Origin of the sequence: Mesorhizobium sp. LSHC412B00 (assembly GCF_000503035.1) — a bacterium.
GTDB lineage: Bacteria > Pseudomonadota > Alphaproteobacteria > Rhizobiales > Rhizobiaceae > Mesorhizobium.
The window spans coordinates 224,237-279,281 of sequence record NZ_AYWB01000008.1 but is presented as its reverse complement, the minus strand read 5'-3'; the positions used below and the strand labels follow the sequence as shown (position 1 = coordinate 279,281).

At 62.3% G+C, this 55,045-nt stretch carries 58 protein-coding genes and 1 tRNA gene (1 of these 59 only partly in view); 38 read left to right on the top strand and 21 right to left on the bottom strand.

The features are described 5' to 3' along the window. Positions 1 to 570, top strand: a 570-nt coding sequence (locus X757_RS147475; RefSeq protein WP_245275076.1) for a GMC oxidoreductase, incomplete at its 5' end; no start/stop codon positions are given. A gap of 65 nt (positions 571 to 635) precedes the next feature. On the opposite strand, the gene X757_RS147480 is transcribed toward X757_RS147475, so the two are convergent. Both X757_RS147480 and X757_RS147485 read right to left on the bottom strand, forming a co-directional pair. Then, entirely contained in the window at positions 636 to 2,549 is a 1,914-nt protein-coding gene (locus tag X757_RS147480) for a PhoX family phosphatase (protein WP_031251359.1), read from the bottom strand. A gap of 118 nt (positions 2,550 to 2,667) precedes the next feature. Next, positions 2,668 to 3,063: a hypothetical protein gene (locus tag X757_RS147485; RefSeq protein ID WP_023684620.1), complete on the bottom strand. Its 396-nt coding sequence runs from the start codon at positions 3,061 to 3,063 to the stop codon at positions 2,668 to 2,670. A 313-nt stretch (positions 3,064 to 3,376) separates the two neighbouring features. On the opposite strand from X757_RS147485, the gene urtA reads away from it, so the two are divergent. The 6 genes from urtA to X757_RS1000000166690 all read left to right on the top strand — a co-directional run bounded on the left by urtA (position 3,377) and on the right by X757_RS1000000166690 (position 9,869). Continuing rightward, the gene (urtA, locus tag X757_RS147490; protein ID WP_023726691.1) at positions 3,377 to 4,687 is read left to right on the top strand and encodes an urea ABC transporter substrate-binding protein; all 1,311 of its coding nucleotides are present in this window, start codon (positions 3,377 to 3,379) and stop codon (positions 4,685 to 4,687) included. A gap of 112 nt (positions 4,688 to 4,799) precedes the next feature. Continuing rightward, positions 4,800 to 6,416, top strand: coding sequence for an urea ABC transporter permease subunit UrtB (urtB, locus tag X757_RS147495; RefSeq protein WP_023726690.1), 1,617 nt, complete (start codon positions 4,800 to 4,802; stop codon positions 6,414 to 6,416). Beyond that, complete coding sequence (gene urtC, locus X757_RS147500) at positions 6,413 to 7,645, top strand: urea ABC transporter permease subunit UrtC (RefSeq protein WP_023726689.1); 1,233 nt, start codon at positions 6,413 to 6,415, stop codon at positions 7,643 to 7,645. The genes urtB and urtC overlap by 4 nt, the downstream gene beginning before the upstream one ends. Before the next feature lie 4 nt (positions 7,646 to 7,649). After that, a complete protein-coding gene (gene urtD, locus X757_RS147505; RefSeq protein WP_023696501.1) occupies positions 7,650 to 8,396 on the top strand; it encodes an urea ABC transporter ATP-binding protein UrtD in 747 nt (248 codons plus the stop codon). A 69-nt stretch (positions 8,397 to 8,465) separates the two neighbouring features. Then, entirely contained in the window at positions 8,466 to 9,161 is a 696-nt protein-coding gene (gene urtE, locus X757_RS147510) for an urea ABC transporter ATP-binding subunit UrtE (protein WP_023712391.1), read from the top strand. A gap of 531 nt (positions 9,162 to 9,692) precedes the next feature. Continuing rightward, positions 9,693 to 9,869, top strand: a complete 177-nt coding sequence (locus X757_RS1000000166690; protein WP_023670936.1) for a hypothetical protein — start codon at positions 9,693 to 9,695, stop codon at positions 9,867 to 9,869. A 92-nt stretch (positions 9,870 to 9,961) separates the two neighbouring features. Here X757_RS1000000166690 and X757_RS147515 read toward each other — a convergent pair whose 3' ends face one another. The 8 genes from X757_RS147515 to X757_RS147550 all read right to left on the bottom strand — a co-directional run bounded on the left by X757_RS147515 (position 9,962) and on the right by X757_RS147550 (position 18,238). Continuing rightward, the gene (locus X757_RS147515; RefSeq protein WP_023670937.1) at positions 9,962 to 11,107 is read right to left on the bottom strand and encodes a GGDEF domain-containing protein; all 1,146 of its coding nucleotides are present in this window, start codon (positions 11,105 to 11,107) and stop codon (positions 9,962 to 9,964) included. Between the two features lie 315 nt (positions 11,108 to 11,422). Then, complete coding sequence (locus X757_RS147520) at positions 11,423 to 12,226, bottom strand: DUF72 domain-containing protein (protein ID WP_023726688.1); 804 nt, start codon at positions 12,224 to 12,226, stop codon at positions 11,423 to 11,425. Positions 12,227 to 12,254: 28 nt separating this feature from the next. Further along, entirely contained in the window at positions 12,255 to 12,719 is a 465-nt protein-coding gene (locus tag X757_RS147525; RefSeq protein ID WP_023726687.1) for a GNAT family N-acetyltransferase, read from the bottom strand. A 34-nt stretch (positions 12,720 to 12,753) separates the two neighbouring features. Beyond that, the gene (gene uvrA / locus X757_RS147530) at positions 12,754 to 15,675 is read right to left on the bottom strand and encodes an excinuclease ABC subunit UvrA (RefSeq protein WP_023726686.1); all 2,922 of its coding nucleotides are present in this window, start codon (positions 15,673 to 15,675) and stop codon (positions 12,754 to 12,756) included. Between the two features lie 778 nt (positions 15,676 to 16,453). Continuing rightward, a complete protein-coding gene (locus tag X757_RS147535) occupies positions 16,454 to 16,675 on the bottom strand; it encodes a hypothetical protein (RefSeq protein WP_245261915.1) in 222 nt (73 codons plus the stop codon). A gap of 146 nt (positions 16,676 to 16,821) precedes the next feature. Continuing rightward, entirely contained in the window at positions 16,822 to 17,430 is a 609-nt protein-coding gene (locus X757_RS147540) for an ATP-dependent Clp protease proteolytic subunit (protein ID WP_023684630.1), read from the bottom strand. Between the two features lie 29 nt (positions 17,431 to 17,459). Then, positions 17,460 to 17,927 carry an SRPBCC domain-containing protein gene (locus X757_RS147545; protein WP_023696505.1) on the bottom strand — a complete coding sequence of 156 codons (468 nt, stop codon included), beginning with the start codon at positions 17,925 to 17,927 and terminating at the stop codon, positions 17,460 to 17,462. Then, positions 17,924 to 18,238 (bottom strand): helix-turn-helix transcriptional regulator, encoded by a 315-nt coding sequence (locus X757_RS147550; protein ID WP_023670944.1) that lies wholly within the window; start codon positions 18,236 to 18,238, stop codon positions 17,924 to 17,926. The genes X757_RS147545 and X757_RS147550 overlap by 4 nt, the downstream gene beginning before the upstream one ends. 133 nt (positions 18,239 to 18,371) lie before the next feature. On the opposite strand from X757_RS147550, the gene X757_RS12160 reads away from it, so the two are divergent. From X757_RS12160 to X757_RS147565, 4 genes are all read left to right on the top strand, one after another. Further along, entirely contained in the window at positions 18,372 to 18,866 is a 495-nt protein-coding gene (locus X757_RS12160) for a hypothetical protein (protein ID WP_023715843.1), read from the top strand. A 116-nt stretch (positions 18,867 to 18,982) separates the two neighbouring features. Beyond that, positions 18,983 to 19,513 (top strand): single-stranded DNA-binding protein, encoded by a 531-nt coding sequence (gene ssb / locus X757_RS147555; RefSeq protein WP_023715842.1) that lies wholly within the window; start codon positions 18,983 to 18,985, stop codon positions 19,511 to 19,513. 37 nt (positions 19,514 to 19,550) lie between these two features. Continuing rightward, positions 19,551 to 19,949, top strand: a complete 399-nt coding sequence (locus X757_RS147560; protein ID WP_023726685.1) for a DUF2306 domain-containing protein — start codon at positions 19,551 to 19,553, stop codon at positions 19,947 to 19,949. Positions 19,950 to 19,972: 23 nt separating this feature from the next. Beyond that, positions 19,973 to 20,398: an OsmC family protein gene (locus tag X757_RS147565; RefSeq protein ID WP_023706191.1), complete on the top strand. Its 426-nt coding sequence runs from the start codon at positions 19,973 to 19,975 to the stop codon at positions 20,396 to 20,398. Between the two features lie 45 nt (positions 20,399 to 20,443). On the opposite strand, the gene X757_RS147570 is transcribed toward X757_RS147565, so the two are convergent. The 3 genes from X757_RS147570 to X757_RS147580 all read right to left on the bottom strand — a co-directional run bounded on the left by X757_RS147570 (position 20,444) and on the right by X757_RS147580 (position 22,128). Continuing rightward, positions 20,444 to 21,073: a MarC family protein gene (locus X757_RS147570; RefSeq protein WP_023670949.1), complete on the bottom strand. Its 630-nt coding sequence runs from the start codon at positions 21,071 to 21,073 to the stop codon at positions 20,444 to 20,446. A gap of 106 nt (positions 21,074 to 21,179) precedes the next feature. Next, positions 21,180 to 21,557, bottom strand: coding sequence for a VOC family protein (locus tag X757_RS147575; protein ID WP_023726684.1), 378 nt, complete (start codon positions 21,555 to 21,557; stop codon positions 21,180 to 21,182). Between the two features lie 34 nt (positions 21,558 to 21,591). Further along, a complete protein-coding gene (locus tag X757_RS147580; protein ID WP_023726683.1) occupies positions 21,592 to 22,128 on the bottom strand; it encodes a hypothetical protein in 537 nt (178 codons plus the stop codon). A gap of 87 nt (positions 22,129 to 22,215) precedes the next feature. Here X757_RS147580 and X757_RS147585 point away from each other — a divergent pair, with 87 nt between their 5' ends. Next, positions 22,216 to 23,067, top strand: a complete 852-nt coding sequence (locus X757_RS147585) for an AraC family transcriptional regulator (RefSeq protein WP_023726682.1) — start codon at positions 22,216 to 22,218, stop codon at positions 23,065 to 23,067. A 223-nt stretch (positions 23,068 to 23,290) separates the two neighbouring features. Further along, positions 23,291 to 26,080: a DNA gyrase subunit A gene (gene gyrA, locus X757_RS147590; protein ID WP_023696506.1), complete on the top strand. Its 2,790-nt coding sequence runs from the start codon at positions 23,291 to 23,293 to the stop codon at positions 26,078 to 26,080. A gap of 56 nt (positions 26,081 to 26,136) precedes the next feature. Here the strand turns inward: gyrA and X757_RS1000000166685 are convergent, their stop codons facing one another. Then, the gene (locus tag X757_RS1000000166685) at positions 26,137 to 26,283 is read right to left on the bottom strand and encodes a hypothetical protein (protein WP_023712381.1); all 147 of its coding nucleotides are present in this window, start codon (positions 26,281 to 26,283) and stop codon (positions 26,137 to 26,139) included. 194 nt (positions 26,284 to 26,477) lie between these two features. Here X757_RS1000000166685 and coaD point away from each other — a divergent pair, with 194 nt between their 5' ends. The 7 genes from coaD (at position 26,478) to tgt (ending at position 31,131) form a co-directional block, all read left to right on the top strand. After that, positions 26,478 to 26,978 (top strand): pantetheine-phosphate adenylyltransferase, encoded by a 501-nt coding sequence (gene coaD / locus X757_RS147595; RefSeq protein ID WP_023726681.1) that lies wholly within the window; start codon positions 26,478 to 26,480, stop codon positions 26,976 to 26,978. A 169-nt stretch (positions 26,979 to 27,147) separates the two neighbouring features. Next, entirely contained in the window at positions 27,148 to 27,642 is a 495-nt protein-coding gene (locus tag X757_RS147600; RefSeq protein WP_245260126.1) for a peptidylprolyl isomerase, read from the top strand. 44 nt (positions 27,643 to 27,686) lie between these two features. Further along, positions 27,687 to 28,199, top strand: a complete 513-nt coding sequence (locus X757_RS147605) for a peptidylprolyl isomerase (protein WP_023696509.1) — start codon at positions 27,687 to 27,689, stop codon at positions 28,197 to 28,199. Positions 28,200 to 28,211: 12 nt separating this feature from the next. After that, positions 28,212 to 28,661, top strand: a complete 450-nt coding sequence (locus X757_RS147610) for a DMT family transporter (protein WP_023726680.1) — start codon at positions 28,212 to 28,214, stop codon at positions 28,659 to 28,661. Next, positions 28,661 to 29,749: a tRNA preQ1(34) S-adenosylmethionine ribosyltransferase-isomerase QueA gene (queA, locus tag X757_RS147615; RefSeq protein WP_023726679.1), complete on the top strand. Its 1,089-nt coding sequence runs from the start codon at positions 28,661 to 28,663 to the stop codon at positions 29,747 to 29,749. Before X757_RS147610 ends, queA begins: the two co-directional genes overlap by 1 nt. Next, positions 29,739 to 30,008 (top strand): hypothetical protein, encoded by a 270-nt coding sequence (locus tag X757_RS147620; RefSeq protein ID WP_023684641.1) that lies wholly within the window; start codon positions 29,739 to 29,741, stop codon positions 30,006 to 30,008. Before queA ends, X757_RS147620 begins: the two co-directional genes overlap by 11 nt. Beyond that, positions 30,001 to 31,131 (top strand): tRNA guanosine(34) transglycosylase Tgt, encoded by a 1,131-nt coding sequence (gene tgt / locus X757_RS147625; protein WP_023726678.1) that lies wholly within the window; start codon positions 30,001 to 30,003, stop codon positions 31,129 to 31,131. Before X757_RS147620 ends, tgt begins: the two co-directional genes overlap by 8 nt. Positions 31,132 to 31,138: 7 nt before the next feature. On the opposite strand, the gene X757_RS147630 is transcribed toward tgt, so the two are convergent. Next, positions 31,139 to 31,555 (bottom strand): DUF4864 domain-containing protein, encoded by a 417-nt coding sequence (locus X757_RS147630; RefSeq protein ID WP_023726677.1) that lies wholly within the window; start codon positions 31,553 to 31,555, stop codon positions 31,139 to 31,141. Between the two features lie 192 nt (positions 31,556 to 31,747). Between X757_RS147630 and X757_RS147635 the strand changes: the two genes are divergently transcribed. The 17 genes from X757_RS147635 to glpK all read left to right on the top strand — a co-directional run bounded on the left by X757_RS147635 (position 31,748) and on the right by glpK (position 49,295). Next, a complete protein-coding gene (locus tag X757_RS147635; protein ID WP_023700783.1) occupies positions 31,748 to 32,359 on the top strand; it encodes a DsbA family protein in 612 nt (203 codons plus the stop codon). A gap of 68 nt (positions 32,360 to 32,427) precedes the next feature. Further along, positions 32,428 to 32,664, top strand: a complete 237-nt coding sequence (locus tag X757_RS147640; RefSeq protein ID WP_023670963.1) for an Lrp/AsnC family transcriptional regulator — start codon at positions 32,428 to 32,430, stop codon at positions 32,662 to 32,664. A 273-nt stretch (positions 32,665 to 32,937) separates the two neighbouring features. After that, positions 32,938 to 34,350 carry a circularly permuted type 2 ATP-grasp protein gene (locus tag X757_RS147645; RefSeq protein ID WP_023670964.1) on the top strand — a complete coding sequence of 471 codons (1,413 nt, stop codon included), beginning with the start codon at positions 32,938 to 32,940 and terminating at the stop codon, positions 34,348 to 34,350. Between the two features lie 126 nt (positions 34,351 to 34,476). After that, the gene (locus X757_RS147650; protein ID WP_023693403.1) at positions 34,477 to 35,418 is read left to right on the top strand and encodes an alpha-E domain-containing protein; all 942 of its coding nucleotides are present in this window, start codon (positions 34,477 to 34,479) and stop codon (positions 35,416 to 35,418) included. A gap of 85 nt (positions 35,419 to 35,503) precedes the next feature. Then, positions 35,504 to 36,298, top strand: coding sequence for a transglutaminase family protein (locus tag X757_RS147655; RefSeq protein WP_023670966.1), 795 nt, complete (start codon positions 35,504 to 35,506; stop codon positions 36,296 to 36,298). 32 nt (positions 36,299 to 36,330) lie between these two features. Next, the gene (locus X757_RS147660; RefSeq protein WP_023684646.1) at positions 36,331 to 37,062 is read left to right on the top strand and encodes a peptidase; all 732 of its coding nucleotides are present in this window, start codon (positions 36,331 to 36,333) and stop codon (positions 37,060 to 37,062) included. Positions 37,063 to 37,151: 89 nt separating this feature from the next. Continuing rightward, positions 37,152 to 38,567: a pyridoxal-dependent decarboxylase gene (locus X757_RS147665; protein ID WP_023688617.1), complete on the top strand. Its 1,416-nt coding sequence runs from the start codon at positions 37,152 to 37,154 to the stop codon at positions 38,565 to 38,567. A 14-nt stretch (positions 38,568 to 38,581) separates the two neighbouring features. Next, positions 38,582 to 39,028 carry a hypothetical protein gene (locus X757_RS147670; protein WP_023693406.1) on the top strand — a complete coding sequence of 149 codons (447 nt, stop codon included), beginning with the start codon at positions 38,582 to 38,584 and terminating at the stop codon, positions 39,026 to 39,028. Between the two features lie 115 nt (positions 39,029 to 39,143). Continuing rightward, positions 39,144 to 39,911 carry a DeoR/GlpR family DNA-binding transcription regulator gene (locus X757_RS147675; RefSeq protein WP_023670971.1) on the top strand — a complete coding sequence of 256 codons (768 nt, stop codon included), beginning with the start codon at positions 39,144 to 39,146 and terminating at the stop codon, positions 39,909 to 39,911. A 117-nt stretch (positions 39,912 to 40,028) separates the two neighbouring features. Then, entirely contained in the window at positions 40,029 to 41,549 is a 1,521-nt protein-coding gene (gene glpD, locus X757_RS147680; protein ID WP_023726676.1) for a glycerol-3-phosphate dehydrogenase, read from the top strand. A gap of 38 nt (positions 41,550 to 41,587) precedes the next feature. Beyond that, positions 41,588 to 42,667, top strand: a complete 1,080-nt coding sequence (locus tag X757_RS147685) for an ABC transporter ATP-binding protein (RefSeq protein WP_023670973.1) — start codon at positions 41,588 to 41,590, stop codon at positions 42,665 to 42,667. 10 nt (positions 42,668 to 42,677) lie between these two features. Continuing rightward, positions 42,678 to 43,769: an ABC transporter ATP-binding protein gene (locus tag X757_RS147690; RefSeq protein WP_023726675.1), complete on the top strand. Its 1,092-nt coding sequence runs from the start codon at positions 42,678 to 42,680 to the stop codon at positions 43,767 to 43,769. Then, positions 43,770 to 44,636, top strand: coding sequence for a carbohydrate ABC transporter permease (locus X757_RS147695; RefSeq protein WP_023670975.1), 867 nt, complete (start codon positions 43,770 to 43,772; stop codon positions 44,634 to 44,636). It abuts the gene before it with no gap. Between the two features lies 1 nt (position 44,637). Beyond that, positions 44,638 to 45,552, top strand: a complete 915-nt coding sequence (locus X757_RS147700) for a carbohydrate ABC transporter permease (RefSeq protein WP_023670976.1) — start codon at positions 44,638 to 44,640, stop codon at positions 45,550 to 45,552. Positions 45,553 to 45,619: 67 nt separating this feature from the next. Beyond that, positions 45,620 to 45,907 (top strand): DUF2160 domain-containing protein, encoded by a 288-nt coding sequence (locus X757_RS147705; protein ID WP_023670977.1) that lies wholly within the window; start codon positions 45,620 to 45,622, stop codon positions 45,905 to 45,907. 77 nt (positions 45,908 to 45,984) lie between these two features. Further along, positions 45,985 to 47,712 (top strand): ABC transporter substrate-binding protein, encoded by a 1,728-nt coding sequence (locus tag X757_RS147710; protein ID WP_023670978.1) that lies wholly within the window; start codon positions 45,985 to 45,987, stop codon positions 47,710 to 47,712. A gap of 89 nt (positions 47,713 to 47,801) precedes the next feature. After that, the gene (glpK, locus tag X757_RS147715; RefSeq protein WP_023726674.1) at positions 47,802 to 49,295 is read left to right on the top strand and encodes a glycerol kinase GlpK; all 1,494 of its coding nucleotides are present in this window, start codon (positions 47,802 to 47,804) and stop codon (positions 49,293 to 49,295) included. 91 nt (positions 49,296 to 49,386) lie between these two features. On the opposite strand, the gene X757_RS147720 is transcribed toward glpK, so the two are convergent. After that, entirely contained in the window at positions 49,387 to 49,887 is a 501-nt protein-coding gene (locus X757_RS147720) for a BA14K family protein (RefSeq protein WP_023724353.1), read from the bottom strand. Between the two features lie 322 nt (positions 49,888 to 50,209). On the opposite strand from X757_RS147720, the gene X757_RS147725 reads away from it, so the two are divergent. Continuing rightward, a tRNA-Lys gene (locus tag X757_RS147725) sits at positions 50,210 to 50,285 on the top strand. A gap of 47 nt (positions 50,286 to 50,332) precedes the next feature. Here X757_RS147725 and X757_RS147730 read toward each other — a convergent pair. The 5 genes from X757_RS147730 to X757_RS147750 form a co-directional block, all read right to left on the bottom strand. After that, positions 50,333 to 51,394: an ABC transporter ATP-binding protein gene (locus X757_RS147730; protein WP_023726673.1), complete on the bottom strand. Its 1,062-nt coding sequence runs from the start codon at positions 51,392 to 51,394 to the stop codon at positions 50,333 to 50,335. 39 nt (positions 51,395 to 51,433) lie between these two features. Beyond that, positions 51,434 to 52,255 (bottom strand): carbohydrate ABC transporter permease, encoded by an 822-nt coding sequence (locus X757_RS147735; protein ID WP_023726672.1) that lies wholly within the window; start codon positions 52,253 to 52,255, stop codon positions 51,434 to 51,436. Next, positions 52,256 to 53,194 (bottom strand): carbohydrate ABC transporter permease, encoded by a 939-nt coding sequence (locus X757_RS147740; protein WP_023726671.1) that lies wholly within the window; start codon positions 53,192 to 53,194, stop codon positions 52,256 to 52,258. Beyond that, on the bottom strand, positions 53,194 to 54,531 hold the full coding sequence (locus X757_RS147745) for a sugar ABC transporter substrate-binding protein (protein ID WP_023726670.1): 1,338 nt from the start codon (positions 54,529 to 54,531) through the stop codon (positions 53,194 to 53,196). The genes X757_RS147740 and X757_RS147745 overlap by 1 nt, the downstream gene beginning before the upstream one ends. Positions 54,532 to 54,594: 63 nt before the next feature. Next, positions 54,595 to 55,045, bottom strand: the 3' portion of a protein-coding gene (locus X757_RS147750) for a GntR family transcriptional regulator (protein ID WP_023726669.1). Its footprint extends 209 nt past the window's final position; 451 of the gene's 660 nt are visible here — the last part of the coding sequence; its start codon lies beyond the right edge, outside the window; its stop codon occupies positions 54,595 to 54,597.

The following is a 55,045-nucleotide window of genomic DNA, read 5'->3' as shown; positions in this document are numbered from 1 at the left end:
AAAACTCCATGCCTTGCGATATCGCTGGCGCGAACCACCACGAAAGCGCAAGTTTCAGTCCATGCCAAAGCTATCTTAGCGCCTATGGGCGGCTGGGGCCGTTCATTCACCACCGCGCTCGACCACTATGATCACATGGCTGGCCTGTGGATCGTCGGCGAGGACATGCCGCGCGCGGAAAACCGCATCACGCTGCACAAGGACGAGAAGGACGCGCACGGTATGCCGATCGCCGACGTGCATTTCGATGATCATCCCAACGACACGGCGATGCGCAACCATGCCTACAAGCAGGCCACAGCGCTTTACGATGCGGTCGGCGCGACGCGCTCCTTCCCGACGCCACCCTATCCCTCAACCCACAATCTCGGCACAAACCGGATGAGCGAAAAGGCGGAAGACGGCGTCGTCAACAAGCACGGCCAGGCGCACGACATCAAAAACCTGTTCGTGTCGGACGGCAGCCAGTTCACCACCGGTGCGGCTGAAAATCCGACGCTGACGATCGTGTCGCTGGCTATCCGCCAGGCCGAATACATCGCTTCGCAAATGTCGGCCAAGACGATCTGAGCCGTCCTCCGGGATCGCTACGCGGAACGCGCATGGCGCGTTCCGCCCTTTTTTCCTAGGACTCACTATGCGCCGACCGGCTGTCCGTCCTTGCGGCGGATGGCGACGACGGACGGTCGCGGCAGCCGGCCGTCCCTGAAGTCGGGCCACAGCGTCTGCGCCTTGTCGAGCGTCTCGGCATCTTCCGCAGGGTGCTGCACCGACAGGAACAAAGTCGTGCCGTCCGGCGTGAAGCATGGGCCGGTCGCTTCGGCGCCATGCGGGCAGGTGAACAGCAGCTTCGGCAGGCCGCGCGCCGCACCTTCGGTGTCGACGCCATAGACGCCGTCCGGCAGGTCGAAATCATTGGCGCCGTCCGTCGCCACCCACAGCCGCCCCGCCGGGTCGAAGGTGATGTTGTCGGGGCAGACGAACCAGCCATTGTCCGACGTATCCGGATGAAAAGTGGCGCCGACCTTGGCATCTTTCGGGTTGCCGCAGAGCACGAACAGGTCCCAGGCATACTTTTCCGCCGTGTGGTCGGCATCCGCGCCGCGGCCGCCGGGCGGGATCAGTTCGACAATATGGCCCCAGAGATTTTCCGGCCGCGTGTTGGCCGGATTGACCTTTGACTGGTCGCGCTTCTTGTTCTTGGTCATCACCGCATAGACGCGGCCGGTCACCGGATTGGTCTCGATGTCCTCGGGCCGGTCCATCGGCGTGGCGCCGAGCGCATCTGCCGCAAACCGCGTCTTCAACAGCACCTCGGCCTGGTCGGCAAAACCGTTCTCGACGGTAAGCTTGCCCTGGCCGTGCACCAACGGCAGCCACGTCATCGAGCCATCGGCATCGAAGCGGGCGACCGACAGCACGCCATCGTCGAGCAGATCGGCGCCGGAGGCCGGGTTGGCCTTGTCATAGGCCTTGGCCGAGACGAAGCGGTACATATATTCGAAATAGTCGTCGTCACCCATATAGACGACAACGCGGCCGTCCTTGTTGAGGACCACGGTCGAGGCCTCATGCGACATGCGGCCAAGTGCCGTGCGCTTCACCGGCCTGGACTGAGGATCGTAAGGGTCGATCTCGACCACCCAGTCGAAGCGGTTGGCCTCGTTCGGTTCCTTGTCGAGGTTGAAGCGGTCATGGAAGCGGCCGCGGCCATAGATGTCGGAGCCGTCGAAGCCGTAACGGTCAAGCAGGTCGGCGGTCGGCGCCCTTTTCGGGTCGCCGCCGAAAATGTCGGACACGCCTTCCTCGCAGGTCAGCACCGTACCCCAGGGGGTGAAACCGCCGCTGCAGTTGTAGCTGGTGCCGAGCACTTTGGTGCCAGTCGCGTCGGCCGAGGTCTTCATCAGCGCATGGCCGGCAACCGGTCCGGAAACGGTCATTTCGGTGTTGGCGGTGATGCGGCGGTTCAGCGGACTGTCGGCTACGGTTTCCCACTTGCCGTCCTTCAATTCCACCTCGACGATCGAATGGCCCATCGCGGCCATGCCGAGATCGACCTGTTCCCTGGTCATCGTCTTGCCGGCATCGCCCTCGGTCATCCCCGGAAACATCACATTGGGCGAGATGTATTCGTTGTTGACGCAGAGCAGGCCATGATCAGAATTCACCGTGCCCTTCGGCAGCGGCATGAAGGCGATGTAGTCGCAATTGTAGCCGAAGCGCTTTTCCTGTTCCTCCGCCGCGACCTTGTTGCCGTCGAATTCGGCGAGGCCAGCTGCAAGCGGATCGCCCCAGCGCGCGACGATGGTCGTCTCATAGCCTTCGGCGGCGGCATGGGTCTTGTCGTAGACCCGCTTCAGTTCGGGAAAGCCGAGCGTCGACTGCGCTGCGGCGGCATGCGTTTCGCCGGCAAACAAGGAGCCGACAAAGCTGCCGCCGGCAATCAGCGCGCCGGAGGCGAGGCTGCCTTTCAAAAGAGACCGGCGCGAGACGCGCTCGGCAATGATTTCGCGGATGACGGGGGAGGATGAAGACGGTGTATTGGCCATGGTGTCTGCCTCTCAGGGTGGATGTTACGGCGCACCGTTGCCCCTAGTCTGCTTAGGCAACATTCACATGACATAAGAGGAAGGTTTTGCCGCAACTGGGCGCGGCACTACGCATCGCTCAGCCCTTGGTGCAGGTCGAGGCGGTGAAGGCGCCGTCGGGCTGCTTCAGAATGATGTCGAATGACGGGGCGGTCTCGCCGTCCAGTGTTGCCTGTGTCATGGAGACGGAGTTGCCACCGGTGGTATAGCCGCCCAGCGGCCCGAGCCAGGTGATCTCGCCATTGGCGTTCATCTGATAGTTGTAGCCTTGCAGCGCCGTTCCGAACGTCACCGGGCCGGTATAGACATTGCCCTTGATAGTGATGTCGCCGAGGTTGAGGAAGGCGCCGAGCAAATAGACCTCGCAATGATAGGTGCCGTCAGGAAGTTTGCCCTCGCTGAAATCGGCGCGCGCGGCGCCGCTCGTTGCCATCAGCAGCAGGATGCAGGAAATGCGTGAGATGCGAGATGTCATGACGTCTCTCTTTTGAAGGGCGAGCTTGCCCTATTTTTGCGCGGTGCCGCAACATTGTTCGCCCGGAACCCACGGCCGGAGATCAAAAACTAGGCATTTGTCTCAATTGGACGAAAATTAGGCAAAAGTCGTGTGCGCTGCGCAAATTTGCCTCAATCAATTTTTACCGGCTGCCTTTGTTGTTTCTCAGGCTAATATACCAACCGGCTGATAACGCTCGGCTATTCCATCTTTGTGAGCGGCGCCTTCGCGTTTGGCACGGCAGTTGCTTTGCATTGTCGCGGTGCAATCAAACAGCTTGGGAGTCTTCGGTATGAGGGGTAATTTCTCCACAATAACAAAAATGTTTTCGGCGGGCGTGATCGCCGCCGGCCTGTCGATGTCGTCTCCGGCCAAGGCCGCCGAAGACACGATCAAGGTCGGCATTCTGCATTCGCTATCGGGGACCATGGCGATTTCGGAGACGACGCTGAAAGACGCCATGCTGATGCTCATCGAAGAGCAGAATGCCAAGGGCGGTCTGCTCGGCAAGAAGCTCGAGGCGGTCGTTGTCGATCCGGCCTCCAACTGGCCGCTCTTTGCCGAAAAGGCGCGCGAGCTGATCTCGAAGGACAAGGTCGACGCCGTGTTCGGCTGCTGGACCTCGGTGTCGCGCAAATCGGTGTTGCCGGTGTTCTCGGAACTCGACAACATCCTGTTCTACCCCGTCCAGTATGAGGGCGAGGAAAGCGAGCGCAACGTGTTCTACACCGGCGCCGCCCCGAACCAGCAGGCGATTCCTGCCGTCGATTATCTCATGAGCGAGGACGGTGGCTCGGTGAAGCGCTGGGTGCTGGAAGGCACCGACTACGTCTATCCCCGAACCACCAACAAAATCCTCGAGGCCTATCTGAAGGCCAAGGGCGTCGCCGCCGAAGACATCATGGTCAACTACACGCCGTTCGGCTTCTCCGACTGGCAGACCGAAGTCTCCGCAATCAAGAAATTCGGCTCGGCCGGCAAGAAGACCGCCGTCGTCTCGACCGTCAATGGCGACGCCAACGTTCCGTTCTACAAGGAACTCGGCAACCAGGGCATCAAGGCCGAGGACATCCCGGTCATGGCCTTTTCGGTCGGTGAGGAAGAACTGGCCGGTCTCGATACCGCGCCGCTGGTCGGCCATCTCGCTGCCTGGAACTATTTCGAGAGCGTCGACACACCCGAAAACAAGAAGTTCATCGCCGACTGGCACAAGTTCATCAAGAATGACAAGCGCACCACCAACGACCCGATGGAAGCTCACTATATCGGCTTCAACATGTGGGTGAAGGCGGTCGAAAAGGCTGGCACCACCGATCCCGACAAGGTCATCGACGCCATGGTCGGCGTGTCCGTGCCGAACCTCACCGGCGGCTATTCGACCATGATGCCGAACCATCACATCACCAAGCCGGTGCTGATCGGCGAGATCCAGGCCGACGGCCAGTTCGAGACCGTGTCGCAGACGCCCGGCCTCGTGATGGGCGACGAATGGTCCGACTATCTGCCCGATTCCAAGGACCTGATTTCGGATTGGCGCGCGCCTCTGTCCTGCGGCAACTTCAACGTTGCCACCGGCAAATGCGGCGGCAAGGGCACGAACTGATCCCTCCCGGGACTGACCGATCGTGGACGCGTCCACGATCGGTACCGCCAAGCGTCCGGGCGCTTCAGCCCGCCCGGACGCGGAATTTCCCCACAGAAGAGTATCTGAACGGATGATCCTGTTGCGCACTCTCGGCCTCATGCTGGTGTTCCTGGTGGCAAGCCTATTGCCGTCGAACGCAGCCGAAGCCGATCTGCGCGCCATCGTCGCCAAATTCGCCACGGGCATGGGCTTTGCCGCCACTGAGGCTGTTGTGCGCGAACTTGCCGCCACCGGCGATCCGCTGGTTGAACGGCCGCTTGCAGCCCTCGCCGAAGGCAATCTCTACATTCGTAAAGCCGATTCAGCCGTCTTCGTCGGCAGTGAGGCCGCCGACAGCGTCACGCTGCTCGACCCGCTGAGTGGCGAGAAAGCCGGCGACGCCCCCAAGGCCGACATCACGAAGATCAAGGTCAACAACACGCTGCGTCGTGTCATCCGAGATGCGCTGGGAACGCTGACGTTGCGCGCGAAAGATCCTTCTGTCCGCATCGCCGCCGCCGACACCATGTTCAAGACCCCCGATGCCGCCAATATCGAGCCGCTCGATGCAGCCATCGCCGCCGAGACCGACTCCAAGGTCAAGGCATTGTTCGAACAGGCGCGCGCGGCATCGGTGCTGGTCTCCGACAAGCCGGAGGCCGACAAGCTTGCCGCCATTGCCCTGATCGGCGCGCGCGGCGACCGCGACGCGGTCTCGCTGCTCACCGCGGTCGAGGCCAATGCGCAAGGCGCGGTCAAGGATGCCGCGACGGCGGCAATCGCCAGCATCAATTCGAGCCTGGCGCTGTGGGATGCCGGCCAGAACATATGGTACGGCATCTCGCTTGGCTCGGTGCTGCTGCTGGCCGCCATCGGCCTCGCCATCACCTTCGGCGTCATGGGCGTCATCAACATGGCGCATGGCGAGATGGTGATGCTCGGCGCCTACACCACCTTCGTCGTCCAGCAGGTGATCCGAACCTCATTCCCCGGCCTGTTCGACTGGTCGCTGGTGATCGCGCTGCCGCTCGCCTTCCTGGTTGCCGCTTCCGTCGGCCTGATCATCGAGCGCGGCGTCATCCGTTTCCTCTACGGCCGGCCGCTGGAAACGCTGCTCGCAACCTGGGGCGTCTCGCTTGTCCTGCAGCAGGCGGTGCGCTCGATCTTCGGACCGACCAACCAGGAGGTCGGCAACCCCTCCTGGATGTCGGGATCGTTCGATGTCGGCCAACTCGCCGTCACCTGGAACCGCCTCTGGATCCTGGTCTTCGCGCTCACCGTCTTCGGCGTGCTGCTCTTTGTCATGAAGCGCACGCCCTGGGGCCTGCAGATGCGCGCCGTCACCGCCAACCGCCGCATGGCCGCCTCGATGGGCATCAGGACGCCTTGGGTCGATGCGCTGACCTTTGCGCTCGGCTCCGGCATTGCCGGCATCGCCGGCGTCGCGCTCAGCCAGATCGACAATGTCTCGCCCAATCTCGGCCGCGGCTACATCATCGACAGTTTCATGGTCGTGGTCTTCGGCGGCGTCGGCAATCTCTGGGGCACTCTGGTCGGCGGCTTCTCGCTCGGCATCGTCAACAAGGTTCTCGAACCCTATGCCGGCGCCGTGCTCGGCAAGATCGTCGTGCTGGTGCTGATCATCCTGTTCATTCAGAAGCGCCCGCGCGGCCTGTTCGCGCTCAAGGGCAGGGCGGTGGAAACATGATCACGGGACGCTTCTTCGCCGCGGGTGCCGACCGTCGCATCGCCATCACTATTTTCATCCTGCTGACGGCCGCCACTATCGTGCCGCTGCTCAACCTCGCAGTGTCGCCGCAAAGCGCGTTCTATATTCCGTCCTACATCGTCGCGTTGACGGGCAAGTACCTCTGCTATGCATTGCTTGCCTTGGCGCTCGATCTCGTCTGGGGCTATTGCGGCATCCTCTCGCTCGGCCATGGCGCCTTCTTCGCCCTCGGCGGCTATGCGATGGGCATGTACCTCATGCGCCAGATCGGCTCGCGCGGCGTTTACGGCAATCCGATCCTGCCCGATTTCATGGTGTTCCTGAACTACAAGGAATTGCCCTGGTTCTGGACCGGTTTCGACCACTTCTGGTTCGCCGCCATCATGGTGCTGGCGGTGCCCGGCCTGCTCGCCTTCGTCTTCGGCTGGTTCGCCTTCCGCAGCCGCGTCACCGGCGTCTATCTCTCCATCATCACCCAGGCGATGACCTACGCGCTGCTGCTCGCCTTCTTCCGCAACGACATGGGTTTCGGCGGCAACAACGGCTTGACCGATTTCAAGGATATTCTGGGCTTCAACGTGCAGGCCGACGCCACCCGCTCGGCCCTGTTTGCCGCCAGCGCCATCATACTCGCGCTCGCCGTCTTCATCACCTGGGCGATCGTCGGCTCCAAATACGGCAAGCTGCTGATGGCGGTGCGCGACGCCGAGAGCCGCACCCGCTTCCTCGGCTGGCGGGCGGAGAACGTGAAGCTGTTTGCCTTCACCGTCTCGGCTGTCATGGCCGGCATCGCCGGCGCGCTCTATGTGCCGCAGGTCGGTATCATCAATCCCGGCGAATTCGAGCCGTCCAATTCCATCGAAGTCGTGATCTGGGCAGCCGTCGGTGGGCGCGGCACCATTGTCGGCCCGATCGTCGGCGCGCTGCTGGTCAACGCCGGCAAATCCTGGTTCACCGGCCTGCTGCCGGAGTTCTGGCTGTTTGCGCTCGGCGGCCTGTTCGTCGCCGTAACCCTGTTCCTGCCCAAGGGCATCGTCGGCATGTGGGATTCCTGGCGCGGTAACGCTCGGGCGATGCGGGCTGCAGCGATTGCAGAGGAAGCGGGCACAGACCCTGATGCCGCGCCGCCATTGAAGATCGTGCGCAGCGCAGCAACAACGCCCGGTGCCTGGTCCGCGTCCGGGCCTGAACCGCAGCCGGCGGAATAGAGCGATGTCGAAGTCCAACACCATCCTCTATCTCGACGGCGTCTCGGTCTCCTTCGACGGTTTCCGCGCCATCAACAATCTGTCGCTGGTGCTCGACAAGGGCGAGATGCGCGCCATCATCGGTCCCAACGGCGCCGGCAAGACGACGATGATGGACATCGTCACCGGCAAGACCCGGCCCGACGAGGGCGAAGTGTTCTTCGACGGCCAGGTCGATCTGACCCGGCACGACGAGGCGGAGATCGCCATGATGGGCATCGGCCGCAAATTCCAGAAGCCGACCGTCTTCGAAAGCCACAGCGTCGAAGACAATCTGATGCTGGCGCTGAAGGGCCCGCGCTCGATCTTTCCGGCGCTGTTCCATCGCCGCTCGGCCGCCGAAGCCAGACAGATCGACGACATCCTCGGCATCATCCGGCTGGGCGACAAGCGCCACGATCTGGCAGCCAATCTCAGCCATGGCCAGAAACAGTGGCTGGAGATCGGCATGCTGCTGGCGCAGGACCCGAAGCTGCTTTTGGTTGACGAGCCGGTCGCAGGGATGACCGATGCCGAGACCGAGGAAACCGCGCGGCTGCTCAAGGACATAGCGCGCGACCATTCGGTCATCGTCGTCGAGCACGACATGCATTTCGTGCGCGAACTCGGCGTCAAGGTCACCTGCCTGCATGAGGGCTCGGTGCTGTCGGAAGGCTCGCTCGATTTCGTCTCGGCCGACGAGCGGGTCGTCGAAGTTTATCTCGGGAGATGAGCATGGTCTAGCGGGTGCAATTCCATCGCTTCGACTTTTCGTTCCTCCGCTTCTGGAGAAGGCGCTGACATGCTCGAAGTTTCCAACGTCACGCTCCATTACGGCGCTGCTCAGGCGTTGCGCGGTGTGTCGCTGACGGCGGGTGCCGGCAAGATCACCTGCGTGCTCGGCCGCAACGGCGTCGGCAAGACCAGTTTGATGAGATCGATCGTCGGCCACCACCGGCTGACGAGCGGAAGCGTTGCCTTCGAGGGGAAGGCGCTCGACCGGAGCGCGGCGTATGATCGCGCCCGGTCGGGCATCGCATTCGTACCGCAGGGCAGGGAGATCTTTCCGCTGCTGACGGTGCGCGAAAACCTGGAGTCCGGCTTTGCGCCGTTGAAGCGCGCCGACCGCAACGTGCCGGCGCATGTCTTCGAACTGTTTCCGGTGCTGAAGCAGATGCTGGGGCGGCGCGGCGGCGATCTCTCAGGCGGCCAGCAGCAGCAGCTCGCCATCGGCCGGGCGCTCGTCATGCGGCCGAAACTGCTGGTGCTCGACGAGCCGACCGAAGGCATCCAGCCCTCGATCATCAAGGACATCGGCCGCGCCATCCACTATTTGCGCGATCAGGCCGGCATTGCGGTGCTTCTGGTCGAGCAATATCTCGATTTCTGCCGCGAGCTCGCCGACGAGGTCAACATCATGGACCGCGGCCAGATCGTCCACACCGGCCCGGCCGAAGATCTCGACCGGGCGGACGTCAGGAAGTTTCTGACGGTTTAACGCAGGTCGACGGCTGCACGGATCGTACACGTCGAAGATTGGCTGAAATGCCCACAATCACTTCGTCATTCTAGGGCGGAGCCAAGGAGCGGAGCGACGCGCGCAGACCCTAGAATCCATGCCGCGACATCAGCTAAAGAGTGCCGCGATGCAGAACAAGATCGCTTCTGCGGCACATTGGCATTCCACATTCTGCACCGTTAATGACGCTTCTTCGTCCCGGCATGGATCCCTGGGTCTTCGCTCCGCTTCGCGTCGCTACGCCCAAGGATGATGAAGTCGCGAAGGTCCGCACCCGTTGCGTCGGACTTTCGTCCGAGGCCGCCACACTCTGGCACGCCGAATACTGCATGCTAGTCTTTCCTAGGCCTCGGTGAGTCGGCCGCTTCCGTATCAATCTGGTTCTGTAGCAGATCGAGGGAATATGCTGGCTCAGCCTGCAAGTTCCACGCAAGCAAGCCACCCTAGCTTCCCTCGCAGTTCTGATTGTCGGTCAATGCGTTCAGATAATCTTGCCAGGAGAATAGGGCTATGGAACGGTTCGTCGAGGACCACCAGAAACGACGGCTGACAGAGCGTGTCGACATCATCACCGCCATCAACATTCTGCGCTCGCAAGGCTACCAGCAGGATGAGCTGATCGGCGAAATCACCAAGGTTTTCTACGTCGACCTCGACACTTACAACGAGATCGTCATAGCGGCCTAAAAGCGCGTCGCGCCTGAACGGCCTCATGCGACGCGCTTTGGGGTGTTGTTTTACGTGTGGTGAGGTTCAGGCCGGCTGAATATCAGCCCAGCCTACCCGGCGCGCCGGAAGGCGAGCACACGGTTGCGGCCGCCGCGCTTGGCGCCGTAAAGCGCCTTGTCGGCGGCGCTGAGCACCTTGTCGAATTTGGTGCCGCCCTCGCTGCCGAAGGCGTAGCCGGCGCTGACGGTGCAGGACAGCAGGCGGGTCTCGGTATCGATCCGGCGCATGGCAAAACTGGCCCGGATCCGCTCGGCTATGAATTCCACCTTTTCAGGCAAGGTGCGATCGAGCACCAATGCAAATTCCTCTCCGCCCATGCGCGCGGCGACATCGCCCGGCTGGAGATTGGCGGTCAAATCCTTGGCGAACAGTTTCAGCACCTCGTCGCCGGTGGCATGGCCGAACTCGTCATTTATCGCCTTGAAGCCGTCGAGATCGAACACGATCACGGCGGTGAAGGACCGGACCGGTGTTTTGCCGTGCAGGTCGAACAAAGCGCGCCGGTTGAGCAGTCCGGTCAGCGGATCGGTCAGCGCTTCGCGGCGATGATGCTGCGCCAGGCGTCCCTGGTTGAGCGCCAGCGAGAGCGCGCCGATGCCGGTCATGCACGCGATGACGACGATGAGGCTGAAATCCTCGGCCCAGTTGCTCGGCGCATGGCCAAGCACCAGCCTGCCATCCCAGACAAGTGCACCGGAGCACAGCACGAAGGAAATTGCGGTGGCGGTGTAGAGCCCGGCAATGCCGAGGATCGGGGCAGGGAATTCCGTGCGGCCCTTCCAGTATTCATAGGCCGTCGCAAACAAAAGCAGCGCGGCGAAGGCATTCTCCAGCATGAAGCCCAGCCCGTCATAGCCAAGCGCCATCGGCGGCAAGGCGACTGCCAGCGAGACGCCGGCGCCGACAGCGATGCGCGGCAATGGCGAGCGGCCGGTCGTGAACTGATGGGCCGCGCCCAGCATGGTCGCGAAGCCGAGCAGCAGGAACGTGAAGCTGGCGAGGCCGAGCAGGCGCCCGGGCGCGTCGATATAGGCCTGGTAGGCGAAGACGTCGGCAACGATCAGAAGCACGCTGACGGCCCAGGTCAGCAGGAATTTTTCCGAGCGCGCGGTAAGCCAGATGCCGAACAGCGTCAGGCCGAGGCAAGCGGCGGAAAACCCGACAGCCAACAGAAGGGAACTGTAGTCGAGCGACATGCCCTCGTCCTTGCGCGCGGCGGCCGGCCTCTAGAAAGGACCCGCACCGGATTTATGCAGGAAGGAGGTATCGATAAGGTTACGATGCGCATAAGCTATCACGCTTCGGTTGATCGTAGCAATTCTGGGTTGAAACCCTTTTCAAGGGAAAGCGCTACCCGGATTTCCGGGAAAACCGGTCCACACTTTTCCTGGAATTGCTCCTAATGCATGTCGCCCAGAAGTGTGCCGCGGTTCTGGGACAACGGCATGCATCAAGACAAAGACTTAAATCGCGTCGTATGAATCCGTTTCAGCGCGACGCGCTTTAACCGATCAGCTCACCCGCTTCATCAGCGCCATGGCGCCGAACGGCGCGCGCACCTTGCCCTCGGTGATGAAGTAGACGAACACATCGCGCGGTTTCACCGGCGCGTCGAAAGTCGGATCGGCGCGCCGCAGATCGGCCGGCTGCTTGCCTTGCGCCCAGGTCTTCACCCGCGCTGCCCATTCGTCCAGGCCATTCGGCGTATAGCAATCCGGATTGTCGTCGCTGCCGGTCTGCAGCCGCGCATAGATAAAATCGCCGGTGATGTCGGCGATACCAGGATATTTGGCATGGTCGGCATAGACGATTGCCGCCTTGTATTTGCGCGCCAGGCCCACAAATTCCGGCACGCTGAAACTGTCGTTGCGCACTTCCAGCGCATGGCGCAGCGCCACGCCATCCTGCTTTTCCGGCAGCAGCTTCAGGAAGGCCTCGAAATCGTCGGCGTCGAACTTTTTCGTCGGCGCGAACTGCCACAGGATCGGGCCCAGCTTGTCGCCCAGCGCGGCAATGCCGGAGCCGAGGAAGCGCGTCATGGACTCGCCGGCTTCGCCAAGCACGCGGCGGTTGGTGACGAAGCGATTGCCCTTCAGCGAATAGACGAAACCGTCCGGCGCCTCGCTCGCCCATTTGACGAAGGTCGGCTCCTTGAAGCTGGAATAGTAGGTGCCGTTGACCTCGATGCTCGGTACCTGGCGGGTGGCGTAACTCAGCTGCTTGGCCTTGGAAAGCTTGTCCGGGTAGAAAGACGTATCCCAGGGTTCGAAAGTCCAGCCGCCCATCCCGGCGCGGATTGTTCCTTGGCTGATCATCGTCTTCCTCCCAGTTCTAAAAATGCGGTCAGGCTATTTTTCCAACCGGTTTGATCATGTCGACCACGGTCCATCCGGGACGGTGGGGATTGGCTCGGCGGCCCGTTTCGTGGAAGCCATAGGCCGTATAGATCTCGATGTTCCGCTCCATGCGCGAATTGGTGTAGAGCCGCACCTCCGGCACACCCCATAGCCGCGCCTGTTCCTGGGCGAAGTCGAGCAGCGCGGTACCGAGTTTCCTCCCCTGAAAAGCGGGGGAGACCGCGACGCTGAAGATCATCGCATGATCGGGGTGGCGCTCAATAACGATCAGCCCGGCGAGCTCAGCGTCGCTCTCCAGCAGCCAGACCTCGCCTCGCTCGATGCGTGGCGCATAGCCCTCGGTGACTGGGATCGGCGGCGCGCCGAACAAGGCGGTGTAATGCCCATAGGCGGCTTCCGTCAGCGAAACGACTCCGTCGAGATCACCGGCAAGCGCCTGTCGGACTGTCATTCAAAGCTCTCCAGGCGCCCGGCCGGTCTGCCAGTCACTCCGCCGCTTCGCGCTTGCCTCCGGGCCGCCGCTCCAAAAGCTCCTTCAGGAAGTGGCCGGTGTAGCTGCGCTTTTCGCGCACGATGGCTTCCGGTGTGCCCTGTGCAACCAGTTCGCCGCCGCCATCGCCGCCTTCGGGGCCGAGGTCGAGCACCCAGTCGGCGGTCTTGATGACTTCGAGATTATGCTCGATGACCACCACCGTGTTGCCCTGGTCGACCAGCTCGTGCAGCACTTCCAGCAACTTGGCGACGTCGTGGAAGTGCAGGCCGGTGGTCGGCTCGTCGAGGATGTAGAGCGTCTTGCCGGTTGCCTTGCGCGACAATTCCTTGGCGAGCTTGATGCGCTGCGCCTCGCCGCCCGACAGCGTCGTCGCCTGCTGGCCGATATGGATGTAGCCGAGGCCGACCTGCTTCAGCGTGTCGAGCTTGTCGCGCACGCCGGGCACGGCGGCAAAGAAATCGACACCTTCCTCGACCGTCATGTCCAGGACGTCCGCGATCGACTTGCCCTTGAACACGACATCCAGCGTCTCGCGGTTGTAGCGCTTGCCATGGCAGACGTCGCAGGTGACGTAGACGTCGGGCAAGAAGTGCATCTCGATCTTGATGACGCCGTCGCCCTGGCAGGCTTCGCAGCGGCCGCCCTTGACGTTGAAGGAGAAGCGGCCCGGCTGGTAGCCGCGGGCCTTGGCTTCGGGCAGACCGGCGAACCAGTCGCGGATCGGTGTGAAGGCGCCGGTGTAGGTGGCCGGGTTCGAACGCGGTGTGCGGCCGATCGGCGACTGGTCGATGTCGATGACCTTGTCGAGGAATTCGAGGCCCTCGATGCGGTCGTGATCGGCCGGATGCTCGCGCGAGCCCATGATGCGGCGCGACGCCGCCTTGAACAGCGTCTCGATCAGGAAGGTCGATTTGCCGCCGCCAGACACGCCGGTGACGGCGGTAAAAGTGCCGAGCGGGATTTCGGCAGTGACGTTCTTGAGATTGTTGCCGCGCGCGCCGACGATCTTCAGCCGGCGGTTTTTCTTGGCCTCGCGCCTGACACCGGGCGTGGCGACTTCGAGCGCGCCCGACAGATATTTACCGGTGATCGAGTTGGGATTGGCCATCACCTGCTGCGGCGTGCCCTGGGCGATGATCTCGCCGCCATGAATGCCGGCGGCCGGACCCATGTCGACGACATAATCGGCATGCAGGATGGCGTCCTCGTCATGCTCGACGACGATCACCGTGTTGCCGATGTCGCGCAGATGCTTGAGCGTGTCGAGCAGGCGGGCATTGTCGCGCTGGTGCAGGCCGATCGACGGCTCGTCCAGCACATAGAGCACGCCGGTGAGGCCGGAGCCGATCTGCGACGCCAGCCTTATGCGCTGGCTCTCGCCGCCCGACAGCGTGCCGGAATTGCGCGACAGCGTCAGATAGTCGAGGCCGACATCGTTGAGGAAGCGCAGCCGGTCGCGGATCTCCTTGAGCACCCTGACAGCAATCTCGTTCTGCTTGTCATTGAGCTGCGCCGGCAGATCGGTGAACCATTTGTCGGCGTTGCGGATCGACTGCTCGGTGACCTCGCCAATGTGTTTTCCGGCGATTTTGACCGCCAGCGCTTCCGGCTTCAGCCGGTAACCCTTGCAGACCGGGCAGGGCGTCGCCGACATGAAGCGCTCGATCTCCTCGCGCATCCAGGCGGATTCGGTTTCCTTCCAGCGCCGTTCGAGATTGGGAATGACGCCCTCGAACGTCTTGGTCGTCTTGTAGGAGCGCAGGCCGTCATCATACTGGAAGGTGACCTCGCGCTCACCGGTGCCGCGCAGGACGGCATCCTTTGCCTCTTCGGTCAGGTCTTTGAACTTGTCGCCGAGCTTGAAGCCGTATGCCTTGCCCAGCGCTTCCAGCGTCTGCGCATAATACGGCGAGGTCGATTTCGCCCACGGGCTGACGGCGCCGTCGCGCAGCGAGACGTTTTCGTCCGGCACGATCAGGCTGGCGTCGATGGCGCGCTGATTGCCGAGGCCGTCGCAGGTCGGGCAGGCGCCGAACGGGTTGTTGAACGAGAACAGCCTGGGCTCGATCTCCGGAATGGTGAAGCCGGAAACCGGGCAGGCGAATTTTTCCGAGAACAGGATGCGCTCATGCGTCTCGTTCTTCGATTTGTTGACCGAGTCCTCGCCGGTCTGGCTGGCGTCGAGCGGCCGGTCGGCGAACTCGGCCACCGCCAGCCCTTCCGCCAGCTTGAGCGCCGTTTCGATGGAATCGGCAAGCCGTGTCGCCAGGTCGCCGCGCACGACGATGCGGTCGACGACGACATCGATGTCGTGCTTGTACTTCTTGTCCAACGCCGGCACATCGGCGATCTCATAGAAGACGCCGTCGACCTTGACGCGCTGAAAGCCCTTCTTCTGCAGCTCCAGCAGTTCCTTGCGATACTCGCCCTTGCGGCCGCGCACGATCGGCGCCAGCAGGAAAAGGCGCGTGCCTTCCTCGACCGCCAGCACCCGGTCGACCATCTGTGAAACCGTCTGGCTCTCGATCGGCAGGCCGGTCGCCGGCGAATAGGGGATGCCGACGCGCGCGAACAGCAAGCGCATGTAGTCGTAGATCTCGGTGACGGTGCCGACCGTCGAACGCGGGTTCTTCGACGTGGTCTTCTGCTCGATCGAGATGGCCGGCGACAGGCCGTCGATCTGGTCGACATCCGGCTTCTGCATCATTTCGAGGAACTGGCGCGCATAAGCCGACAGGCTCTCGACGTAACGGCGCTGGCCCTCGGCATAGATGGTGTCGAAAGCAAGCGACGATTTGCCGGAGCCCGACAGGCCGGTCATGACGATCAGGCTGTCACGCGGCAGGTCGAGATCGACATTCTTTAGGTTGTGTTCGCGTGCCCCGCGAATGGAAAGGTATTTATGGTCGGCCATCGCCGGTCGCCGCCTCAGGTCTGGTGTCAGTGGGATCGGCGGGTTTTCCCGGCCATTCCCTATGTAGGTATTTTTGCCGCCACGTCGAGAGACGCCACACTTCTCGACCAAAGCCGTTTAACCGTCTTTCGCGCGAACGGGCAAGCGGAAAGAACAAAGACCGAACACGCTCCTGACAAAGCTGTGCAGAAACTGACAAGGGTGTTTCAGAAACTGACCCTGACGTAAGCTCCCGGCGATCACATTTTCCGTAACCGGCTATTCAAGGTTGACGCCGTCGAATCAGGGGCGCACTCTGCCGGAGTCAACGGAGCCGGCCGTCTTTGATGGCCTCGCCGCCCATAGCGGCCTGCGAGACGCCGCAGGTTTTTGCGATTTGTGCTTCGGATTGACACCAGTCGCAACGGACATAGGAGCGGAGCATGACGCCACCGGATAGTCCCTTGAGGCTCCACCTGCTAGTGGAGCCGCGGCGGGCAGCCAGGTAGTTTCAAGGCATTGGAGTGTATGCGTCCAAACGAACGCATCGCGTCAGTCCAACAAACCACCAGACAAACCGTGACCTGCCGAATCCCACAAAAATCAGAGACGGCTAGTCGGATCGTCGGCTGAATGCCGCGAAGCATCCGAAATCAAAGTCGGTATAACACTACCGGCAGTTTGGATTTGGAATCCAAAAAAAGCCCCGACCGTTAGCGGAAGCAACGGCGGGGCTGTTCTTTTGCGAGGAAGTCGTCGGCGCAGGCTTTCTCTCCCGTATAGTAGCTGGGAGAAGGGGCTACCGGCGCGGCGGCTTGATCCCACCCGTGCCGACATCGACAGTGATGCTGCCGGAAATCCTGACATCGGTGTCGCCGATCTTGAACGTGCCGTTCTCGACGGCAGGCAGCGCGTCGTCCGGCTCCGGCTGCGGCGCGGGCTTGGCGATGCGGTAGTCGCCGGCCACGCCGGGCAGGGCGCCTTTCCGCGACGTGCTGGTGCTGCCCCCGGCAAAGGCCATGCTCGATGTCGCCGCCGTGATGGCAATGGCTATGGTCAGTCTGTTCAGGTGGTAGCGCATGGCAAGACTATAGTGCCGCGCTCAAGGCGAGGCCAGACCAGCGGCGTTGAAATTGAGGGAACACCGGCCTGCATTCAATCCGCCGATCAGGCCGCTGCCTGCTTGCGGGTGTCGAAGACGTGGTCGACGAGGCCCCAGTCCTTGGCCTCCTTCGCGGTCATGAAGAAATCGCGGTCGAGTGTGCGTTCGACCTCTTCGTGGGTGCGGCCGCAATGGTGAGCGTAGAGGTCGGCCATGTGCCGCTTGGTGCGCAAAATGCCTTCGGCATGGCGCTGGATGTCGGAGGCCTGGCCCTGGAAGCCGCCCAGAGGCTGGTGCAGCACGATGCTGGCATTGGGCAGCGCGATGCGCCGCCCCGGCGTTCCCGCCATCAGCAGGAAGGAGGCCATCGACGCGGCAAAGCCCATGCACACGGTCGACACCGGGCAGCTGACATATTGCATCGTGTCGTAGATGGCGAAGCCGCTGGTCACCACGCCGCCCGGCGAGTTGATGTAGAGCGAGATCTCCTTGTCGGGATTGTCCGATTCCAGCGACAGGAGCTGGGCGCAGACCAGCGCCGACATGCCGTCATTGATCTCGCCATTGACGAAGATGATGCGCTCGCGCAGCAGCCGCGAGAAAATGTCGAAGGCACGTTCGCCGCGGCTCGATTGCTCGATCACCATCGGCACCAGATTGGCAAAGCCGCTCATCTCATTGTCTCCGTTTTGATTTTTCCGGGTCAGGCAGCGCGCAGCAACAGGCGTGGCGCGTTGGCGGCGACAGGCGGTTTGGGCTTGTATGCGCGCAGCCAGAGCCGGCAGCCGGCGCCGGCCATCGCGACCGCAGGCGTCAGGACAAACCCGTCATGGACGATGCGCAGATGCGTGCCGCCGGAAACGGTGCGGGCGAGTGTGAAGGTGACGATGCTCTCCAGCTCCTCGCGGTTGGCGTCGCCGGAACGCTCGCGCCAGGAATAGCGCAGCAGGCGCCCCGGTTCGGCATCGAGCACTTCGCACTCGATCGGCTTCTCAGGCCCGGCAAAGGCAAAGCGGCTGCCGGTTTCCGGATTGATGTCGTTCGGCATCATCCATTCCGCCAAGAGGTCCGGCACGGTCAGTGCCCGCCACACTTTTTCCGGTGCGTCCGGCAGATCGCATTCGAAGGCGAGGGCATCCTTGGCGGTCTGCGTCTGCTTTTCGTCGGTCATTGGTCCATGTCCTTCAAAACGGCCTTCAGTCTTTCGATGCGCTCCGGCCAGAATGCGCGGTAGCGTTCGATCCAGCCGAGCAGCGGCTCGAGCCCTTGCGGATCGGCGCGATAGTAGGCGTTGCGGCCGGCGCGTCTTTCGCTGACCAGGCCTGCGCCGCGCAGCACGGCAAGGTGCTGCGACACCGCCGGCTGCGACACGCTCATGCCGGTGCGCAACTCCGACACGCTCATCTCGCCGGAAGTCAGCCGCTCGTAGACGGCGCGTCGCGTCGGGTCGGCCAGGGCGCGAAAAATCTCTGCTTCGATCATGGCAAAAGCATAAGTCGATACTTATCGATTTGGCAAGGGGTGTTTTGAATGCCGCGTATTGATTGGATCCTGCCGGGCCTCTAAGCCGTGGGGAACAAGATGGGCCGATCATCGCGAGGCAGGAGTAGTATTTATGAATTCCAACGTCGATCTTTCGTCCGCCGAGAACCTCAACGAGGCTCTGAGGCTCTATCGCCGCCTCGTACTCGGTATAGGAGCGATCGCCGTCATCGGTTTCGTGGCCGTGATCTTGTTGGCCAAGCTGGGTACGGCGCTATCCCCGCCATACGGGATTTACATCTTCGGCGAAGGATTGGGGACCTGGGGCCTGATCGCGGTGGTAGCGGCGCTCGTCGCTCAGGTGTGGTGGCACGGGCGCGCGATCGGGAAATTGCTGAATGACCCGGCTCTGAAATCTGAACCTGCAGTCGGGCTGATGTCGGCGCCAACCGTGATCGCACAGCGCGCCCATGCATGGGCATGGAGTGGAGCGGCTTTTCCGGTCCGTTGCCACCAGCTAAAAAACGGCGCTGACGACACCGCTTCTCGCCCCTGCGTGTCAGCTAAATCCACGCGCCCGCGTCGGCGATTGCTGCCATTCCTTGACAATCCGTGGTTAACAGTATAGGAACGAAAAGGGAACAAAAACCTTGTGGGAAAAGCCAGCCGCGGCAAGCCAGGATTGTGCGCGGCCTGTAAGGTGAACGACTTGAAATTTGTTTCGGATGAGCACGGAGAAGTGTCATGGCGGGTAGCGTCAACAAGGTCATTCTGGTCGGTAACCTCGGCGCGGACCCTGAAATCCGCCGCCTGAATTCCGGTGATCCGGTCGTCAACATCCGCATCGCCACGTCGGAAAGCTGGCGCGACAAGAACTCCGGCGAGCGCAAGGAAAAGACCGAATGGCACAACGTGGTCATTTTCAATGACCAGATCGCCAAGGTCGCCGAGCAGTACCTGAAGAAGGGCATGAAGGTTTACGTCGAAGGCCAGCTGCAGACACGCAAATGGCAAGACCAGACCGGCGCCGACAAGTACACGACCGAGGTCGTGCTGCAGAAATTCCGCGGCGAGCTGCAGATGCTCGATTCTCGCGGCGAGGGCGGCGGTCAGGTCGGCAACTATGCCGGCGGCGGCGCGAGCCGTGGCTCGGATTTCGGCCAGTCTGGCCCCAATGAGAGCTTCAACCGCGGCGGCAATAGCGGTGGCGGCGGTTCCAAGGGCGGCGGTGGCGGCGGCTCGTCGCGCGAACTGGACGACGAAATCCCGTTCTGAGCTGACGATAGTCAGCAATATCTGAGGAGAGGGTGCGATGTCGCTCGGACCGCTTCTATCGGCGCGCCCTCCCATTCCATGGCACGCCTTCGCGGCCCTTGCCGCGCTGGCCGTTGGCGCTACGCAACTGGCGCTGCCGAAAGGCACGACGCGTCATCGTGTCGTCGGCTATGCCTGGGCGGCGCTGATGATGGTCGTCGCCATCTCCAGTTTCTGGATCCAGCAGATACGCCTCGTCGGTCCGTTCAGCCCGATCCATCTCTTGTCGATTTTAGTGTTGATCGCCGTGCCGCTTGCGGTCTGGCACGCGCATATGCATCGGGTCGCCAAACATCGCAGGGTGATGATATCGCTGTATGTTTTCGCCCTGATCGGCGCCGGCGTGTTCACGCTGCTGCCGGGGCGGATCATGCACACGGTCGTCTTCGGCCAGTGACGCTTTCTGAAAGGAAGATTGCCGTGAAAGCACGGATTAAATGGGTCGAGGAGCGCACCTTCGTCGGCGAGTCCGGCAGCGGCCACAAACTGGTGCTGGGGACCGCCCCCGGGCCGGAAGGCAAGACGCCAGGTCCGAGCCCGATGGAGCTGGTGCTGATCGGCACCGGCGGCTGCTCGGCCTATGATGTCGTCCACATCCTCGAAAAAGGCCGCGAGGCGATCGAGGACTGTGTTGTAGAACTCGACGCCGACCGGGCCGAAACCGACCCCAAAGTCTTCACCCGCATCCACATGCATTTCATCGTCACGGGCCACGCGCTGTCGCGCGACAAGGTCCAGCGCGCCATCAACCTGTCGATCGAGAAATACTGCTCGGCCTCGGCCATGCTGGCCAAGACGGCTGTCATCACCCACGATTTCGAGGTCGTCGATACGGCGGTGGAGTAGGGAGCAGGGAGCAGGGAGCAGGGAGCAGGGAGCAGGGGCTGCCGTTCACCCCGCCATCAGCGCCTTGATCCCATCCGCGACGAACTGAACCGCAAGCGCGGCCAGGATGACGCCGAGCAGGCGGGTGAGGATCGAGCGGCCGGTCTGGCCGAGGATGCGGTCGATGCGCTCCGACAGCACGAACACCAGATAGGTGATGGCAAGGCAGACGAAGATGATGCCGACCAGCGCCGCTTGTGCTGCAAAACCCTGAAACGAGCCCGACAGTAGCACGGTCGCCGAAATCGCACCGGGGCCGGCGATCAGCGGGATCGCCAGCGGGAAGGCCGCGATGTTGTGGATCATGTCCTTGGTGATGGCAACGTCGCCGATCTTCTCCTTGCGGTCCTGGCGGCGCTCAAACACCATTTCGAACGCGATGAAGAACAGCAAAAACCCGCCGGCGACGCGGAAAGCCGGCAGCGTGATGCCGAACACCGACAGGATGGACGCCCCGGCCACCGCAAACAGCGCCATCACCAGGAAGCCGATGATCGAGGCGCGCACCGAAACCTGCTGACGTTCCTCGCGGTTCATGCCGCGTGTCACCGCGAGGAAGAGCGGCGCGAGACCTGGCGGGTCGATGGTCACCAGAATGGTGACGAAGGCGTTGAACAGGCTGTCGAAACTCGGCATCGCTGACCCCTCCCGCCGGGCCGGACCCCTGCGCCACCATAGTGGTAGAGCAAAGCCCGACCGGTGGGAACCGTCTGACATGGCGATACCGGAGACGGCGTCAGTGTTAGGCGGCAGCGTTGCAATAGGCCTCCAGACGATAGCCGTCGGGATCGACGACGAAGGCAGCGTAATAGTTCTCGCCATAGTCGGCGCGCAGGCCCGGCGCGCCATTGTCGCTGCCGCCTGCACGCAAGGCGGCGGCATGGAAGGCAACGACACTCTGCCTCGTCGGCGCGCTAAAGCAGAAATGCAGACCGGACTTCTCGTCCGATGACACTGGCCGCGCCGCATCGTTCACCCACAGCGCCACGGTTTGCGCACCATAACCCAGTGAGCCTGGCGACTGGCTGAGGCAGGAATAACCGAGCGGCTTTAGCGCGGCATCGTAGAAGGGCTTCGAAACGTTGGTGTCGCGGACGCCGATCGAGACATGGTCAAGCATGCTTTTGGTCACCTTGTTGCAATATGTTGCGTCATCAGTCGTGGGCGACGCGGCGCGCCAGGAACTCGACTTCGAGACGCCATGTCTTGCCATCGTCGTGCGAACGCTCGCCGAGCCAGCGGAAGCTGTCTTTGGTGATGCGCGAAAAGCTCCAGCGGACCGAGGAACCAGTGCCGTCGGCGCCGACCTGCACAATTGTGTCGCCTTCGGCGCGACCAAGCTGGCGGCTGTAGTATTGGTTTCGCGGGTCGCTCCAGAAGATGTGCCAGGCATCCGAGCCGGGATCATAGGCCCGCAGCGTTGTGCCATAGAAAGTCCATCTGCCGACCGAGGGCGAGGGGCCGGCATCGCGCGCGGGCAGGATCCATACATCCTGGATCGCCCTGCCTTCCAGGACCCAGCCGAAATGCACCTCGCCGCGTCCGGTGAGAACCGTGCCGTCCTCGAGATGGCGCGTGGCATCGAATGTCCAGGCGCCGACGAAGCGGCCGTAGAGATCCAGCTTTTCAGCCAGGCCGGGATTGGGGCCGTCGCTGTGGAGCGCTTCGGCAAAGGAGGATGTACCGATCATACTTGCTGCCTTCGTTGTGTCAGGAGGCTGCAAGCGATAGGCCCCGACCGGGTGTCGCGCTTGGGAAAAATTGCTATCTTTCAAGCCATGACGACGAGCGAACAAAGCCTGGCATCGGGGCAGGGCTGGCATGTGTCCGACGTGCTGTGCACGGCCGGCGCCGGCGACCGCCCGTTCGAGGAGGCGCACGACACCTTCTGCGTTGCCGCTGTCACCAGCGGCACCTTCCGCTACCGCACGAGGCAAGGCGCCGCCATGCTGGCGCCGGGCGCGATCCTGCTCGGCAATGTCGGCACCTGCTATGAATGCGGGCATGAGCATGGCGCCGGCGACCGTTGCCTGTCCTTCCACTTCGCTCCGGCCTATCTCGACAGCATCGCCAGCGACGTGCCCGGCGCGAGCAAGCTCGCCTTCGGCGTGCCGCATATGCCGCCTTTGCCGGCGCTCGCATCGCTGCTGGCCGAGGCGGAAGCGGCGCGCGAGATGGTCGACATCGACGCCTTTGAGGAGCTTGGCCTGCGAATTGCCGGCGCAGCACTGGCAGTTGCCGGCGCAGCACTGCCTGTGGCCAGCGATGCGGTGCCTGGCGTTCGACCGCCGAGCCGCCGCGACCAGAAACGGGTTGCCGAGGCGGTGCGGCAGATCGAGCTCAATGCCGACAGGCCGGTCTCGCTTTCCGAGCTTGCCTGCGCGACGGCGACCAGCCCGTATCATTTCCTGCGCACCTTCCGGCAGGTCGCCGGCATGACGCCCTATCAGTTTCTGCTGAGAACCCGGCTGCACCGCGCGGCGGTGCGGCTGCGCATGTCAGGCGATGCCATCTCGGCAATCGCCTTCGAGGCCGGTTTCAACGATTTGTCGACGTTCAACCGCCGTTTCCGGCGCGTCATGGGTGAGACGCCTGGCCACTATCGCGCCCGGCGGGTGGCTACCCGCTGATGCGTCCGCCTGCCTCCTGATACGCTCTTTGCTTTGAAAACGGTCCATCGCAGGCTTTTGCCCGTGCGGCGGCGAAATGCGTTATGGCCAAATCGTCGCAATCAGAGGTATCCATTTGAAATTGCCGCCAAAATTGTCGTTGGAAAAGCACCACGAATATTGGAGTTTCGGCCGTGCTTCCTATATAAGCGGTCAGTGATTCCTGATTAGATTGTGATCCGATTTGACCGACCAAAAACCCCCGCGCGGCGCCGACGGCGGCCCTACCGGCATCGAGCCCATCTCCATCATCGAGGAGATGCAGAGCTCCTACCTCTCTTATGCCATGAGCGTCATCGTCAGCCGTGCGCTGCCCGATGTACGCGACGGCCTGAAGCCGGTTCACCGCCGCATTCTCTATGCGGCGCATGAGAGCGGTTACCACTGGAACCGCAAATATGTGAAGTCGGCCCGCCCGGTCGCCGACGTGATGGGTAAATACCATCCGCATGGCGACGCCTCGATCTACGACGCCTTGGTGCGCATGGCGCAGGACTGGTCGCTGCGCGTTCCGCTGATCGACGGGCAGGGTAATTTCGGCTCCATCGACGGCGATCCGCCGGCGGCGATGCGCTACACCGAATCGCGGCTGACCAAGGTCGCGCATGAACTCTTGGAGGACATCGACAAGGAAACCGTCGATTTCCAGGAGACTTATGACGCATCCGACACCGAACCGAAGGTGCTGCCGGCCCGCTTCCCCAATCTTCTGGTCAACGGTTCCGGCGGCATCGCCGTCGGCATGGCCACCAACATCCCGCCGCACAATCTGGCCGAGATCTGCAACGGCGCCATCGCCATCATCGACAATCCGGCGATCGATTTGCCGGCGCTGATGGAGATCATTCCGGGTCCCGATTTCCCGACCGGCGGCATCGTGCTCGGCCGTTCCGGCATCTACAGCGCCTATGCGACGGGCCGTGGCTCCATCGTCATGCGCGGCAAGGTCAATGTCGAACAGCGCGGCAACGACCGTGAATCGATCATCATCACGGAAGTCCCATACCAGGTGAACAAGGCCTCGATGATCGAGAAAATGGCCGAGCTGGTGCGCGACAAGCGCATCGAAGGCATTTCCGACATTCGCGACGAAAGCGACCGCCAGGGCTACCGCGTCGTCATCGAGCTGAAGCGCGACGCTGTCGCCGACGTCATTCTCAACCAGCTTTACCGCTTCACGCCGCTGCAGACCTCCTTCGGCGCCAATATGGTGGCGCTGAACGGCGGCAAGCCGGAAGTGATGAACCTGACCGACATGCTGAAGGCGTTTGTCAGCTTCCGCGAAGAGGTGATTAGCCGGCGCACGAAATTCCTGCTGCGCAAGGCGCGCGACCGCGCCCACGTGCTGGTCGGCCTCGCCATAGCCGTCGCCAACATCGACGAAGTGATCAAGCTGATCCGCACCGCGCCCGATCCGCAGACGGCGCGCGAGCAGTTGATGGAGCGGCGCTGGCCCTCCGGGGACGTGGAGTCATTGATTCTGCTTATCGACGATCCGCGCCATCGCATCAATGAGGATGGCACCTACAACCTCTCCGAGGAACAGGCGCGCGCAATCCTCGAACTGCGCCTGCAGCGCCTGACCGCGCTCGGCCGTGACGAAATCGCCGACGAGCTGAACACCATCGGCGACGAGATCAAGGATTACCTCGACATTCTGTCGTCCCGCGCCCGCATCCAACAGATCGTCAAGGACGAGCTTGCCGCCGTGCGCGACGAGTTCGGCACGCCGCGCCGCACCGAGCTCACCGACGGCGGCGCCGACATGGAAGACGAGGACCTGATCCAGCGCGAGGACATGGTCGTCACCGTCAGCCATTCCGGCTACATCAAGCGCGTGCCGCTGTCGCTCTACCGGGCGCAACGCCGCGGCGGCAAGGGCCGCTCCGGTATGTCGACCAAGGAAGAGGATTTCGTCACCCGGCTGTTTGTGGCCAACACGCATACGCCGGTGCTGTTCTTCTCCTCGCGCGGCATCGTCTACAAGGAAAAGGTCTGGCGGCTGCCAATCGGCAATCCGCAGTCGCGCGGCAAGGCGCTGATCAACATGCTGCCGCTGGAGCAGGGCGAGCGCATCACCACCATCATGCCGCTGCCCGAGGACGAGACCAGCTGGGGCGAACTCGACGTCATGTTCGCCACCACGCGCGGCACCGTGCGCCGCAACAAGCTGTCCGAATTCGTCCAGGTCAACCGCAATGGCAAGATCGCCATGAAGCTGGAGGAGGAGGGCGACGAGATTCTCGGCGTCGAGACCTGCACAGACAATGACGATGTGCTTTTGACCGCCAGCTCCGGCCAGTGCATCCGCTTCCGCGTTGGCGATGTGCGCGTCTTCCAGAGCCGCAATTCGGTCGGCGTGCGCGGCATAAGCATGGCCGAGACCGACCGCATCATCTCCATGTCGGTGATCGAGCATGTCGATGCTTCACCGGCGGAACGCTCCGCCTACCTCAAGCGGGCAGCACTGGAGCGGCGGCTTGCCGCCGAGGTGACCGGCGAGGAAGAAGAGATTGCACTCACCAATGAGGAGATTGGCGAGGAGACTGAGCTTTCCGACAGCCGTTACGAAGAGCTCAAGGCGCATGAGCAGTATGTGCTGACGGTGACCGAATATGGCTACGGCAAGCGCTCGTCATCCTACGATTTCCGCCTGACCGGACGCGGCGGCAAAGGCATCCGCGCCACCGACGTGTCGAAGGTGGCCGAGATCGGCCAGCTGGTGGCGACTTTCCCGGTCGGCAATGACGACCAGATCATGCTGGTTTCGGATGGCGGCACGGTCATCCGGGTGCCGGTCAACGGTATCCGTTTCGCCAGCCGCGCCACCAAGGGCGTGACCATCTTCAACACCGCCGAAGGCGAGAAGGTGGTTTCGGTCGAACGGATTTCGGAGCCGCAGGCCGACGAGGATGTCGAAGAGGGTGTCATTGAGGCCGGCGCCGGAGATGCCGTACCGGACAGCACCGAATAGGTTTGAGCAACAACGCCGGCCCGATGGGCCGGCGCAAACAAGAAACTAGCAATAAATCAGGGGCGATGGTGGGGCCAGCGAGCGCCGAAACCTTCGAACCGCTTTGTGCGGACACGGACGCGCTCTGCCTCGCTATGCAATCCGAATGCGGTGGCGATCAGCATGGCGACGGTCATTGCGGTGGCGAGCATGTAGATCAGCATGTGCGTGTTCTCCTGCGCCTATCCAACGGTTAGATCGGGTTTTGGTTTCATCTTCCGAAGTGCAAACTAGCGAACGCGGCGTGAAGTCTTCGTGATCAAGGCATTCATCTGTCGTTCATGTCTGCGAAAAGGTTCACGCAGATGTTCCCAATCGCATTTGCCTTCCGGCCAATGCCCCGCTAGAAGCACCTCCCATGACCGATCGCATCGCCCTTTATGCCGGCTCCTTCGACCCGCTGACCAACGGCCATCTCGATGTGCTGAAGGCATCGCTGGCTGTCGCCGACACGGTATATGCGGCGATCGGCACCCATCCCGGCAAGACGCCGCTGTTTTCCTTCGACGAACGGGTGAAGCTGATCGAGGCCGCGACGAACGCCGAATTCGGCCGCGACGGAGCCCGCATTAGGGTTGTCGCCTTTGACGGGCTGGTCATCGACGCGGCCCGCAAGCATGGCGCCTCGATCATGATCCGAGGCCTGCGCGACGGCACCGATCTCGATTACGAGATGCAGATGGCTGGCATGAACGAGACCATGGCGCCGGAACTGCAGACGGTTTTTCTGCCCGCCAGCCCATCGGTACGCACCATTACCGCCACACTTGTGCGCCAGATAGCCTCGATGGGCGGAGACATCCGTCCCTTCGTACCGGCCGCCGTTGCCGGTGCGCTCACCGCCAAATTCGCGAAATAGTGCATGTCGCCCCAAAGTGGATGCCGGTTTTTGGGGCAACGACATGCACCCTAACAAAGACCTTCGGAGATCCCTTATGCAGCTGAAAAAGCTCGCCTCGTTCCTCGTCGTGCTTGCCGGTCTCGTGACCGCATCCGTTTCGGCCTTCGCCGCCGAACCGGAAAACACCATGGTCATCACCTTGAAGAACGGCGACGTCACCATCGCGCTACGCCCCGACCTGGCACCCAAGCATGTCGCGCAGATCAAGAAGCTGGTGCGTGAAGGCGCTTATAACGATGTCGCATTCCACCGGGTCATCAACGGCTTTATGGCGCAGACCGGCGACGTCAAGTTCGGCAACATGAAGAAGGGGTTCAGCCCCGAGGCCGTCGGCACCGGCGGTTCAGACCTGCCCGACCTGCCGGCCGAATTCTCGCAGAGCGAACATTTCAAGCGCGGCACGCTCGGCATGGCCCGCTCGCAGGACCCGAACTCCGCCAACTCGCAGTTCTTCATCATGTTCGCGCCGGCGCCGAACCTCGATGGCCAGTACACCATCGTTGGCAGTGTCGTCAGCGGCATGGAGCTGGTGGACAAGATCAAGAAGGGCGACGAGGCCGACAACGGCACGGTCAGCGAGCCCGACCGCATGATCAAGGTACGCATCGCCGCCGACAAGTAAACCAATCAAATCAATCTGTTTTTCTGAGATAAAGGATATACGACATGGCTGAGATCAAGGACCGCGAGAACGCGCTCATCCTGGAAACGACCAAGGGCAAGGTCGTCATCGAACTGTTCCCCGATTTGGCTCCCGGCCACGTCGCCCGCATCAAGGAACTGGCCCGCGAAGGCGCCTATGACGGCGTGGTCTTCCACCGCGTCATCGAAGGCTTCATGGCGCAGACCGGCGACGTGAAGTTCGGCAATTCGTCGAAGCCGACCTTCGCGCCGTCGCGTGCGGGCATGGGCGGCTCGGAAAAGCCGGACCTGAAGGCTGAGTTCTCCAACGCCAACCATGGCCGCGGCACCTGCTCGATGGCCCGTTCGCAGAACCCGAACTCGGCCAATTCGCAGTTCTTCATCTGCTTCGACGATGCCGCCTTCCTCAACCGCCAGTACACGGTCTGGGGCCAGGTCATCGAAGGCATGGACAATGTCGACAAGATCAAGCGCGGCGAGCCGGTGGTCGATCCCGACAAGATCGTGTCGCTGAAGGTCGCGGCCGACGTCAAGTAAGGACAAACGACGATGATGGGCGTGGTCTGGTCGCTGCTCGGCATCCTGTCAGGCGCCTTCATCGCCGTCCAGGCGCCGATCAACTCGCAGCTGGCGCGCGGCCTGGGGCTCCCGGTCGCGGCTGCTGCCTTCTCGTTCCTGTCGGGCGCGATCGTGCTTGGTATCATCTCCATTGCCGTTGTGCGGCTGCAGGACATCTCGCTCGACTGGAAGGCGCCGGCACCTTGGCTGTTCATCGCCGGCGGCATGCTCGGCGGTTTCTATGTCACCCTGTCGACCATTCTTACGCCGCGCATCGGTGCAGCCGCGTTGATGGCGTTCCTGGTTGCCGGCCAGCTCTTCGCCGGCATGCTGATCGACCGCGTCGGCTTCCTCGGCGTGGCGGTGCGCGAGATTTCGCTCGGCCGCATCGCCGGCGCGGTGCTGCTGTTGGCCGGAGCGCTGCTCGTCCGGCTCTACTGATGCGCGTCGACCTCTTCGACTTCGACCTGCCTGAGGAGCGCATCGCGCTTCGCCCGGCCGAGCCGCGCGACAGCGCCAGAATGCTGGTGGTCAGGCCGGGCGAGGGTCTTTCGGATCGCACGGTTGGCGACCTGCCGTCCTTGCTCAGGGCTGGCGATGTTCTGGTCTTCAACGACACCAAGGTCATTCCTGCCCAGTTAAGAGGCATCAGGCGGCGCGGCGAAGCGCAGGCGCAGGTCGACGCCACGCTGCATATGCGCATGGCGCCTGACCGCTGGCTGGCCTTCATGCGGCCGGGCAAGCGCGTCGCCGCCGGCGACCGCATCCATTTCGGCCATGACGGCAATTCCTGTTTTCTCGGCCAACTCGACGCCACGGTGATCGAGAAGGGCGACGCCGGCGAGGCGTTGCTCGGCTTCGACCTCTCCGGCCCATTTCTCGACGAAGCGCTGCGCGCCGTCGGCCACATCCCGCTGCCCCCCTATATCGCCTCCAAGCGCGACGACGACGCACGCGACCTGACGGATTACCAGACAATCTATGCCAAGGAGGAGGGCGCAGTCGCTGCCCCCACCGCAGGCCTGCATTTTACGCCGGAGCTGTTTGCCGCGCTGGATGCAAAAGGCATCGAACGCCGCTTCGTCACCTTGCATGTCGGCGCCGGCACCTTCCTGCCGGTCAAGGCGGACGACACCGCTGACCACAAGATGCATGCCGAGACCGGCTCGGTCAGCGGAGCAACAGCCGACGCTCTGAATGGCGCCAAGGCGCGGGGCGGGCGCATCATCGCTGTCGGCACGACCTCGCTGCGCCTGCTGGAGAGCGCGGCACGGCCTGATGGCTCGCTGACCGCCTGGTCCGGCCCGACCGACATCTTCATCACGCCGGGCTATCGGTTCAAGACCGCCGACCTGCTGATGACCAATTTCCATCTGCCGCGTTCGACGCTGTTCATGCTGGTTTCGGCCTTCAGCGGCCTAGATACAATGCGTGCGGCCTATGCTCATGCCATCGGGAACGATTACAGGTTCTATTCCTACGGAGATGCAAGCCTGCTTTATCGAGCGGAGATGAGCGATGGACGATGACCTGCAGGCCTTTGATCGCGAAAGCCTGATCGCCGAAGTGAAGAAATTGCGTGCCGGCATTCGCCAGCACCGAGATTCTACCGGCCATGATTTATGCTGGCATCATCCCAACCTGTGGGACCTGCTGCCGGAAAAGACCGATCCATCGATTGCCGTGCCGCCATGGCCGAAATTCATGCGCGGCTGCATCCAATACCGCCAGTCGCTCGACAGGCAGGCGCCAGGCGCGCCTGTCCATGACAAGGAATTCAATGGCTGAGACATTCACCTTCAAGATCCTCGCCACCGACGGCAAGGCGCGGCGCGGTTCCATCACCATGCCGCGCGGCGAAATCCGCACGCCGGCCTTCATGCCGGTCGGCACCGGCGGCACGGTCAAGGCCATGTATATGGACCAGGTGCGCGGCGTCGGCGCCGACATCATCCTGGGCAATACCTATCATCTGATGCTGCGCCCCGGCGCCGAGCGCGTGGCGCGGCTTGGTGGGTTGCATGAATTCGCCCGCTGGCCGCAGCCGATCCTGACCGACAGTGGCGGTTTTCAGGTCATGTCGCTGTCGAAGCTCAGAAAATTGACCGAGAAGGGCGTCACCTTTCGCTCGCACATTGACGGCGCTGCCTACGAGATGTCGCCGGAGCGCTCGATCGAGATCCAGGGCCTGCTCGATTCCGACATCCAGATGCAGCTCGACGAATGCACAGCGCTGCCGGCCGACCTCAAGCAGATCGAGCGCGCGATGGAGCTGTCGCTGCGCTGGGCCGAGCGCTGCAAGACAGCGTTCGGCGATCAGCCCGGCAAGGCGATGTTCGGCATCGTCCAGGGTGGCGACAACGCAGCTCTCAGGGTGCGTTCGGCGCAGGCGCTGAGCGCGATGGAGCTGAAGGGCTATGCGGTCGGCGGCCTGGCCGTCGGCGAACCGCAAGCGGTGATGCTGGATATGCTGGAGATCACCTGTCCGGAATTGCCTGACGACAAGCCTCGATATCTCATGGGCGTCGGCACGCCGGACGACATCGTGAAATCGGTGGCGCGCGGCATCGACATGTTCGACTGCGTCATGCCGACCCGCGCCGGCCGCCATGGCCTGGCCTATACCAGGCGCGGCAAGGTCAATCTCAGGAATGCCCGCCACGCGGACGATCCGCGGCCGCTGGATGAGGAGAGCGACTGCCCGGCCGCGCGCGACTACTCTCGCGCCTATCTGCACCATCTCGTGCGCTCGCAAGAGGCGCTGGGGGCGATGCTTCTGACCTGGAACAACCTGTCCTACTATCAGAAGCTGATGCAGGACATTCGCGCCGCGATCGAGGCCCGGGCCTTTGAGGCGCGCACGGCTGAGATTTCCGAGGCATGGGCGAGAGGTGATATTCCGGTGCTGTAGCCGGGCCTCAGGTACTGAGCGAATTCGCTGCGCGCAAGCTGCAGCCGGTGATCTGAAAGCTGCCGTCGGGCTGCTGTTCCAGCGTGTAGACCGCCTCATAGTCCTTGCCGTCGGGTCCGACGATCAGCACTTGCTGGATTATCGAAGTTGGCCCCATCTGCTCGACCTTGCCGAAGGAATAGCTCTGCGGCTGGCGCACCGGCGGATAGCCGTTGGTCACCATGTTCATGAAGGTGTCGACGGTCGGAAAGATGCGCTTCACATTTGGAGCGGCGAAACTGTACGCCTTGGCGCCATCATTGGCGATGAGCGCCTTCAACTGACCATCGATGACGGCCTGGCCGGCCTTGACTTCGGCGTCGCCGGCAAGGGCTGCCGACAACGCGAACAGCAATGAAACGACTGCGAATGCGGTGCGGCGCATGGCCTGTCTCCATTGTCCCCCAACAAAACCTGTCCCGGGACGCATCATACCATACGCTTTGCGGAGCCTCACGGTTTCAGCAACCGCAATATTCGCCACGCAAGTGCCACATGATCATGCTTAAGCCTCCTTTAACGCGGGGCGCGCATCGTAGGGACGGGTGGGACCCGTTCGCGCAACCAGGGGACAACCATGTTCAAGCAGCCGATCGACCGGCGCCTTTTGCTGAAGGGCGCGGCAAGCCTCGCAGTTTTGGCCCCCTTGCCCGCCTGGGCAAGCACTGGGCCGACCGTCACGGAAGTCGCCTTTGATCCCGCCATTCCAGCGCTCGGCAACCCCGATGGCGACGTCACCATCGCCGAATTCGTCGACTATCAGTGCCCGATCTGCAAGCTCGTCTTCGTCGAACTGAAGAAGTTGATGGAAGAGGACAGCGGCGTTCGGCTTGTGATGAAGGACTGGCCGATCTTCGGCGACGTGTCGCGCGACGCGGCGCGGGTGACGCTGCTGAGCGGCGAACACTATGGCGCGGCGGTCGATGCGCTGATGACCAACCAGCGCGGCCTTTCGGAACGCCGCACCAACGACATCCTTTCTTCCGTCGGTGTCGATGTGGCGATGGTGCGTGCCGACCTCGCCATCCGTGAACCCGATATCGACGCTGCCCTTGTCCGCACCGAAGTCCAGGCGACGGCGTTCAAGCTGCGCGGCACGCCAGCCCTGGTCATCGGCGGCAACTTGTATCGGCGCGGCATGCCGGTGTCCGAACTGAGACAAGCCGTCGCCAAGGCGCGCTCGGCCTGATGCTTGAAAGCCGGGCGGCAGTCTGCCACAAGGGCCGCTTGTGTGCTGAAGCTTGATCGGGACCGGCAATGAAGACGTTTTTCATGCAGATAAAGTGCGATCTGGGCAAGTCCTACGAGGTCGCCAGCGCGCTCGCCGATGCCGAAATCGCCTCGGAAATCTACTCGACCGCCGGCAATTACGACCTGCTTGCCAAATTCTACGTCGACGACGAGGAAGATGTTGGTCACTTCGTCAACGAGAAGGTACAGATTATTCCCGGAATCAAGGACACCTTCACGGTCGTCACTTTCCGCGCTTTCTAAAGCAATTCCAGGAAAAGTGTGAAGCGGTTTTCCGTCCGGAATTGCGTCGAAGCAAAAAGCCATGGCAGGTCGCCGTTGCCATGAAACGGTGAACTGCTATGGCCGCATCAGGCACTTGCCCGGCGACAAGGCAGAGCCTGATTAAGGTCCCGTTCCGACTGCCCGAATTTTGGGCAGTCGAAACATACTGATCGCCGATATCCTCCAAATCACCGATTGCGCTTGATTTTCTCCCGCGACGCCAGTGAAATGGCGTCACAGGGGAGTATGCGATTGGCAGCGTTCGATGAAATGCTTCCGGAAGTTTCCGGGCTGAGACAACCGTATACGGCTTACGACCGCTGGCTGAAGGAGCAGGATCCGGCCAGGCTTACCGAAAAGATGCAGGACGCCGAGCGCGTCTTCCGCAAGACCGGCATTACCTTCGCCGTCTATGGCGAGCAGGAAGCCTCCGAGCGGCTGATCCCCTTCGACATCGTGCCGCGCATCATCTCCGGCAATGAATGGCGAAGGCTGACGCAAGGCATCGAGCAGCGCGTGCAGGCGCTGAACGCTTTCCTCGACGACATTTACCACCGCCAGGAAATCCTGCGCGCCGGCCGCGTGCCGAGGGAGCTGATCGCCAGGAACGAGGCGTTCCTGCCGGAAATGATCGGAGTGCGGCCACCGGCCGGCGTCTACACCCACATTATCGGCGTCGATATCGTCCGGATCTCGGAGAACGAGTTCTACGTGCTGGAGGACAATGCGCGCACGCCGTCGGGGGTCTCCTACATGCTGGAGAACCGCGAGACGATGATGCAGCTCTTTCCCGAGCTGTTCCAGCAGATCAAGGTGCGGCCGGTGGAGAATTATCCGCAATTGCTGCGCCAGTCGCTGGCGGCAGTGCGGCCGCAAAGCACCAAGGGCGCACCGACCATTGCCGTGCTGACGCCGGGCAGCTTCAACTCCGCCTATTTCGAACATGCCTTCCTCGCCGACCAGATGGGCGTGCAACTGGTCGAAGGCCAGGATCTGCGCGTTGTAGACGGCCACGTCGCTATGCGCACGACCGAAGGCTACAAGCAGATCGACGTGCTTTACCGGCGCGTCGACGATTCCTTCCTCGATCCGCTGACCTTCCGGCCGGACTCGGCCCTTGGCGTGCCCGGCATCATGGACGTCTACCGCGCCGGCAACATCACCATCGCCAACGCGCCGGGAACCGGCATCGCCGACGACAAGGCGATTTATTCCTACATGCCCGACATCGTCGAGTTCTACACCGGCCGCAAGGCCATCCTCGGCAACATCCCGACCTGGCGCTGCTCGGAGCCCGACAGCCTGAAATACGTGCTCGAACACATCCATGAGCTGGTCATCAAGGAAGTGCACGGCTCCGGCGGCTACGGCATGCTGGTGGGGCCGGCTGCGACCAAGAAGGAATGCCAGGATTTCGCCAAGAAGCTGCAGGCGAAGCCTTCCAACTACATCGCCCAGCCGACGCTGGCGCTGTCGACCTGCCCGATCCTGACAGAAAAAGGCCTGTCGCCGCGCCATGTCGACTTGCGACCCTATGTTCTGGTCTCCGACCGAATCCAGATCGTGCCCGGCGGCTTGACGCGGGTGGCGCTGAAGGAGGGGTCGTTGGTCGTGAATTCCTCGCAAGGCGGCGGCACGAAGGATACGTGGGTGTTGGACGATTAGGTAGGGAATAGGGCAGTAGGCAGTAGGCAGTAGAGGGACAAGAAATGCCATATTCCACAGAGATTCAAATGCTTACTAATCCCTACTCACTATTCCCTACTCACTAGCCCCGAAGGGCCACTTCACATGCTTCTCGGCCGCACCGCCAACGGGCTCTACTGGATGAACCGCTATATCGAGCGGGCGGAAAACATGGCGCGTCTGGTCGATGCCGGCCTTCGCATGGCGCTGACCCGCACCCAGAGCGCGTCGGAAGAGTGGAATTCGGTGCTGCTCAGCGCCGGCTCCGACGTCACCTTCACGCAGAAATACAAGGACTATACCGCCGCCAACGTCGCCGACTTCCTGCTGCGCGACACCTCGAACCCGTCGAGCACGATGTCGGCGATCGAGACCGCTCGCAACAATGCCCGCATGGTGCGCACCGCGCTGACGCGCGAGACCTGGGAGAGCATCAACGAAGCCTGGATGGCCCTGAAGCGCATGCTGGCAAAGCCGATCGACGAGCGCGACCTGCCGAGTGTGCTCGACGCCATCAAACGCGAGACGGCGCTGATCCGCGGCTCGTTCTACGGCACGATGCTGCGCAACGAGATCTTCGACTTCTCGCAGCTCGGCACCTATGTCGAGCGGGCCGACAACACGGCACGCATCCTCGACGTGAAATACTACGTGCTGCTGCCGTCGATCTCCTGGGTCGGCTCGAGCCTCGACAACTACCAATGGGAATCGATCCTGCGCTCGGTGTCGGCGCACCGTTCCTATCGCTGGGTCTATGAGGCCGACTACAAACCGACCAATATTGCCGACTATCTGATCCTCAATGTGCGCATGCCGCGTTCGCTGACCTTCTGTTATCGTTTTCTCGCCGAGCATCTGAAGTTCCTGGGCGACGACTATGGCGACCGTCATGCCTGCCACGCCACCGTCGACAGGACACAGGCGATGCTGCAGGCAGGGTCGATCAAGGACATATTCGACGCCGGCCTGCACGAATTCCTGGCCAGGTTCATTCAAGACAACACCAAGCTTGGCGAAGAGATCGCACAAGATTACCGGTTCAATTGAGCATGATCGCGAACCGGAGGGCCGCGCTAGCGACAAGTGGGACCCGGTTTTCGGATAAGATCATGCTTACAAACGGAAAATAGGCATGCGGCTCAAGATCACCCACCGTACCGAATACCGCTACGACGCGCCGGTGCACTATCTGTTGCAGCGGCTACGCCTGTTACCGGTCAGCGGACCGACGCAGACCGTCTTGTCCTGGGCGCTGAAGATCGAGGGCGCGCGAGAGGAAGTCCGCTTTAACGACCATTTTGGCAACGATAACAGGCTGTTGAGCGTCGAGGGCGAGCGCGACTTCATCACCGTCGAGGCCTCCGGCGAGGTTGTCACGCGCGACACAGCAGGCGTCTCGGGTCCGCATCACGGCTTTGCGCCACTGTGGCTGTTCAGCCAGGAGACAGCTTTGACCATCCCCGGCGAGGGCATAAGCGAGCTTGCCGCGGCGGTCGGCAAAGGTACCGACATCGAAAGGCTGCATCGGCTGATGGCGCTGATCGTCGAGCGCGTCGCCTACACGCCGGGCACCACCAGCGTGACGACCCCGGCGGAAGAGGCATTGGCGCTGAAGACCGGCGTTTGCCAGGATCACAGCCACATCTTTGTCACCGCAGCCCGCGTCATGGGTTTTCCGGCCCGCTATGTCAGTGGCTATCTGATGATGGATGCGGCCATCGAGCAGGCGGCAAGCCATGCCTGGGCCGAAGCCCATGTTCAGGGTCTCGGCTGGGTCGCCTTCGACGCCGCCAACGGCATTTCCCCCGATGAACGCTATGTCAGGGTAGCCACCGGCCGTGATTATCGCGACGCCTCGCCGGTGTCGGGAATTCGACTGGGACAGGCGGAGGAACAGCTTGCAGTCACCGTCACGGTAGAGCAGTAGTCTCCGGCAAGATTGCTGCCTGAAGAGATTCCATGACTTATTGCGTCGGCCTCAAGATCGATCGTGGGCTCGTGTTCATGTCGGACACGCGCACCAATGCAGGGATGGATTCGATCTCCACTTTCAAGAAGATGCATGTCTGGGAAGAGCCAGGCGAGCGCGTCATCGTACTGATGTCGGCCGGCAATCTGGCTACGACGCAGGCCGTGGTCAGCCTGCTCGACGAGCGCACAAAGGCGGTGGCGGAACGCCACGCGACGCTGCTCGAGACCCCATCCATGTACCAGACGGTGCGGCTGGTCGGCGACACCGTCAAGGAAGTCATCGCCAGCTCGTCGCCTGCCGGCGAAAAGGCGGATTCCTATTTCAACGCCTCCTTCATCCTCGGCGGCCAGATCAAGGGCAGCCCGCCACGGCTGTTCATGATCTATCCCGAGGGCAATTTCATCGAATCGACCGACGACACGCCGTTCTTCCAGATCGGCGAGACCAAATACGGCAAGCCGATCATCATCCGTGCCTATGAAAGGACGATGAGCCTGGCTGAAACCGTCAAGCTCTTGCTGGTATCGTTCGATTCGACGCTGAAATCGAACCTGTCCGTCGGCCTGCCTCTCGACCTGCTGTTCCTGGAGGAGGACACGTTCACGGTGGGTTTGAAAAAGCGCATCGGCCAGGACGATCGATATTATCGTGCTATTTCCGAAGGCTGGTCGAACGCGTTGAAGACGGCCTTTGCCAGCCTGCCGGATTTTCCGGGGTAGCGCGGGAACCTTCGTCGCGGTTGCCTGTCTCTATTTAACATGTTAATCAAAATTCAAACGGCTGGCTGATCGGCGCGTCGGGAGGATCCATGGACAACGAGCAATTCCGCGACTGGTCGAGGCGCGCCGCCGACTGGGGCGCTGATTACCGCGCCGGCCTTCGCGATCGGCCCGTGCGACCTGCCATAGCGCCGGGCGAGATCTTCAGGAGCATCGAAGCTTCTCCGCCGGAGGCCGCGGAATCGATGGAGACGATCTTCGCCGATTTCGAAGCCAAGATCGTGCCCGGCATGACGCATTGGCAGCATCCGCGTTTCTTTGCTTATTTCCCGGCCAATGCAGCACCCGTCTCGGTGGTGGCCGAATATCTGGTCTCTGCGATGGCCGCGCAGTGCATGCTGTGGCAGACCTCGCCGGCGGCGACAGAGCTTGAGACGCGCATCGTCGACTGGATGCGCCAGGCGCTCGGCCTGCCCGAAGGCTTTTCCGGCGTGATCCAGGACTCCGCATCATCGGCGACGCTGGCCGCCGTGTTGACCATGCGCGAGCGCACGCTCGACTGGCAGGGCAACAAGAAGGGTCTTTCCGGGCAGGGCAGGCTGCGCGTCTATTCCTCCGACCAGGTGCACACCTCGATCGACCGCGCCATCTGGGTCGCCGGCATTGGCGAGGAAAACCTCGTCCGCATTCCCGTCGCTGGCACCTACCGCGCCATGGATACCGCGGCTTTGGAAGCGGCGATTGTTGCCGACCGCGCCGCCGGCCTATTGCCGGCCGGCATCATCGCGTGCGTCGGCGGCACCAGCACCGGCGGCACCGACGACATCGCTGAAGTGGCCGCGGTGGCCAAACGCCAGGGGCTCTATCTGCATATCGACGCCGCCTGGGCCGGATCGGCGATGATCTGTCCGGAATACCGGCATTTCTGGACCGGTGTCGAGGGCGCGGACTCGATCGTCTTCAACCCGCACAAATGGCTGGGCGCGCAATTCGACTGCTCGATCCAGTTCGTCCGCCAGCCGGAGGATCTCGTGCGCACGCTGGCGATCAAGCCGGACTATCTGAAAACTCGCGGCCATGACGGCATCATCAACTACTCCGAATGGTCGGTGCCTCTCGGCCGTCGCTTCCGGGCGCTGAAGCTGTGGTTCCTGCTGCGCGCCCATGGCCTCGAGGCGCTGCGCACCATGATCCGCAATCACGTCGCCTGGAGCGAAGGCATAGCAGCGCGCCTGGCCGAGGAGGAGGATTTCGAGCTCGCCAGCCAGCCGATGCTGTCGCTGTTCTCGTTCCGGCATCGCGCCGCATCCGGCGCTGACTGCGACGAGCACAATCTGCGTCTGGTCGACGCCATCAACAATGACGGCCGTATCTACCTGACGCAGACGCGTGTCGATGGGCGGGTCGCCATCCGCTTCCAGGCAGGCCAGTTCGAGACAACCGCGGCCGATGTCGATACCGCCTTCACTGTCATCTGCGAGTGTGCAAGATCCCCGAAGGACTGACAGGGATTGCCCGGGTGGTTGCCGCCGCCGGGGCAAGCCAGCAAGGACTTGCGAGCAAGCATATGGCCGGAAGGGCCGAAGGGGTTAGCCAGAATCTGACGGGCGTCTGGAGCGGGCGCTATTTCTATCCGCGCGAACTGCCGCCGGTTTCCTTCGTTGCAACGCTGATCGAGACGGCAACCAGCTTGACGGGGATGACCCACGAACCGGCGGCGACCAGCACGGCAAGATACGCAAGCCTGCAGGGGCAGCGAGAGGGCAACGCCGTCTCCTTTACCAAGACATACGACAAGGCCGAATTGAAGGCGCACCCGATTCACTACAGCGGCATCATCAACGGTGATGCAACCGAGATCAAAGGCACTTGGCGAATCCCGGGATACTGGTCCGGCAATTTCCTGATGATCCGCTCGCCAGGTAAAGTCGCGGCTGTCACCCGCAAGGTGGCGGAGCGGGTCTGAGCCGTATCTGCCCGGTTCGCCTTTGCAATCATCGATATTTCATTAGCCGGCGTCTCCCTTTTCATTGCTTTCGTTTTCAGCTACAAACAAGAAAAACGAAAACGGGAGGTTCTCAGTGTATTTGTCGCCGCGCCATGCCGAAATCATCCAGATGGCGAAGGACCATGGCCGTGTGCTGGTCGATGACCTCGCCACGCATTTCAACGTGACGCCACAGACCATCCGCAAGGACCTCAACGATCTCTGCGACCAGCGGCTGCTGACGCGCATCCATGGCGGGGCCCTGTTCCCGTCCGGCATCGAGAACATGGAGTATGAGGCGCGCCGCAAGATTGCCGCCGACGAGAAGGAGGCCATCGGCCGCGCGGCGGCCAGGCTGATACCCGACAACGCCTCCCTGTTCATCAACATCGGCACCACGACCGAGTCGGTCAGCAAGGCGCTGCTCGACCATACCGGGCTGATGGTCATCACCAATAATATCAATGTTGCCAACAGGATGCGCATCTATCCTTCGATCGAGGTGGTAATCGCCGGCGGCGTCGTGCGTGGCTCCGACGGCGGCGTTGTCGGCGAGGCCGCGGTCGATTTCATCAGGCAGTTCAAGGTCGACTATGCGGTGATCGGCGCCTCGGCCATCGACCATGACGGCGCGTTGCTCGATTTCGACTTTCGCGAAGTGAAAGTGGCGCAAGCCATTATCGCCAATGCCAGGCATGTCATCCTGGTCTCCGACCAGACCAAGTTCGAACGCACCGCGCCGGTTCGCATCGGCCATCTCTCGCAAGTCAACACCTTCATCACCGACCGTTGCGACATCCCGTCGGTGCGCAAGATCTGCGAGGAAGCGGAGGTTCAATTGATCGAAACGTCGCTCGGCTAAGCTATCGATCACGGTCCCGTTACATTTCGTTTGACATTCGTTCTTATTTCGAAATAATCCCGCTACGGTTTCGTAAAAACCTAAAAATGCTGCAATGCGAAATCGCGGGAGGGCTTTGTGGACGCAGTCCGTGACATCTTCGTCATCGGTGGCGGCATCAATGGCTGCGGCATCGCCCGCGACGCCGTTGGGCGGGGCTTTTCGGTATTTCTGGCCGAGATGAACGATCTTGCCAGCGGAACCTCCTCCGGCTCGACCAAGCTGATCCACGGCGGTCTGCGCTACCTCGAATTCTACGAGTTCCGGCTGGTGCGCGAGGCGCTGATGGAGCGCGAGGTTCTGTGGAAGAACGCGCCGCACATCATCTGGCCGATGCGCTTCGTGCTGCCCTACGCCAAGGGCCTGCGCCCGGCCTGGCTGATCCGGCTCGGCCTGTTCCTCTACGATCATATTGGTGGCCGCAAATTGCTGCCGGCGACCCGGACACTGGACATGTCCAAGGATCCGGCTGGCAAGCCGCTGAAGCCGCTGTTTCACAAGGCTTTCGAGTACTCGGACGGCTGGGTCAACGATGCCCGGCTGGTGGCATTGAACGCGCGTGACGCCGCCGACCGCGGCGCCACCATCCGCACCCGCACGAAAGTCGTCGGGGCGCGGCGCGAAGGCGATCTGTGGGCGATCCGCGTGGAAGACGTGCAGACGGGAGAGGCAGAGGAGGTCAAGGCCCGGCTGCTGGTCAATGCCGCCGGTCCGTGGGTCGACCACGTCCTGTCGACCACTGTGGGCCAGAACGACGTGCACAATGTGCGCCTGGTGCAGGGCAGTCATATCGTCATCAAAAAGAAGTTCGATGATCCGCGCGCCTACTTCTTCCAGAACAAGGACGGGCGCATCATCTTCGCCATCCCTTACGAGGAAGAATTTACGCTGATCGGCACCACCGATCGCGACTATCCCGGCGATCCGCATGACGTGAAGATCAGCGACACCGAGATCGACTATCTCTGCGCGGCGGCGAGCGAATATTTTGCTGAAGCCGTGACGCGCCCCGACATCGTCTGGACCTATTCGGCCGTGCGCCCGCTCTATGACGACGGTGCTTCGAAGGCGCAGGAAGCGACCCGCGATTATGTGCTGAAAGCCGATGGCGGCGGGGGCAAGGCGCCGATCGTCAACGCTTTCGGCGGCAAGATCACCACCTACCGCCGGTTGTCGGAATCGATGCTGGAAAAGGTCGAAGGTTTTCTCGGCAAGCGCGGCAAGCCGTGGACGGCGAACGCGCCCTTGCCAGGCGGCGATTTCCCGGCCACCGGTTTCGACGCCCAGGTGGCGAAGCTGAAGAGCGCCTTTCCTTTCATCGACCAGCGCCTGGCGCGTCGGTTGACCCGGCTTTACGGCACGCGCGCGCAAGTGCTGCTCGGCCTCGCCAAGTCGAACGCCGATCTCGGCCGCAATTTCGGCGCCGATCTCTATGAGGCCGAGGTACGCTACCTCAGCGAAAACGAATGGGCGCTGACCGCCGAAGATGTATTGTGGCGTCGCACCAAGCGCGGTCTGCATCTCAGCCGCGAACAGGCCTCGGCGCTTGACGAATTCATGCGCGGCATCAGCCGGCGCCATGTCGCGGCAGCGGAATAGGGAAGGCGAAGGATGCACAAAGCCTGGGAGGAGGCATCATGCTGGAACTGAGAAACGTGACGAAGATGGTCGGCGCGGTGGAGCATATCCGCGACGTGTCGCTGACGCTTCAGCACGGCTCGCTCAACGTTTTGCTCGGGCCGACACTGTCGGGCAAGACCAGTCTGATGCGGCTCATGGCCGGACTCGACGTGCCGACCACCGGTTCGGTCTGGTTCGACGGCCAGAATGTCACCGGCATGCCGGTGCAGCAGCGCAAGATCGCCATGGTCTATCAGCAGTTCATCAACTACCCCGCGATGACCGTCTACGAGAACATCGCCTCGCCGTTGCGCGTCGCCGGCAACGACCAGGCCAAGATCGACAAGGAAGTCCGCAACGCGGCAGGGCTTTTGAAGCTCACACCCTATCTCGACCGCACGCCGCTCAGCCTGTCCGGCGGCCAGCAGCAGCGTACGGCGCTGGCCCGCGCCATCGTCAAGAATGCCAGCCTGGTGCTGCTCGACGAGCCGCTCGCCAACCTCGACTACAAATTGCGCGAGGAGCTGCGCGCCGAACTGCCCAAGATATTTGCCGCCGCCGGCACTATTTTCGTCTACGCCACGACCGAGCCGCATGAAGCCTTGCTGCTCGGCGGCAATACGGCGACGCTGTCCGAGGGGCGGATCACCCAATTCGGGCCGACCATCGACGTCTTCCGCAAGCCGATCGACCTGGTGACGGCGAAAACCTTTGCCGATCCGCCGCTCAACACCATCGTGCTGGCCAAGAAAGGTCCCGATTTCCTTCTCGAGGGCGGCGTCAAGCTGCCGGTACCGGCCGAACTCGCCGGCATTTCCGACGCCAACTACACGATCGGCTTCCAGCCGCATCATCTGTCGCTCGAGCGGCCCAACGCTGCCGCGGTGCCTGTGCGCGCCAAGGTGACGATCACCGAGATCACCGGCTCGGAAAGCTTCATCCATCTCGATTTTGCCGATGCGCGCTGGGTCATGCTGACCCACGGCATTAGAGATTTCGAGCCCGACGCCGAGATCGAGGTGTTTATCGATCCGCGCCACATCATGGTCTTCGACAGCAACGGCAGCGCCGTCGCCGCGCCGAAGCTTGCGGCCTGAGGGGGAAGAGATGGCGCGCATCGACGTCAACCATGTCAGGCACTCCTACCTGCCCAGTCCGCAGAAGGATGCCGATTTTGCGCTGCGGGAAGTGCACCACACATTCGAGGATGGCGGCGCCTATGCGCTGCTTGGGCCCTCGGGTTGCGGCAAGACCACGCTGCTCAACATCATTTCGGGACTTCTGCAACCCTCGCACGGTGAGTTGCTGTTCAACGGCAAGGACGTCACCAATCTGTCGACGCAGGAGCGCAATATTGCGCAGGTGTTCCAATTCCCGGTCATCTACGACACCATGACGGTGTACGACAATCTGGCCTTCCCGCTGCGCAACCGCGGCGTGCCGGAGGCCGATGTCGACCGCAAGGTGCGCGAGACGTTGGAGATGATCGACCTGGCGTCGTGGGCGAAGAAGAAGGCGAGGGGCCTGACCGCCGACCAGAAGCAGAAGATCTCGCTCGGCCGCGGCCTGGTGCGCTCGGATGTCAATGCCATCCTGTTCGACGAACCGCTGACGGTCATCGATCCGCATATGAAGTGGGTGCTGCGCTCGCAATTGAAGCAACTTCACCGCCGCTTCGGCTACACCATGGTCTATGTCACCCATGACCAGACCGAGGCGCTGACCTTCGCCGACCAGGTCGTCGTTATGTATGATGGCGGTATCGTCCAGATCGGCACGCCGGCCGAATTGTTCGAGCGCCCGCGCCACACTTTCGTCGGTTATTTCATCGGCTCGCCCGGGATGAACGTCATGCCGGTGGCGATCGACGGCAAGACTGCGACCATTGGCAGCCAGCGCATCGAGCTGCCCGGCGCGCCAAAGACCGCCGCTGGGAACGCCGGCGCGATCGAACTCGGCATCCGCCCCGAATATGTCAGGCTCGGCCGCGAGGGCATGGCGGTTAAAATAAGCAAGGTCGAGGATCTCGGCCGCCACAAGGTGGTGCGCGCCAGCCTCGAAGGCCGCGAGATCGCTGCCGTCATCGGCGAGGACGAGAGCGTGCCGGCCGACCCAAAGGTTCGCTTCGATCCGGCCGGCATCAACATCTATGCCGATTCCTGGCTGGTTGAGATGGGGCGTGTCGAGATGGGGGCATAGATGGAAAAGACCTGGAACAACAAGGCCTGGTTCCTGGTGCTGCCGGTGCTGGTGCTGGTGGCGTTCTCGGCCGTCATTCCGCTGATGACGGTCGTCAACTATTCGGTGCAGGACACCTTCGGCAACAACGTCTTCTTCTGGGCAGGCACCCAGTGGTTCGAGGAACTGCTGTCGTCCAGCCGCTTCTGGGAAGCCATGGTGCGCAACCTGATCTTCTCCTTCATCATCCTGGCCATCGAAGTGCCGCTCGGCATATTCATCGCGCTCAACATGCCGAAGAAGGGCTGGGGCGTGCCGGTCTGCCTAGTGCTTATGTCGTTGCCGCTGCTCATTCCGTGGAACGTCGTCGGCACCATCTGGCAGGTCTTCGGCCGCAACGACATCGGCCTGCTCGGCTACTACGTCAACGCGCTCGGCATCGACTACAATTACGTTCAGGATCCGTTCGACGCCTGGGTCACCATCATCATCATGGACGTCTGGCACTGGACCAGCCTTGTCGTGCTGCTCTGCTATGCCGGCCTGGTTTCGATCCCGGATGCCTTCTACCAGGCGGCCAAGATCGACGGCGCCTCGCGCTGGGCGGTGTTCCGTTATATCCAGCTGCCGAAGATGCAGCGTGTGCTTTTGATCGCCGTGCTGTTGCGCTTCATGGATAGCTTCATGATCTACACCGAGCCCTTCGTCGTCACCGGCGGCGGCCCCGGCAACTCGACCACCTTCCTGTCGATCGACCTCGTCAAGACCGCGCTCGGCCAGTTCGACCTCGGTCCGGCGGCCGCCATGTCGCTGGTCTACTTCCTGATCATCCTGTTGTTGTCGTGGGTGTTCTACACCGTGATGACCAACTACGACGCGGAGCGCTGAGATGAGCGGCGCCAACGAAAGAGCCGACAGAGTGAGCGAAACCACCGCTTCGGGAAAATTGGCGAGCACGCTTTCGCAGGATCAGGTCGCCCGGCTGATGCGCAAGCGCGGCGAGGAATCGCGCTGGTGGTGGATCGTGCCGACGATCTACATCATCGTGCTTCTGCTGCCGATCTACTGGCTCATCAACATGAGCTTCAAGACCAATGCCGAGATCGTCTCCTCGCTGACGCTCTATCCGCATCAGCCTACGATCGCCAACTACGTCACTATCTTCACCGATGCGTCCTGGTATTCGGGCTACATCAACTCGATCACCTATGTTGTCATGAACATGGTGATTTCCGTGGCTGCGGCGCTGCCGGCGGCCTACGCCTTTTCGCGCTACCGCTTCCTCGGCGACAAGCATCTGTTCTTCTGGCTGCTGACCAACCGCATGGCGCCGCCGGCGGTGTTCGCGCTGCCGTTCTTCCAGCTCTATTCGGCCTTCGGCCTGATCGACACCCACATCGCGGTGGCGCTGGCGCACTGCCTGTTCAACGTGCCGCTGGCGGTGTGGATCCTCGAAGGCTTCATGTCGGGCGTGCCCAAAGAGATCGACGAAACAGCCTATATTGACGGCTACTCCTTCCCGCGCTTCTTCGTCAGGATATTCATGCCGCTGATCGCCAGTGGCATCGGTGTCGCCTGCTTCTTCTGCTTCATGTTCTCATGGGTCGAGCTTTTGATCGCTCGCACGCTGACGACCACCGATGCCAAGCCCATCGCCGCCACCATGACCCGCACCGTTTCGGCCGCCGGCATGGATTGGGGCCTGCTCGCTGCCGCCGGCGTGCTGACGCTGATCCCCGGCGCGCTCGTCATCTGGTTTGTCCGCAACTACATCGCCAAGGGCTTCGCCCTGGGGAGGGTGTGATGAAACAAACGCACGGGTTCATCCTCACCACCACCGCCAAGGGCTTTGCCCTGGGGAGGGTGTCACCATGAATCTCGACCTCACCTGGATGGCGTGGACGTGGCCGACGGCGGCGTTCTTCGGCACCATTCTTCTGCTGCTGTGCGGCATGGCGTTTTGGGAATTTGCCTCGCCGGGCGGCAATCCGCGCGTCGGCATCCTGCGCTTCGAGACGACGCGCGGCGACCGTCTTTTTCTGTCGCTGCTTGGCAGCGCCTTTATCCATCTCGCTTGGCTGGGTCTTGTCGGATCCAACCTGTGGTGGGCTCTCGCTCTCTCCGTGGTCTACGCCGTTGGCGTGTTCCGCTACGTATAGAGGGGGAAACTGTTGGAGCGACCGCGTGCCGGCGGCCGTTCCAGATCACACTTGAAACCTAAATGTGGAGGAAACCTATGCGACGGCAATTTTTAACATCAACAACTGCCCTTGTCCTGTTGCTCGGGGTAGGCAACGCCTACGCCGGAATGGATGAGGCCAAGGCGTTTCTGGACAAGGAAATCGGCCCGCTGTCGACGCTCGACCGCGCCGGCCAGGAAGCAGAAATGCAGTGGTTCATCGATGCCGCGAAGCCTTTCGCCGGCATGGACATCAAGGTCGTGTCCGAAACCATCGCCACCCACCAGTATGAATCGCAGGTGCTGGCGCCGGCCTTTACCGCCATCACCGGCATCAAGATCACGCATGACGTCATCCAGGAAGGCGACGTCGTCGAGAAGATCCAGACCCAGATGCAGACCGGCCAGAACCTTTATGACGGCTGGGTCAACGATTCCGACCTGATCGGCACCCACTGGCGCTACCAGCAGGTCCGCAACCTGACCGACTGGATGGCGGGCGAGGGCAAGGACGTTACCAATCCGAACCTCGACCTGAAGGATTTTATCGGCACCTCCTTCACCACCGCGCCGGACAAGAAGCTCTATCAGCTGCCCGACCAGCAGTTCGCCAACCTCTACTGGTTCCGTTACGACTGGTTCAACGACGAGAAGAACAAGGCCGACTTCAAGGCGAAATACGGCTACGACCTCGGCGTTCCCGTCAACTGGTCGGCCTATGAGGACATCGCCGAGTTCTTCACCGGCCGCGAGATCGACGGCAAGAAGGTCTATGGCCACATGGACTACGGCAAGAAGGACCCGTCGCTCGGCTGGCGGTTCACTGATGCCTGGCTGTCGATGGCCGGCAACGGCGACAAGGGCCTGCCGAACGGCCTGCCGGTCGACGAATGGGGCATCAAGGTCAACGAGAAATCACAGCCGGTCGGCTCCTGCACGGCGCGCGGCGGCGACACCAACGGCCCGGCTGCCGTCTACTCGATCCAAAAATACCTCGACTGGCTGAAGGCCTACGCTCCGGCCGAAGCCCAAGGCATGACCTTCTCCGAATCCGGCCCGGTGCCGGCACAGGGTGCGGTCGCGCAGCAGATATTCTGGTACACCGCCTTCACCGCTTCGATGGTCGACGCCGGCGCCAAGGCGGTGCTGAACGACGACGGTACGCCGAAGTGGCGCATGGCCCCGTCGCCGCATGGCGTCTACTGGAAGGACGGCATGAAGCTCGGCTATCAGGACGTGGGTTCCTGGACGCTGATGAAGTCGACGCCGACCGACCGCGCCAAGGCCGCCTGGCTCTACGCGCAGTTCGTGACCTCGAAGACGGTCGACGTGAAGAAGAGCCATGTCGGCTTGACCTTCATCCGCGAAAGCACGATCCACGACAAGAGCTTCACCGAACGTGCGCCGAAGCTCGGTGGTCTGATCGAGTTCTACCGCTCGCCGGCCCGCGTTCAGTGGTCGCCGACCGGCACCAACGTGCCCGATTATCCGAAGCTGGCACAGCTCTGGTGGCAGGCGATCGGCGATGCCTCGTCCGGCGCCAAGACGGCGCAGGAAGCCATGGACTCGCTCTGCGCCGAGCAGGAAAAAGTCATGACCCGCATCGAGAAGTCGGGCGTCCAGGGCGATATCGGCCCGAAGATGGCCGAAGAGCATGACCTCGCCTACTGGAACGCCGACGCGGTCAAGAACGGCAATCTCGCGCCTCAGCTGAAGATCGAGAACGAGAAGGAAAAGCCGATCACCATCAACTACGACGAACTGGTGAAGAGCTGGCAGAAGTAATCTTGGCGTACGCGCCAGGATCATAGTGAACGGGGAGGCGGCATCTTGCCGTCTCCCCTGTTTGTATAGGCGAGCTATCGGGAGGACTAATGACCGGATACATCCTTGCAATCGACCAGGGTACGACATCGACCAGGGCGATCCTGTTCGACGGCGCGATGAAGGTCGCCGGCAGCAAGCAGCAGGAATTCACGCAGCATTATCCTGCCTCCGGCTGGGTCGAGCATGATCCGGAAGAGATCTGGGCAAGCGTCGTCGCCACCGTCAAAGGCGCGCTGAAGGCCGCCGGCCGCGAGGCTTCGGATGTGGCGGCGATCGGCATCACCAACCAGCGCGAAACCGTCGTCATCTGGGACAAGGCGACTGGCAAGCCGATCCACAATGCCATCGTCTGGCAGGACCGCCGCACCGCGCCGCTCTGCCAGAAGCTGAAAAAACAGGGCCTGGAGAAAAAGTTCACCAGAAAAACCGGCCTGCTGCTCGATCCCTATTTCTCCGGCACCAAGATCGCCTGGATGCTGGACAAGGTGAACGGTGCGAGAAAGCGAGCCGAAAAGGGCGAACTGCTCGCCGGCACCATCGACAGTTTTTTGATCTGGCGGCTGACCGGCGGCAAGGTGCATGCGACGGATGCCACCAACGCCTCGCGCACGCTGGTCTACAACATCGAGAAAAATGTCTGGGACGACGAGCTGCTCTCCATCCTGCGCATCCCGGTGGCGATGCTGCCTGAGGTCAAGGATTGCGCCGACGACTACGGCGTGACGGAAAAAAGCCTGTTTGGCGCCGAAATCAAAATCCTTGGCGTGGCCGGCGATCAGCACGCAGCGACCATCGGCCAGGCCTGTTTCGAGCCAGGCATGATGAAATCGACCTATGGCACCGGCTGCTTTGCGCTGCTCAACACCGGCGCCGATCTGGTGCGCTCGAAGAACCGGCTGTTGACCACCATCGCCTATCGGCTGAACGGCAAGACTACCTATGCCTTGGAAGGCTCGATCTTCATCGCGGGTGCCGCCGTGCAATGGCTGCGCGACGGCATCAAGGTGATCGGCAAGGCCGAGCATAGCGGCGTATTGGCGGCAACCGCCGACCCCACGCAGAACGTCTATCTGGTGCCGGCTTTCGTCGGTCTCGGCGCGCCGCATTGGGACGCCGAAGCGCGTGGCGCGATCTTCGGGCTGACGCGCAACTCAGGCCCGGCGGAGTTCGCCCGCGCGGCGCTTGAATCCGTCGCCTACCAGACGCGCGATCTCCTCGACGCCATGCGCAAGGACTGGAAGGGGGCATCGGCCAAAACCGTGCTTCGCGTCGACGGCGGCATGGTGGCCTCCGACTGGACCATGCAGCGGCTGGCCGATATCCTCGATGCCCCGGTCGATCGCCCGACCATTCTGGAGACGACGGCGCTGGGCGCAGCGTGGCTTGCCGGCTCGAAGGCGGGTGTGTTGCCGAAGGCGAAGGATTTTGCCAGGAGTTGGGCGCTCGAGCGCCGCTTCAAGCCGGAGATGGATGCCGACACCCGCTCGGCAAAACTGGCGGGTTGGCGCGACGCGGTGCGCCGGACATTGAGCGCGTCCTGATTTCGCACTTAAGACCAAGTCCGCGAAAAGACGAAGCCCGCGCCCGTTGCCGGCGCAGGCTCCGTCCTACCCTAACTTCGCCCTAAACACATCAATAGGGCGAATTACACTGCCGCCGAGGGCCGTAGTTGGGCTGGAATGTGTTGTCCGAGGCGCGGTAGGAGCGATAGCGGTCGTAGCACCACTGCACATGCGCATCGCCGCCGTAGACGCGGTTGTTCTCGCTGTTGACGATCGCACCGGTGATCAAGGCGCCGGTGGCGAAGGCAGCCAGCGGGAACCAGTAGTCGCCGTGACGGCGATAGCCGCGGTGATATTCGCGATAGCCGCGATGGCCATTCCAATAGCTGCCGCCATCATTGTTGCGCGAGAACTGGCGGCCTACGCGGAAATCGCGATTGCCGGAATTGCGGTTGCCGTGGCGCATCCACCGCCAGTTGTCATGACGAGAATCGCCCACATTCACGATGTCGGACGAAGTTGCTGATGACTGGGGCACGAACATCTGGGCGGCATTGGCCGGCATAGCGGCGGCCGCGGCAAACGAAATTGACAGGGTGGTCGCCAGTAGACCCGTTGCGATCTTGTTCATGATCTTCTCCTTGAAGGGTGGTTGACGTCCCTTGTGAGACGAAAACGGCCCGCTCGTGCGATGGTTCCCACCAAAACAGTAAGTTGCTGATTTGTAATGTTTCTCGAATTTGGCGCGTGAGAAAAGGCGCGTTTCGCGCGCCAACAGATCGAAGCGGCGACCACGTTGCGGGAGCGGCTCACCGGGCTGGTGACGACGCAATTTGCGGCGCGTCGGGCGATGGCCGAAACCCCGGTGGAACGGCCATCTTTTTCCGGTTGACCGGTCGCGGCACTCTCCCTATGTTCCGCGCAATTTCGAGGGCGGCCTTTAGAGCCCGCGGGAGCGCGTAGCTCAGCCGGTAGAGCAACTGACTTTTAATCAGTAGGTCTCGGGTTCGAACCCCGACGCGCTCACCAGAAATATTTCGTGCGGAAGTTGCCCTGTCAGCAGCCCCCATCGCCCCCTACAATCGCCGCCCGGTCTTGACGTCGAACAGATGAGCGCAGGCGCGGTCGATCTCGATGCGCATCTGCTCGCCCTGTTTCAGTGCCAGCCGCTCGCGGAAAAGGCAGGAGATTTCTTCTCCGGCGCAGTCGACCCTGGCAAAGATTTCCGAACCCGTTGCTTCCAGAAGCACGATCGTGCCGGCGATTCCTTTGGCGGTCGTCGCTCGGATGTGTTCGGGACGGATGCCGTAGATGAGGTCGCCGCCGGGTATGTTTGCCAGGTCGATGCCTTCCGGCAGCGGCAAGATCAGTCCACCGGCGCTGCGGAAAACACCTTCCTCGACATGGCCCCGAATGAAATTCATCGCGGGCGAGCCGATGAACCCGGCAACGAAGAGGTTGGCCGGGCGATCGTAGAGATCGAGCGGTGCGCCGATCTGCTCGACAAGGCCGTCATGCAGCACGACGATCTTGTCGGCCATGGTCATGGCCTCGATCTGGTCGTGGGTAACGTAGATGGTGGTGGTTCCCAGCCGCTGGTGCAGCGCCTTGATCTCGCCGCGCATCTGCACGCGCAATTTGGCGTCGAGATTGGACAGCGGCTCGTCGAACAGGAACACCTGCGGGTCGCGCACGATGGCGCGGCCCATGGCGACGCGCTGGCGCTGGCCGCCGGAAAGCTGACGCGGATAGCGGTCGAGCAGCTTGTCCAGGCCGAGAATGCTGGCGGCCCTGCCGACGCGGCCGGCGGTGTCGGCCGGATCGGCTTTCTTGATCTTCAGGGCAAAGCCCATATTGTCGGCCACCGTCATATGCGGATAGAGCGCGTAGTTCTGGAACACCATGGCGATGTTTCGGTCGCGCGCCCTGAGATTGTTGACGAGGCGATCGCCAATGGCGATCCTGCCGCCCGAGATCGTTTCCAGTCCGGCAATCATGCGCAGCAGCGTCGACTTTCCGCAGCCCGACGGCCCGACCAGGATGACGAATTCGCCATCGGCGATGTCGACGCTGACATCGTGGATGATCTTGGCGGCTCCGAAAGCCTTCTGAACGTTGTTGATTGTTACCGATGCCATTGGATTTCTCCCGGAAATGAGTGATGTCGGGGCCGTGCCTCAGCCGCCCTTGACGGCGCCTGCGGTCAGCCCGGCGACGATCTGCCTTTGCGCGAACAGGGTCAGCACCAGCACCGGCAGCGTCACCACAAGTGCCGCGGCGGCGAGCGGACCCCAGCTCACCTGCTCGTAGGAAAGCATGTTGTAGACGGCGACCGGCAGCGTGCGGGTCTCGCGGCTGGCGAGCACAATGCCGAAGACGAAATTGTTCCATGAGAAGATGATCGACAGGATCAAGGCGACGACAATGCCCGGCTTGGCGATGGGCAAGGCGACCAGCCGGAACACCTGCCAGGAACTGGCGCCATCGATGTTGGCCGCTTCTTCCAGCTCCATCGGCGTGGTCTCGAAATAGCCGATCATCACCCAGACCACGATCGGCACCGTCACCACCAGATGGATGATGATCTGCGGCCACAGTGTGCCGAGAATGCCGACCCACTGGAACAGCAGGAACAGCGGAATGAGATAGGAAAGCCCCGGCGTCATGCGGGCGATCATGATGACCACCGCCGAGCGTTCGGCCTTGAGCCGCGCGATGCCATAGCCGGCAGGCACGCCGATGAGCAGCGCGAGCAACGTTGCCGTGCCCGTCACCAGAACCGAATTCCAGAAATAGAGCAGGAAATTGTTCTCCTCGAATACCTTCACATAGTTCGACCAGGCGAGATGTTCCGGGATCAGGATCGGCGGGTATGCACCGTTGTCGATCTCGAACTTCAGCGACAGCGAGATCATCCAGAGGAAGAACAGGATCGCCGGCGAGACGAAGACCAGAGCCGCGAAAAACAGCCCGATCCGGTTGAGCAGCCGTGAACTCATCTATTTGCCCTCCACCCCGATCCATTGGGAGCGCTGGCGCAGCATCAGCAGGATGAAGGACAGCGCGACGATGACGATGAAGAACACCACGGCCATGGCCGAGCCATAGCCGATGTCGTAGTAGGAGAAGGCGGTGTTGTAGAGATAGATGTTGATGGTTTCCGAGGCCGTGCCCGGTCCGCCCTGGGTCATGGCATAGATGATGTCAAAACTTTTCAGCGCATCGATGGTGCGGATGATCATCGCGATCATCAGGAACGGCGCGATCATCGGCAAGGTGAGATAGCGGAATTGCTGCCAGGCGTTGGCGCCATCGATCTCGGCGCTCTCGAAGGGCTCGCGCGGCACGGAGGCCAAGCCGCCCAGCACGATCAGCATCACCAGCGGCGTCCACTGCCAGGTCTCGACCGCAACCAGGGACGGGATGACCGTCCTGGCATTAAAGATCCATTCCTGCGCCGGGATGCCGACCAGCGACAACAGATAGTTGAGCACGCCAAGCTGGGGATGGAACATCATCGTCCAGACCAGCGCCACGGCGACTGGCGTTGCCATCATCGGCATGACGAAGACGCCGCGCAACAGGCCGCGCAGCGGAAATTTGGCGTCGAAGATCAGCGCCGCGACAGTGCCAAGGAACATCGGCGCCGCGACCGAAAGCGCCGTGTAGGTCAGCGTATGGAAAAGCGATTCCCAGAAGCGTTGGTCGGCTGCCAGCCGCAGATAGTTTTCCATCCCGGCAAAGCTTCGCGGCTGGCCGAGGGTCCAGCGGTTGACGCTCATCCACAGTGTGAAGGCCCAAGGAAAGACGATCACGGCGCCGACGACGACGAGCGCCGGGACGACGAAAGGCCAGTAGTTGGGAGCCAGACGGATGGTCTGGCCCCCTTCGATGGCTTGCGTCGTCACCCCGGTGCGTTCTGGGGTGATGGCGGACATCAGCCTTGCTCGCTCCGGTCGAGCACCGGCTGAAACTGCTCGGTGGCCTGCTTCAGTTCCTCCGCCGGATCGGCGCCGGCGATCAGATTGGTCAGCGCCACGCCATAGATGTCGCGGAACTCAGTGACCGGAATGATGACCGGCAGCGACAGCCGGCTGACATTGCCCGAGCCGACCACGGCATCGAGCCAGCTCGCCGGCATGGTGACGCCTTCGCGCACCTTGGGATCTTCCAGCACCGACTTGCGGAACGGCACGCCGGCACCCGCCTGCAGCAGGCGCGCGCCCATGGCGGGCGAAATCGCCCACTGGCAGAAGAGGTAGGCGGCCTCCTTCTTCTCGCTGGCGGCCGTCACGCCGAGGCCGTCGCCAAAGGTGCCGGCGGCATGCGCCTTGGGCCCCTTGGGCATGACGCCGTAGCCGACCTTGCCGACCACTCGTGACTTTTCCGGGTTTTCCATCGGCGGGGCAAAGCCGACGCCATCGAACCACATGCCGATCTTGCCTTGCAGGAAGGCGGACTGGGCTTCGGCCCAGTTGAATCCGGTGACGCCTGGAGGCGCCGACTTGGTCATCAGCCGCTGGTAGAGGCTGGCGGCCTCGACCGCCTCGGGCGAGGTCGTGCGCAGCTTGCCCTTGTCGTCGAGCGGCGTCATGTCGTAGCCGAGCATCAGCGACGTCCACACCGGCGTGTTGGCGTTTTTCAGGCCGCGGGCGACAAAGCCGTAGGTGTTGGTCGACGGATCGGTCAGCGTTTCGGCGGCGGCCACCAGCTGCTCGAACGTCTCGGGGTATTTGAGGCCCTTGGCCTCGAACAATTCCTTGTTCCAGTAGACGATCCAGTAATCCACCGAGAACGGCAGCGAGCGCAGCACGCCCTGGCCGTCCTTGGCAAACAGCATGCCGGCATCGGCGAAATCGGTTTCCACCAGCGCAGGATCGGTCAGGGTCGGGTCAGCGAGATAGCCTGATATGTCGGCCAGCCAGTCGCCCTTTTCGAACTGGCGCTTCTGCACGTGGTAGCTCAGATGCACGACGTCGAAGCTCGGTTTGCCGGAGCTCAGTTCGATCACCGTCTTCTGGCGCTGCTGCTGTTCCGGCGTCGCTTCGGCATTGACCTTGATCCCGGTCAGTTCCTCGAACTCGGCGATGTATTTTATCAGCGTGTCGCTGCGCGGGCTTTTCACCAAATTGACGTCAAGCGTCGTTCCCGCAAAGCGCTTCCAGTCGACGCCGGCGGCAAAGCTTGGGCGAACACCGGCAATGGCGGCGGCGGCAAGTGCGGCGGTTCCCTGAAGCAGTTGCCTCCTGGTTGGGTTGAACAGATTGGACGACATTTCTTCCTCCCGGTTGTTGTCGTTATCGATTGCATCGCGGACCGCGGTGCGGCTCAGGTTTCCTCAGATCTGCAGCGCCAGCCGGCGCGCCTTGTCGATATGCAGACTGATCGCCTCGACCGCCTTCCCTGGATCGCGGCTCTCCATGGCTTCGATCACCGCCAGGTGCTCGCGCATGACCGGCACGACGCGCCCGTCGATACGGAACCGCTCCTGGTGGATCAGGCGGATCTTCACCGAATTGACCAGATAGGCCTTGGCGATGATCTCGTTGCCCAGCGCATCGATGAACGTGTCGTGCATGGCCCAGTCGATGGTCTGCGCCTTGGCCTCCATCTCCGGCGTCGGGGTCTGCTCCAGCGCCCGGGCAAGCATGTCCTCATGCTCGCGCCGCAAGCGGGCAAGCTCGGCGTCGGAGGCGCTGACCGTAAACAGCGCCACCGCTTCACGCTCCATGAACAGGCGGAACTGAAAGGCCTCGCGGATCAGGCTGATGTCTATATGGGCGATCTGC

Bases quoted from the DNA above. Each gene is read 5' to 3' on its own strand.
- urtE (WP_023712391.1), top strand. From the start codon at position 8,466: ATGCTCGAAGTTTCCAACGTCACGCTCCATTACGGCGCTGCTCAGGCG.
- X757_RS147585 (WP_023726682.1), top strand. From the start codon at position 22,216: ATGACGACGAGCGAACAAAGCCTGGCATCGGGGCAGGGCTGGCATGTG.
- X757_RS147525 (WP_023726687.1), bottom strand. From the start codon at position 12,719: ATGACAGTCCGACAGGCGCTTGCCGGTGATCTCGACGGAGTCGTTTCG.
- X757_RS147655 (WP_023670966.1), top strand. From the start codon at position 35,504: ATGCGGCTCAAGATCACCCACCGTACCGAATACCGCTACGACGCGCCG.
- X757_RS147480 (WP_031251359.1), bottom strand. From the start codon at position 2,549: ATGGCCAATACACCGTCTTCATCCTCCCCCGTCATCCGCGAAATCATT.
- urtD (WP_023696501.1), top strand. From the start codon at position 7,650: ATGTCGAAGTCCAACACCATCCTCTATCTCGACGGCGTCTCGGTCTCC.
- X757_RS147560 (WP_023726685.1), top strand. From the start codon at position 19,551: ATGTCGCTCGGACCGCTTCTATCGGCGCGCCCTCCCATTCCATGGCAC.
- X757_RS147545 (WP_023696505.1), bottom strand. From the start codon at position 17,927: ATGACCGACGAAAAGCAGACGCAGACCGCCAAGGATGCCCTCGCCTTC.
- X757_RS147630 (WP_023726677.1), bottom strand. From the start codon at position 31,555: ATGCGCCGCACCGCATTCGCAGTCGTTTCATTGCTGTTCGCGTTGTCG.
- urtB (WP_023726690.1), top strand. From the start codon at position 4,800: ATGATCCTGTTGCGCACTCTCGGCCTCATGCTGGTGTTCCTGGTGGCA.
- urtC (WP_023726689.1), top strand. From the start codon at position 6,413: ATGATCACGGGACGCTTCTTCGCCGCGGGTGCCGACCGTCGCATCGCC.
- X757_RS147605 (WP_023696509.1), top strand. From the start codon at position 27,687: ATGGCTGAGATCAAGGACCGCGAGAACGCGCTCATCCTGGAAACGACC.
- X757_RS147745 (WP_023726670.1), bottom strand. From the start codon at position 54,531: ATGTCGTCCAATCTGTTCAACCCAACCAGGAGGCAACTGCTTCAGGGA.
- X757_RS147485 (WP_023684620.1), bottom strand. From the start codon at position 3,063: ATGACATCTCGCATCTCACGCATTTCCTGCATCCTGCTGCTGATGGCA.
- urtA (WP_023726691.1), top strand. From the start codon at position 3,377: ATGAGGGGTAATTTCTCCACAATAACAAAAATGTTTTCGGCGGGCGTG.
- X757_RS147550 (WP_023670944.1), bottom strand. From the start codon at position 18,238: ATGATCGAAGCAGAGATTTTTCGCGCCCTGGCCGACCCGACGCGACGC.
- X757_RS147515 (WP_023670937.1), bottom strand. From the start codon at position 11,107: ATGTCGCTCGACTACAGTTCCCTTCTGTTGGCTGTCGGGTTTTCCGCC.
- X757_RS147610 (WP_023726680.1), top strand. From the start codon at position 28,212: ATGATGGGCGTGGTCTGGTCGCTGCTCGGCATCCTGTCAGGCGCCTTC.
- uvrA (WP_023726686.1), bottom strand. From the start codon at position 15,675: ATGGCCGACCATAAATACCTTTCCATTCGCGGGGCACGCGAACACAAC.
- X757_RS147710 (WP_023670978.1), top strand. From the start codon at position 45,985: ATGCGACGGCAATTTTTAACATCAACAACTGCCCTTGTCCTGTTGCTC.
- X757_RS147735 (WP_023726672.1), bottom strand. From the start codon at position 52,255: ATGAGTTCACGGCTGCTCAACCGGATCGGGCTGTTTTTCGCGGCTCTG.
- glpK (WP_023726674.1), top strand. From the start codon at position 47,802: ATGACCGGATACATCCTTGCAATCGACCAGGGTACGACATCGACCAGG.
- X757_RS147690 (WP_023726675.1), top strand. From the start codon at position 42,678: ATGGCGCGCATCGACGTCAACCATGTCAGGCACTCCTACCTGCCCAGT.
- X757_RS147570 (WP_023670949.1), bottom strand. From the start codon at position 21,073: ATGCCGAGTTTCGACAGCCTGTTCAACGCCTTCGTCACCATTCTGGTG.
- X757_RS147600 (WP_245260126.1), top strand. From the start codon at position 27,148: ATGGTCATCACCTTGAAGAACGGCGACGTCACCATCGCGCTACGCCCC.
- X757_RS147650 (WP_023693403.1), top strand. From the start codon at position 34,477: ATGCTTCTCGGCCGCACCGCCAACGGGCTCTACTGGATGAACCGCTAT.
- X757_RS12160 (WP_023715843.1), top strand. From the start codon at position 18,372: ATGAATTCCAACGTCGATCTTTCGTCCGCCGAGAACCTCAACGAGGCT.
- X757_RS147700 (WP_023670976.1), top strand. From the start codon at position 44,638: ATGAGCGGCGCCAACGAAAGAGCCGACAGAGTGAGCGAAACCACCGCT.
- X757_RS147740 (WP_023726671.1), bottom strand. From the start codon at position 53,194: ATGTCCGCCATCACCCCAGAACGCACCGGGGTGACGACGCAAGCCATC.
- X757_RS147685 (WP_023670973.1), top strand. From the start codon at position 41,588: ATGCTGGAACTGAGAAACGTGACGAAGATGGTCGGCGCGGTGGAGCAT.
- X757_RS147640 (WP_023670963.1), top strand. From the start codon at position 32,428: ATGAAGACGTTTTTCATGCAGATAAAGTGCGATCTGGGCAAGTCCTAC.
- X757_RS147635 (WP_023700783.1), top strand. From the start codon at position 31,748: ATGTTCAAGCAGCCGATCGACCGGCGCCTTTTGCTGAAGGGCGCGGCA.
- X757_RS147575 (WP_023726684.1), bottom strand. From the start codon at position 21,557: ATGCTTGACCATGTCTCGATCGGCGTCCGCGACACCAACGTTTCGAAG.
- X757_RS1000000166690 (WP_023670936.1), top strand. From the start codon at position 9,693: ATGGAACGGTTCGTCGAGGACCACCAGAAACGACGGCTGACAGAGCGT.
- X757_RS147695 (WP_023670975.1), top strand. From the start codon at position 43,770: ATGGAAAAGACCTGGAACAACAAGGCCTGGTTCCTGGTGCTGCCGGTG.
- X757_RS147535 (WP_245261915.1), bottom strand. From the start codon at position 16,675: ATGGCCTTTGCCGGGGGCAGCACCAGCACGTCGCGGAAAGGCGCCCTG.
- X757_RS147665 (WP_023688617.1), top strand. From the start codon at position 37,152: ATGGACAACGAGCAATTCCGCGACTGGTCGAGGCGCGCCGCCGACTGG.
- X757_RS147620 (WP_023684641.1), top strand. From the start codon at position 29,739: ATGGACGATGACCTGCAGGCCTTTGATCGCGAAAGCCTGATCGCCGAA.
- tgt (WP_023726678.1), top strand. From the start codon at position 30,001: ATGGCTGAGACATTCACCTTCAAGATCCTCGCCACCGACGGCAAGGCG.
- X757_RS147580 (WP_023726683.1), bottom strand. From the start codon at position 22,128: ATGATCGGTACATCCTCCTTTGCCGAAGCGCTCCACAGCGACGGCCCC.
- X757_RS147730 (WP_023726673.1), bottom strand. From the start codon at position 51,394: ATGGCATCGGTAACAATCAACAACGTTCAGAAGGCTTTCGGAGCCGCC.
- X757_RS147660 (WP_023684646.1), top strand. From the start codon at position 36,331: ATGACTTATTGCGTCGGCCTCAAGATCGATCGTGGGCTCGTGTTCATG.
- X757_RS147540 (WP_023684630.1), bottom strand. From the start codon at position 17,430: ATGAGCGGCTTTGCCAATCTGGTGCCGATGGTGATCGAGCAATCGAGC.
- coaD (WP_023726681.1), top strand. From the start codon at position 26,478: ATGACCGATCGCATCGCCCTTTATGCCGGCTCCTTCGACCCGCTGACC.
- ssb (WP_023715842.1), top strand. From the start codon at position 18,983: ATGGCGGGTAGCGTCAACAAGGTCATTCTGGTCGGTAACCTCGGCGCG.
- X757_RS1000000166685 (WP_023712381.1), bottom strand. From the start codon at position 26,283: ATGCTGATCTACATGCTCGCCACCGCAATGACCGTCGCCATGCTGATC.
- X757_RS147705 (WP_023670977.1), top strand. From the start codon at position 45,620: ATGAATCTCGACCTCACCTGGATGGCGTGGACGTGGCCGACGGCGGCG.
- X757_RS147520 (WP_023726688.1), bottom strand. From the start codon at position 12,226: ATGATCAGCCAAGGAACAATCCGCGCCGGGATGGGCGGCTGGACTTTC.
- X757_RS147720 (WP_023724353.1), bottom strand. From the start codon at position 49,887: ATGAACAAGATCGCAACGGGTCTACTGGCGACCACCCTGTCAATTTCG.
- queA (WP_023726679.1), top strand. From the start codon at position 28,661: ATGCGCGTCGACCTCTTCGACTTCGACCTGCCTGAGGAGCGCATCGCG.